49 protein-coding genes and 1 pseudogene are annotated in these 49,815 nt (G+C 72.3%); 27 read left to right on the forward strand and 23 right to left on the reverse strand.

Annotated elements, in window-relative coordinates; genetic code table 11:
* Positions 1–578: 578 nt before the first annotated feature.
* Genes OP04_RS55165 through OP04_RS45370 form a run of 3 tightly spaced genes read right to left on the reverse strand, consistent with a single transcriptional unit; the run spans position 579 to position 1,436 of the window.
* Positions 579–767 (reverse strand): hypothetical protein, encoded by a 189-nt coding sequence (locus OP04_RS55165; protein ID WP_198154264.1) that lies wholly within the window; start codon positions 765–767, stop codon positions 579–581.
* Positions 768–780: 13 nt separating this feature from the next.
* On the reverse strand, positions 781–984 hold the full coding sequence (locus tag OP04_RS55170; RefSeq protein ID WP_198154266.1) for a VOC family protein: 204 nt from the start codon (positions 982–984) through the stop codon (positions 781–783).
* On the reverse strand, positions 981–1,436 hold the full coding sequence (locus OP04_RS45370; protein ID WP_033346270.1) for a MaoC family dehydratase: 456 nt from the start codon (positions 1,434–1,436) through the stop codon (positions 981–983). The genes OP04_RS55170 and OP04_RS45370 overlap by 4 nt, the downstream gene beginning before the upstream one ends.
* Before the next feature lie 130 nt (positions 1,437–1,566).
* Between OP04_RS45370 and OP04_RS45375 the strand changes: the two genes are divergently transcribed.
* From OP04_RS45375 to OP04_RS45415, 9 genes are all read left to right on the forward strand, one after another.
* On the forward strand, positions 1,567–2,328 hold the full coding sequence (locus OP04_RS45375) for an SDR family oxidoreductase (RefSeq protein ID WP_033346271.1): 762 nt from the start codon (positions 1,567–1,569) through the stop codon (positions 2,326–2,328).
* Entirely contained in the window at positions 2,325–3,317 is a 993-nt protein-coding gene (locus tag OP04_RS45380; protein ID WP_033346272.1) for an NADPH:quinone oxidoreductase family protein, read from the forward strand. Before OP04_RS45375 ends, OP04_RS45380 begins: the two co-directional genes overlap by 4 nt.
* 8 nt (positions 3,318–3,325) lie before the next feature.
* Positions 3,326–4,099 carry an SDR family oxidoreductase gene (locus OP04_RS45385; RefSeq protein WP_198154271.1) on the forward strand — a complete coding sequence of 258 codons (774 nt, stop codon included), beginning with the start codon at positions 3,326–3,328 and terminating at the stop codon, positions 4,097–4,099.
* A gap of 100 nt (positions 4,100–4,199) precedes the next feature.
* On the forward strand, positions 4,200–5,216 hold the full coding sequence (locus tag OP04_RS45390; RefSeq protein ID WP_198154272.1) for a phosphotransferase family protein: 1,017 nt from the start codon (positions 4,200–4,202) through the stop codon (positions 5,214–5,216).
* A gap of 2 nt (positions 5,217–5,218) precedes the next feature.
* Entirely contained in the window at positions 5,219–6,421 is a 1,203-nt protein-coding gene (locus tag OP04_RS45395; RefSeq protein ID WP_033346275.1) for an acyl-CoA dehydrogenase family protein, read from the forward strand.
* Positions 6,422–6,604: 183 nt separating this feature from the next.
* Entirely contained in the window at positions 6,605–8,062 is a 1,458-nt protein-coding gene (locus OP04_RS45400) for a class I adenylate-forming enzyme family protein (RefSeq protein ID WP_033346276.1), read from the forward strand.
* A gap of 55 nt (positions 8,063–8,117) precedes the next feature.
* A complete protein-coding gene (locus tag OP04_RS45405) occupies positions 8,118–8,762 on the forward strand; it encodes a TetR/AcrR family transcriptional regulator (RefSeq protein WP_232323995.1) in 645 nt (214 codons plus the stop codon).
* A gap of 126 nt (positions 8,763–8,888) precedes the next feature.
* Positions 8,889–9,236 (forward strand): excalibur calcium-binding domain-containing protein, encoded by a 348-nt coding sequence (locus OP04_RS45410; RefSeq protein WP_232323996.1) that lies wholly within the window; start codon positions 8,889–8,891, stop codon positions 9,234–9,236.
* A gap of 178 nt (positions 9,237–9,414) precedes the next feature.
* A complete protein-coding gene (locus OP04_RS45415) occupies positions 9,415–9,951 on the forward strand; it encodes a putative immunity protein (protein WP_198154268.1) in 537 nt (178 codons plus the stop codon).
* A gap of 98 nt (positions 9,952–10,049) precedes the next feature.
* Here OP04_RS45415 and OP04_RS45420 read toward each other — a convergent pair whose 3' ends face one another.
* Positions 10,050–10,844: an alpha/beta fold hydrolase gene (locus tag OP04_RS45420; RefSeq protein WP_033346278.1), complete on the reverse strand. Its 795-nt coding sequence runs from the start codon at positions 10,842–10,844 to the stop codon at positions 10,050–10,052.
* Positions 10,845–10,935: 91 nt separating this feature from the next.
* On the opposite strand from OP04_RS45420, the gene OP04_RS45425 reads away from it, so the two are divergent.
* Genes OP04_RS45425 through OP04_RS45435 form a run of 3 tightly spaced genes read left to right on the forward strand, consistent with a single transcriptional unit; the run spans position 10,936 to position 14,105 of the window.
* Positions 10,936–12,876, forward strand: a complete 1,941-nt coding sequence (locus OP04_RS45425; protein ID WP_157241229.1) for a helix-turn-helix transcriptional regulator — start codon at positions 10,936–10,938, stop codon at positions 12,874–12,876.
* 16 nt (positions 12,877–12,892) lie between these two features.
* Complete coding sequence (locus tag OP04_RS45430) at positions 12,893–13,477, forward strand: helix-turn-helix domain-containing protein (RefSeq protein WP_033346279.1); 585 nt, start codon at positions 12,893–12,895, stop codon at positions 13,475–13,477.
* Positions 13,478–13,520: 43 nt separating this feature from the next.
* Positions 13,521–14,105 carry a hypothetical protein gene (locus tag OP04_RS45435; protein ID WP_157241232.1) on the forward strand — a complete coding sequence of 195 codons (585 nt, stop codon included), beginning with the start codon at positions 13,521–13,523 and terminating at the stop codon, positions 14,103–14,105.
* 111 nt (positions 14,106–14,216) lie between these two features.
* Here OP04_RS45435 and OP04_RS45440 read toward each other — a convergent pair whose 3' ends face one another.
* Positions 14,217–15,428, reverse strand: a complete 1,212-nt coding sequence (locus OP04_RS45440; RefSeq protein ID WP_063746887.1) for an MFS transporter — start codon at positions 15,426–15,428, stop codon at positions 14,217–14,219.
* Positions 15,429–15,596: 168 nt separating this feature from the next.
* On the opposite strand from OP04_RS45440, the gene zwf reads away from it, so the two are divergent.
* From zwf to OP04_RS45470, 6 genes are all read left to right on the forward strand, one after another.
* Positions 15,597–17,099, forward strand: coding sequence for a glucose-6-phosphate dehydrogenase (gene zwf, locus OP04_RS45445; protein ID WP_033346281.1), 1,503 nt, complete (start codon positions 15,597–15,599; stop codon positions 17,097–17,099).
* Positions 17,100–17,192: 93 nt separating this feature from the next.
* Positions 17,193–17,717, forward strand: a complete 525-nt coding sequence (locus tag OP04_RS45450; protein ID WP_033346282.1) for a hypothetical protein — start codon at positions 17,193–17,195, stop codon at positions 17,715–17,717.
* Between the two features lie 216 nt (positions 17,718–17,933).
* Positions 17,934–19,196 carry an MFS transporter gene (locus tag OP04_RS45455; RefSeq protein ID WP_051800060.1) on the forward strand — a complete coding sequence of 421 codons (1,263 nt, stop codon included), beginning with the start codon at positions 17,934–17,936 and terminating at the stop codon, positions 19,194–19,196.
* 47 nt (positions 19,197–19,243) lie between these two features.
* Complete coding sequence (locus tag OP04_RS45460) at positions 19,244–20,581, forward strand: sensor histidine kinase (RefSeq protein WP_051800061.1); 1,338 nt, start codon at positions 19,244–19,246, stop codon at positions 20,579–20,581.
* Positions 20,578–21,237, forward strand: a complete 660-nt coding sequence (locus OP04_RS45465) for a response regulator transcription factor (protein WP_033346283.1) — start codon at positions 20,578–20,580, stop codon at positions 21,235–21,237. Before OP04_RS45460 ends, OP04_RS45465 begins: the two co-directional genes overlap by 4 nt.
* Before the next feature lie 213 nt (positions 21,238–21,450).
* Entirely contained in the window at positions 21,451–22,668 is a 1,218-nt protein-coding gene (locus OP04_RS45470) for a glycoside hydrolase family 43 protein (RefSeq protein ID WP_232323997.1), read from the forward strand.
* On the opposite strand, the gene OP04_RS45475 is transcribed toward OP04_RS45470, so the two are convergent.
* The 3 genes from OP04_RS45475 to OP04_RS45485 form a co-directional block, all read right to left on the reverse strand.
* Positions 22,639–23,097 (reverse strand): SRPBCC family protein, encoded by a 459-nt coding sequence (locus OP04_RS45475; RefSeq protein WP_033346284.1) that lies wholly within the window; start codon positions 23,095–23,097, stop codon positions 22,639–22,641. The two genes, OP04_RS45470 and OP04_RS45475, sit on opposite strands and share 30 nt — an antisense overlap.
* A 122-nt stretch (positions 23,098–23,219) precedes the next feature.
* Positions 23,220–23,642, reverse strand: coding sequence for a CBS domain-containing protein (locus OP04_RS45480; protein WP_033346309.1), 423 nt, complete (start codon positions 23,640–23,642; stop codon positions 23,220–23,222).
* Between the two features lie 124 nt (positions 23,643–23,766).
* Entirely contained in the window at positions 23,767–24,048 is a 282-nt protein-coding gene (locus OP04_RS45485; RefSeq protein WP_033346285.1) for a helix-turn-helix domain-containing protein, read from the reverse strand.
* 57 nt (positions 24,049–24,105) lie between these two features.
* Between OP04_RS45485 and map the strand changes: the two genes are divergently transcribed.
* Both map and OP04_RS45495 read left to right on the forward strand, forming a co-directional pair.
* Positions 24,106–24,873 carry a type I methionyl aminopeptidase gene (gene map / locus OP04_RS45490; RefSeq protein WP_033346286.1) on the forward strand — a complete coding sequence of 256 codons (768 nt, stop codon included), beginning with the start codon at positions 24,106–24,108 and terminating at the stop codon, positions 24,871–24,873.
* A gap of 624 nt (positions 24,874–25,497) precedes the next feature.
* On the forward strand, positions 25,498–27,057 hold the full coding sequence (locus OP04_RS45495) for an amidohydrolase (protein WP_033346310.1): 1,560 nt from the start codon (positions 25,498–25,500) through the stop codon (positions 27,055–27,057).
* Here OP04_RS45495 and OP04_RS45500 read toward each other — a convergent pair.
* The 4 genes from OP04_RS45500 to OP04_RS45515 all read right to left on the reverse strand — a co-directional run bounded on the left by OP04_RS45500 (position 27,051) and on the right by OP04_RS45515 (position 31,654).
* Positions 27,051–28,073, reverse strand: coding sequence for an arabinan endo-1,5-alpha-L-arabinosidase (locus OP04_RS45500; protein WP_085067301.1), 1,023 nt, complete (start codon positions 28,071–28,073; stop codon positions 27,051–27,053). The two genes, OP04_RS45495 and OP04_RS45500, sit on opposite strands and share 7 nt — an antisense overlap.
* A 126-nt stretch (positions 28,074–28,199) precedes the next feature.
* On the reverse strand, positions 28,200–28,559 hold the full coding sequence (locus tag OP04_RS45505; RefSeq protein ID WP_033346287.1) for a VOC family protein: 360 nt from the start codon (positions 28,557–28,559) through the stop codon (positions 28,200–28,202).
* Between the two features lie 99 nt (positions 28,560–28,658).
* Positions 28,659–30,068: a glycosyltransferase 87 family protein gene (locus OP04_RS45510; protein WP_198154270.1), complete on the reverse strand. Its 1,410-nt coding sequence runs from the start codon at positions 30,066–30,068 to the stop codon at positions 28,659–28,661.
* A gap of 176 nt (positions 30,069–30,244) precedes the next feature.
* On the reverse strand, positions 30,245–31,654 hold the full coding sequence (locus OP04_RS45515) for a chitinase (RefSeq protein ID WP_033346289.1): 1,410 nt from the start codon (positions 31,652–31,654) through the stop codon (positions 30,245–30,247).
* A 128-nt stretch (positions 31,655–31,782) separates the two neighbouring features.
* Between OP04_RS45515 and OP04_RS45520 the strand changes: the two genes are divergently transcribed.
* Together OP04_RS45520 and OP04_RS45525 are read left to right on the forward strand one after the other, a co-directional pair.
* A complete protein-coding gene (locus OP04_RS45520) occupies positions 31,783–32,613 on the forward strand; it encodes a TIGR03619 family F420-dependent LLM class oxidoreductase (RefSeq protein ID WP_033346290.1) in 831 nt (276 codons plus the stop codon).
* Between the two features lie 109 nt (positions 32,614–32,722).
* On the forward strand, positions 32,723–33,172 hold the full coding sequence (locus OP04_RS45525) for a GNAT family N-acetyltransferase (protein ID WP_033346291.1): 450 nt from the start codon (positions 32,723–32,725) through the stop codon (positions 33,170–33,172).
* Here OP04_RS45525 and OP04_RS45530 read toward each other — a convergent pair.
* Together OP04_RS45530 and OP04_RS45535 are read right to left on the reverse strand one after the other, a co-directional pair.
* On the reverse strand, positions 33,161–34,336 hold the full coding sequence (locus tag OP04_RS45530) for a dipeptidase (protein ID WP_033346312.1): 1,176 nt from the start codon (positions 34,334–34,336) through the stop codon (positions 33,161–33,163). The genes OP04_RS45525 and OP04_RS45530 overlap by 12 nt on opposite strands.
* Before the next feature lie 73 nt (positions 34,337–34,409).
* Positions 34,410–35,216, reverse strand: coding sequence for an N-formylglutamate amidohydrolase (locus OP04_RS45535; RefSeq protein ID WP_033346292.1), 807 nt, complete (start codon positions 35,214–35,216; stop codon positions 34,410–34,412).
* Positions 35,217–35,531: 315 nt separating this feature from the next.
* On the opposite strand from OP04_RS45535, the gene OP04_RS45540 reads away from it, so the two are divergent.
* Positions 35,532–36,011, forward strand: a complete 480-nt coding sequence (locus OP04_RS45540) for a Clp protease N-terminal domain-containing protein (protein ID WP_157241234.1) — start codon at positions 35,532–35,534, stop codon at positions 36,009–36,011.
* Between the two features lie 124 nt (positions 36,012–36,135).
* Here the strand turns inward: OP04_RS45540 and OP04_RS45545 are convergent, their stop codons facing one another.
* The 3 genes from OP04_RS45545 to OP04_RS45555 form a co-directional block, all read right to left on the reverse strand.
* Positions 36,136–36,768 (reverse strand): 2'-5' RNA ligase family protein, encoded by a 633-nt coding sequence (locus OP04_RS45545; protein ID WP_033346294.1) that lies wholly within the window; start codon positions 36,766–36,768, stop codon positions 36,136–36,138.
* A 427-nt stretch (positions 36,769–37,195) separates the two neighbouring features.
* Positions 37,196–38,188 (reverse strand): GlxA family transcriptional regulator, encoded by a 993-nt coding sequence (locus tag OP04_RS45550; protein ID WP_033346295.1) that lies wholly within the window; start codon positions 38,186–38,188, stop codon positions 37,196–37,198.
* Positions 38,185–38,766 carry a cysteine hydrolase family protein gene (locus tag OP04_RS45555; RefSeq protein ID WP_033346313.1) on the reverse strand — a complete coding sequence of 194 codons (582 nt, stop codon included), beginning with the start codon at positions 38,764–38,766 and terminating at the stop codon, positions 38,185–38,187. Before OP04_RS45555 ends, OP04_RS45550 begins: the two co-directional genes overlap by 4 nt.
* Positions 38,767–38,925: 159 nt before the next feature.
* Here OP04_RS45555 and OP04_RS45560 point away from each other — a divergent pair, with 159 nt between their 5' ends.
* Positions 38,926–40,029: an alpha/beta hydrolase family protein gene (locus OP04_RS45560; RefSeq protein WP_033346296.1), complete on the forward strand. Its 1,104-nt coding sequence runs from the start codon at positions 38,926–38,928 to the stop codon at positions 40,027–40,029.
* A gap of 150 nt (positions 40,030–40,179) precedes the next feature.
* Here the strand turns inward: OP04_RS45560 and gndA are convergent, their stop codons facing one another.
* The 5 genes from gndA to OP04_RS45585 all read right to left on the reverse strand — a co-directional run bounded on the left by gndA (position 40,180) and on the right by OP04_RS45585 (position 44,387).
* Complete coding sequence (gndA, locus tag OP04_RS45565) at positions 40,180–41,610, reverse strand: NADP-dependent phosphogluconate dehydrogenase (RefSeq protein ID WP_033346297.1); 1,431 nt, start codon at positions 41,608–41,610, stop codon at positions 40,180–40,182.
* 112 nt (positions 41,611–41,722) lie between these two features.
* A complete protein-coding gene (locus OP04_RS56260; RefSeq protein ID WP_033346298.1) occupies positions 41,723–42,094 on the reverse strand; it encodes a MerR family transcriptional regulator in 372 nt (123 codons plus the stop codon).
* Positions 42,095–42,198: 104 nt separating this feature from the next.
* Complete coding sequence (locus tag OP04_RS45575; RefSeq protein ID WP_033346299.1) at positions 42,199–43,149, reverse strand: aldo/keto reductase; 951 nt, start codon at positions 43,147–43,149, stop codon at positions 42,199–42,201.
* 143 nt (positions 43,150–43,292) lie between these two features.
* Complete coding sequence (gene lipB / locus OP04_RS45580) at positions 43,293–43,934, reverse strand: lipoyl(octanoyl) transferase LipB (protein ID WP_033346300.1); 642 nt, start codon at positions 43,932–43,934, stop codon at positions 43,293–43,295.
* Positions 43,935–44,003: 69 nt separating this feature from the next.
* Positions 44,004–44,387, reverse strand: coding sequence for a nuclear transport factor 2 family protein (locus OP04_RS45585; protein ID WP_033346301.1), 384 nt, complete (start codon positions 44,385–44,387; stop codon positions 44,004–44,006).
* A 72-nt stretch (positions 44,388–44,459) separates the two neighbouring features.
* On the opposite strand from OP04_RS45585, the gene OP04_RS54230 reads away from it, so the two are divergent.
* Together OP04_RS54230 and OP04_RS50895 are read left to right on the forward strand one after the other, a co-directional pair.
* Positions 44,460–44,999 (forward strand): hypothetical protein, encoded by a 540-nt coding sequence (locus OP04_RS54230; protein WP_051800064.1) that lies wholly within the window; start codon positions 44,460–44,462, stop codon positions 44,997–44,999.
* Positions 45,000–45,038: 39 nt separating this feature from the next.
* Positions 45,039–46,586 carry an MFS transporter gene (locus tag OP04_RS50895; protein WP_157241236.1) on the forward strand — a complete coding sequence of 516 codons (1,548 nt, stop codon included), beginning with the start codon at positions 45,039–45,041 and terminating at the stop codon, positions 46,584–46,586.
* A 749-nt stretch (positions 46,587–47,335) separates the two neighbouring features.
* Here the strand turns inward: OP04_RS50895 and OP04_RS45605 are convergent.
* Entirely contained in the window at positions 47,336–47,713 is a 378-nt protein-coding gene (locus OP04_RS45605; protein ID WP_033346317.1) for an ArsR/SmtB family transcription factor, read from the reverse strand.
* 473 nt (positions 47,714–48,186) lie between these two features.
* Here OP04_RS45605 and OP04_RS48905 point away from each other — a divergent pair.
* A pseudogene (locus OP04_RS48905) lies at positions 48,187–49,815 on the forward strand (Clp protease N-terminal domain-containing protein); the annotation flags it as partial.

A 49,815-nucleotide genomic window follows, 5' to 3' on the forward strand; every position in this document is an offset into this window, starting at 1 on the left:
GCCGCGGGGGTGCTCTGCGCCCGAAATTTCATGACATAGCGGCGGCGAGCCCGGCCATCTCACGACCTCGACAGCGCCGGCCGGTTATGAGAACGGCCACTCACGACCCGGGGGCGGCCGCTGGGCCCGGCGCCGGCCATATCCGGGCGCAATGCGCCCGAAATTTCGGCATATCGTCGGCAGGGAGGGGCGGGTAGAGATCGTTGTTGCGCTCACCGTCCTTTCCGGCGGGTTGAAAGAGCAGCGAGCGCAACAACGATCTTCCACGGACCGCACGAGCGGCACGGGCCACCGACCTCGGCCGGCTATCTCATGAAATTTCGGGCGCGGTGCTGGACCCTGCGGGGCGCGCGGGCAATCGTCCGACCGAACCTTGACGGCTCAAAGGTCAGTAAGGACAAAAGACCCGCCGCGGGCGGGCGAAGGGGCGGGGCGAGATCCTTGCGGCTCTGGTGGCCCTTCCCCGGCCCGCGAAAGGGCCACCAGAGCCGCAAGGATCTTGTTGGAAGCGGAGTGTCCGCACCGTGGAGGAGGCGGCGGTCCGTGGCGGTGTGGCCGGAGCGAGCGGATCCGGTTGATCAGCCGAAGGGCATCAGGGCTCCGCGGGCGCCGACTGGGGGCCAGGCGATCTCCCAGCGGTTGGCCTCGGGGCCGGCGATGTAGGCGGATCGGCCGCCCCCGGGGCGCGTGACCGGGGGTGCGATCGGGGCGGCGCCGGCGGCCAGGGCGGCGGTGCGGGCGGTGTCGGCCTCGGTGGCGCTGTCCACGTTGCGGCCGGCGTCACGCCGGACCGGGAGCCACGCCCCACCCGGCTTCCGCCGCGAGTGCGGGGATCGGGCAGAGCGCGAGGGGGGCGCCGCCGAGCAGGAAACCTGTCCGGCTGTCGTCGCTGCCGGGGACCGGCTTCCAGCCGAGGCCCCGGTAGAAGTCGCGGAGGCGTGGGAGGCCGTGGGTCAGGACCGATCGGCGCGCGGGGAGCGTCATGGGTAGACCCGGGAGAGGGTCTGGGCGACGCAGACCGGCTTGTCGCCGCCCTCTCGCTCGATGGTGACCTCGGAGGCGATCTGGAGGGCGTCGCCGGCGACGGGGGTGACGGTGAGCAGCTGGATGCCGGCGCGGACGCGGGAGCCGGTGGGGAGCGGTGCGGGGAAGCGGACGCGGTCGAGGCCGTAGTTGATGCCCATGCGTACCCCCTCGATCTTGTAGATCTGCCAGGACAGGGCGGGGATCAGGGACAGCGTGAGGAAGCCGTGGGCGATGGTGGTGCCGAAGGGGCCGGTGGCGGCGCGGGCGGGGTCGACGTGGATCCACTGGTCGTCGCCGGTGGCGGTGGCGAAGGCGTCGATGCGGGACTGGTCGACGGTGAGCCAGTCGCTGTAGCCGAGGTGCTCGCCCGCGGCGGCGACGAGGGCGGCGGGGTCATCGAAGACTCTCATTGCGTGTGGACCTCCTGATGGCGTCGGGATGGTGCAGAATCCATCCTAGGGAAGGTTAAGTTAATGCACTAGAAATGTATAAACCCATCGCCTAGTATCTGCATCGGCGGTGCACAAACCTGGAGGTGCAGTGACCGGAGACAAGCGAAGCCTCGGCGGACGCACGGCGGTGATCACCGGCGCGTCCCGCGGGATCGGCCTCGGCATCGCCCGCCGCCTGATCGCGCAGGGCGCGAACGTGGTGATCACGGCGCGCAAGGAGGAGGCGCTCAAGCAGGCGGTCGACGACCTGGGGGAGCGGGCCAGGGGGGTCGCGGGGAAGGCCGACGACGACGATCATCGCGCGGAGACGATCGCGCGGGCCGTGGAGTGGTTCGGCGGGGTGGACATCCTGGTCAACAACGCGGGGATCAACCCGGTCGGCGGCGCGCTGGCGGATCTGGATCTCGGGGCGGCGCGCAAGATCCTCGATGTGAACCTGCTGGGGGCGCTCGGGTGGACCCAGCGGGCGATCAAGGACGGCGGGCTGACCAGCGGCTCCGTCATCAACATGTGCTCGGTCGCGGGGATCACGCCGTCGCCGGGGATCGCGTTCTACGGGGTCAGCAAGGCGGCGCTCAGCCACCTCACGGCGTGCCTCGCGGTCGAGCTCGGGCCGGGCGTCCGGGTCAACGCGGTCGCGCCGGCGGTGGTCAAGACGCGCTTCGCCACCACGCTCTACCAGGGGCGTGAGGACGAGGTCGCGGCGCTCTACCCACTGGGGAGGCTCGGCGAGCCGGAGGACGTGGCCGGCGCGGTCGCGTTCCTCGCCTCGGACGAGGCGTCGTGGATCACGGGACAGACGCTGGTGCTCGACGGCGGGCTCACGCTGACGGGACGGGTGGGCGCATGAGGGCCTGGCAGGTGCACGAGAACGGCGATCCCGCCACGGCCCTGCGCCTGAGCGAGGACGTCGAGAAGCCAACACCAAACCAAGATCAAATTCTGCTGAGGGTACGGGCGTGCGCGCTCAACTTCCCGGACGCGCTGCTCGTCCAGGGCCGCTACCAGGAGCGTCCGCCGCTGCCGTTCACGCCCGGCATCGAGCTGTGCGGTGAGGTCGCCGACCCGGGCACGTCCGGCCTGACCGTCGGCGACAGGGTGGTCGGCGGCGCGTCGCTGCCGCACGGCGCGCTCGCGGACTACGCGCTGGCCGACCCGCGCCTCCTCTACCCGGCGCCGCCGGAACTGGACGATACGAAGGCCGCCGCGTTCTTCGTGGCCTACCAGACCGGCTGGGTCGGCCTGCACACACGCGCCCACCTGCGGCCGGGCGAGACGCTGCTGGTGCACGCGGCGGCCGGCGGCGTCGGCTCGGCCGCGATCCAGCTCGGTAAGGCGGCCGGCGCGCGCGTGGTCGGCGTGGCCGGCGGGCCGGAGAAGGTCCGCATCGCGCGTGAGCTGGGTGCGGACGAGGTGATCGACCGGCTGGCGTACCCGGCGCAGGAGGACTTCGTGGCCGCGCTCAAGGAGGCGTGCGGGAAGCGGGGCGCGGACGTGGTCTACGACCCGGTCGGCGGCAACGCGTTCGCGGCGTCCACGAAGGTCGTCGCGTTCGAGGGGCGGATCGTGATCGTCGGCTTCACGTCCGGCGACATGGCGAAGGCGGCCACGAACCACGCGCTGGTCAAGAACTACAGCGTGGTCGGCCTGCACTGGGGGCTGTACCGCAGCCGCCGCCCCGAGGTCGTGCACGAGGCCGCGTCCGCGCTGGCGGAACTGGCCGCGAAGGGCGCGATCGACCCGTACGTCTCGCAGGTGCTCCCGCTGGACCGGGCCGTCGAAGGGCTGACCGCGCTGGCGGGCGGCGCGACCACCGGCAGGGTGGTGATCGTGCCGTGAGCAGCGCGCTGGAGCTCAAGAACGCGGTGGTGGTGGTCACCGGCGGCGGGTCCGGGATCGGCGCGGCCATGGCCCGCCGGTTCGCGGCCGACGGCGCGGTCGTCGTGGTCAACGACCTGGACCCGGTCGCGGCCCACCACGTCGCGCACGAGATCGGCGGCCGCGCGTTCGCCGGCGACGCCGCGGATCCGGACTTCGTGGAGCGGCTGGTCGGGTTCGCCTGGGGGTCGCTCGGCGGGCTGGACCTGTTCTGCGCGAACGCGGGCGTGCCGACCGCGGGCACCGAGGCCGCGACCGCGGCGGAGTGGGACCTGGCCTGGCGGGTGAACGTGCTGGCCCACGTGCACGCCGCGAAGGCCGCGCTGCCGCGCTGGCTGGAGCGGGGCAGCGGCCGGTTCCTGGTGACCGCGTCCGCGGCGGGGCTGCTCACCATGCTCGGCTCCGCGCCGTACTCGGTCACCAAGCACGCGGCGGTCGCGTTCGCCGAGTGGATGCGGGCCACCTACGCGCACCGTGGCATCGTGGTCCAGGCGCTCTGCCCGCAGGGGGTGCGCACGCCGATGCTGGCCGGCACCGGCCCGATCGGCGACCTGCTGCTCGGCCCGGACGCGATCGGCGCGGACGAGGTCGCGGACCGGGTCCGGGAGGCGCTGACCGACGACCGGTTCCTGATCCTGCCGCACCCCGAGGTCGCGGCGTTCTACGCGCGTCGTGCCGCCGAGCCGGAACGCTGGCTCGGCGCGATGAACCGCCTGCAGCAGAAGGCGGAGGTGGTCTCGTGAGTGCGAGGAGTGCAGCGAAGCGCGCGGCATCACAGCCGATGGACGAGCCGCAACTGCGTAGCGGAGCCCCGCAGTCGCTCACCCGGGAGGCGCTGTGAGCCTGCCCGGCCTCGACCTGGAAGCGCTGCGGAAACACCTCGACACCGTGCTGCCGGGGCTGGTCACCGGGCCGCTGGACGGGGCGGTGATCGCGGGCGGGCGGTCGAACCTGACCTACACCGTGACGGACGGCGCCACGACCTGGGTGGTCCGGCGGCCGCCGCTCGGGCATGTGCTGGCCACCGCGCACGACATGGGCCGCGAGCACCGGGTGATGGCGGCGCTGCGGGGCACGCGCGTGCCCGTACCCGCGATGCTGCATCTGTGTCTTGATCCTGACGTGCTCGGGGCGCCGTTCTACGTGATGGAGCACGTGGAAGGCGCGGTGCTGCGGGACCCGGAGTCGCTGGCCGCGCTCGGGCCGGAACGGGTGCGGGCGCTGGCGTTCCGGCTGATCGGCACGCTCGCGGACCTGCACACGATCGTGCCGGCCGAGGTCGGGCTGGCGGATTTCGGCAGGCCGGACGGGTACAACGCGCGGCAGGTGTCCCGGTGGAAACGGCAGCTGGACGGCTCGCGCAGCCGTGACCTGCCCGGCATCGACGCGCTGCACGACCGGCTGGCCGCGACCGCGCCGGAGCTGTCCGCCGCGAGCATCGTGCACGGCGACTTCCGGCTGGACAACACCGTGGTCGGCACCGGCGGCGGCGACCGGATCGCCGCGGTGCTCGACTGGGAGATGTCCACGCTGGGCGACCCGCTGGCCGACGTCGGCCTGTTCGCGGTCTACCTGGGCACGCCGATGCCGGCCGCGCGCGGTTCGCACGACGCGGTCACCACCGTGCCCGGCCACCCCACCATCGACGAGCTGATCTCCGTATATGCCGAAAAATCAGGACGAGATGTCGGGAATCTTCGCTGGTACACGGCCATGTCCGCGTTCAAGCTCGCCGTGATCCTCGAAGGCGTCCACTACCGCTACACCCAGGGCAAGACCGTCGGGGCCGGCTTCGACACGATCGGCGCGCGCGTGCTGCCGCTGGTCGACGCCGGGCTCGCCGCGCTGGAGGAGGGCTGACCATGGACTTCGCGTACGACGAGACGACCCGGGACTACCAGGCCCGGCTGACGGACTTCCTGGAATCACACGTCTATCCGGCCGAGACCCGTGTTGCGGAGAACGAGCCCGGGAGCTGGGGGCCACCGCCGGTCCTGCGCGAACTGCAGGCCGAGGCCCGCGCGCGCGGGCTGTGGAACCTCTTCCTCCCCGGCGGGCGCGGTGCCGGGCTGACGAACCTGCAGTACGCGCCGCTGGCGGAGCTGACCGGCCGCAGCCCCGCGCTCGCGCCGGCCGCGCTCAACTGCGCCGCGCCGGACACCGGGAACATGGAGCTGCTGGCCGAGTTCGGCACGCCGGCGCAGCAGAAGGAGTGGCTGGAACCGCTGCTGGACGGGCGGATCCGGTCCGCGTTCGCGATGACGGAGCCGGACGTGGCCTCCTCCGACGCCACGAACATCACCACCAGCATCGTGCGCGACGGCGACGACTACGTGATCAACGGGCGGAAGTGGTTCATCACCGGTGCGATGAATCCGGCGTGCGCCGTGCTCATCGTGATGGGCAAGACCGATCCGTCCGCGGAACGGCACCGCCAGCAGAGCCAGATCCTGGTCCCGCGGGACACGCCCGGTGTGCACATCAGGCGCGGGATGCGGACGTTCGGCTACGACGACGCGGACCACGGCGGGCACGCGGAGATCAATTTCGAGGGGGTACGCGTACCCGCGGAGAATTTGATCGGCGCCGAAGGCGATGGGTTCGCCATCTCGCAGGCGCGCCTCGGGCCCGGCCGGATCCACCACTGCATGCGGCTGATCGGGATGGCCGAGCGGGCGATCGAGCTGATGTGCCGCCGGGTGTCGTCGCGCGTCGCGTTCGGGCGGCCGCTCGCGGACCAGGGCGTGGTGCAGGACTGGATCGCGGAGTCGCGCGTCCGGGTCGAGCAGCTGCGCCTGCTGGTGCTGAAGACCGCCTGGCTGATGGACACCGTGGGCAACCGCGGCGCGCACACGGAGATCCAGGCCATCAAGATCGCGGCGCCGTCCACGGTGGAATGGATCATCGACAAGGCGATCCAGGCGCACGGCGCGGGCGGCGTCAGCCAGGACACGCCGCTGGCCCAGCTGTGGGCGGGCGCGCGCACGCTGCGGCTCGCCGACGGGCCGGACGAGGTGCATCGTCGCTCCCTGGCCCGCCGGGAGTTGAAGAGGTGGCAACCGTGAGCGCGCCGGAGCGGGCGGTGCCGCAGGCGGGTGGCGGGCTGCGAGTGCGTAGCGGAGCCCCGCAGTCGCGAACCCAGGAGGCATCGTGAGCGCGAGGAGTGCAGTGGAGCGGGCGGTGCCGCAGGCGGGTGGCGGGCTGCGAGTGCGTAGCGGAGCCCCGCAGTCGCGAACTCAGGAGGCACAGTGAACCTCGCCAGGCTCTTCGAGAAGGCCCGTGAGCGGCACGGGGACTATCCGGCGATCTGCGCGGAGGGTGTCTGGCACACCTCCGAGCAGCTGTTCGACCGGGCGGTGCGGTTCAGCGCGGGGCTGCGGTCGATCGGGGTGAAGCCCGGCGACCGGGTCGTGGTGTTCATGGCGAACTGTCCCGAGGTGGTGATCAGCTACCACGCGATCTGGCGCGCCGGCGCGGTGGTGACGCCGATCGTCTTCCTGGTGACGCCGACCGAGCTGCGCCACATGATCGACGACTCCGGCGCGGTCGCCGTGATCACCACGGCCGAGCTGGTGCCGAAGGTGCAGGCCGCCGTGGCGGGCCTGGACATCCCGGTCGTCGTGGACTTCGCGCCGCTGGAGACCGAGCCCGGCACGCTGGTCGACCGCGGTGAGGACGGGCTCGCGGCGCTGCTCTACACCGGCGGGACGACCGGGCGCAGCAAGGGCGTGGCGCTCACGCACGCGAACATCGACGCGGCCTCGGGCGCGTCCCGGCGGGTCAGCTTCGTCTCCGGGATCTCGCGGTCGGTGACCGCGCTGCCGCTGTCGCACTCCTACGGCATGCTGGTCACGGTCGGTACCCAGCAGATCCCGGAGCCGGAGTCGACCGCGCTGCTGCGGTTCTTCGACGCGCCCATGTGGCTGCGGCTGGCGGAGGAGCACCGGGTGCAGCAGGCCGCGGTCGTACCCTCGATGATCTCCATGCTGTTGGCGGAGCCGCTGGAGGACTTCGACCTGTCCTCGTTGCGCAACGTGTTCTCCGGCGCGGCGCCGCTGCCCCGGGCGGTCGCGGAGGAGTTCGTGCGACGGGTGCCGTCCGTGCAGATCCTGGAGGGTTACGGCTGCACCGAGACGGCCGGGATCCTCACCTCGACGCCGCCCGGGAAGGCCCGTCCCGGGACCGTGGGCCGGCCGGTGCCGGGCGTGTCGTTGCGGCTGCTCGGCTTCGACGACGCGCCGGTGCCGCCCGGGGAGCCCGGCGAGATCGTCGCCACCGGCCCGAACGTCATGTCAGCCTATTGGGACGGCACGCGCGACTTCACCGCGGACGGTTGGATGCGTACCGGAGATATCGGGATTTTTGATGAATCGGGATATCTGTCCATTGTCGACCGGAAGAAGGACGTGATCATCCGGGGCGGGTACAACGTCTACCCGCGCGACGTGGAGGAGGCGCTGATCCGGCACCCGGGCGTGACCGGCTGCGCCGTGGTCGGCCGGCCGGACAACCGGCTCGGCGAGGAGGTCGTCGCGATGGTGACGGTCAATGCGCCCGAGCTCACCCAGGAGGATCTCATCGCGTACGCCCGGACCGTGCTCTCCGCCAACAAGTACCCGAGAGAGATACGCATCGTCGACGCGATCCCGCTGACCTCGGTCGGTAAGGTGGACCGCAAGCGCCTGCGGGCGAACCTCGCCTCCTGACGCTCCCGCGATAGACGAGCCCGGCCCGGCGCCGGAGAGGTGAGGCGGTGGGTACGTGGCTGAGACACGCACAGCCATAGCCGATGGTGGGAATGCCACCCCCGGCAGAGTCGACGGCCGTACCGCCCGTGCCGAACGCACCCGCCGCGCCATCGTCGTGGCGCACTACTCGCTCATCTCCGAGGGAGACCTCAAACCCACCGGCGAGCGCATCGCCGAACGGGCCGGGGTCTCCCTCCGCGCGCTCTGGACCAACTTCAAGGACCTCGAGACGCTCTTCGCCGCCACCGACCAGCTCCTCGTCGCCCGCCAGGACGCGGCCTGGACCGAGATCGACGCCTCCCTGCCGTTCACGACCAGGGTCGACGAGTTCTGCCGCCAGCGCGCCCGCATGTTGGAGATCGTCGCGCCGCTCGCCCGCGCCGCCACGATCAAGCAGCCGTTCTCCGCCCAGCTCCGCGACAACCGGCGCCGGCACATCGCCCGCGTCCGCGCGGAGATCGAGACGCTGTTCGCGCACGAGCTGGACGCGGCCGGTCCCGGGCGGGCGCAGCTGCTGGACGCGCTGAGCGTGTCGACGACGTGGGCGGGGTGGGCGCTGCTGCGGGACGAGCTGACGCTGAGCGTCGACGAGGCGCGGGCGACGATGTCGCGCACGGTGACCGCGCTGCTGGTCACGGCGATGGCGTCGTCCTTCTGAGGCGATCCGTGGTCGCGGAACCGATCACCCCGTCGGGTGATGCCGGGCTGTTGCCGCTCGCGCGCGAGGCGTACCCCGTCAAGATCTCGGTTGTCGCTTTTGTGATCTTTTGAATGGGGACCCGCCATGTCGCGTTCGCTTCGCACCACGCTGCTCACCACGTCGATGCTGCTCGCGGCCGTGTCGCTCGCCCAGCCCGCCGTGGCCGCCCCGGCCCCGGCCTACGGAAGCCCGGTCGCCGCCTCCGCCGACGGGCACGCGGCCGTCCCGGCCCGGGTGATCGCCGCGACGAAGTACAAGAACTGTGCCGCGCTCAACGCCGTCTACCCGCACGGCGTCGCCAAGGGCGGCGCGGCCGACGTGGTCCGCGGCAGCACCAAGCCGGTGACGACGTTCAAGGTCGCCCCGAAGGTCTACGCCGCCAACACCCACCTCGACCGCGACAAGGACGGCGTCGCCTGCGAGAAGCGCTGACCTGAGACCGCCCGGCCTGGTTCCGCGCCTGCCGCGCTGGGCGAGGATCCTCACGGCCGCAAGCGAAAGGATCATTGACGTCGGCACAATGGCGGTCAACTCGCGTCTTCGACCGCACGTCCGCCGACGTCAATGATCCTTTGGCGTTGCGGGGCCGGAACTCATCATGATGGGCCTCATGGCCGACAGCCCGACGATCACACTCGACATGTCCGAACTCCGTGCGGTCGCCGCGTTCGCGGTGACCTGTGCCCGGACCGCGCTGAAGATCTTCGAACAGGACCGCCCCGGCGACCCGCGCTCACGGGATGCGATCGACGCCGCCCAGACTTTCGTGGACGGTGCGAAACGGGCGAAGCTCCAGCGCGACGGCGCCTGGGCCGCGCTGCGGGCGGCCCAGGAGGCCCGCGCCGCCGGACAGCCCGCCGCGAGCGAGGCCGCCCGCGCCGCCGCCGCTTCCTGCAGCGCCGCCTATCTTCACCCGTTGGCCAAGGCCACCCAGGTCAAACACATCCTCGGCTCGGCCGGGTATGCCGCACACGCCCTGGAGATCGCCGCCGGCGACCTTCCCGCGGTCGGCGAGGAGCACATCGCCCGCTTCGCGGCTTTGGCCACCCCGGCCGTTCTCGAGGTGCTGGACCGCTACCCGGCAGCGCCGCCCGGCGGTGCCCGCGCCGGCGCCCTCATCCGCCTCCTGGACACCTCGCTCCGCTGAACCGCTCACCCGTCCGGGTGGCGACGTTCGCGCGGCGCAGGGCCGCGCGGGTGGCGTCGGCGTCGAGGAGGCGGCAGACGGTGAGGGCGGCGGCAGGCTCAGCGGGGTGCGAGGCCGGCCGTGAGAGGGCGGTTCAGGAAGTCGACGATGGCCTCGGTGAAGGCGGGGTCGCGGACCGCGCCGAGGTGGTCGCCGGGGATCTGGCGCCAGCGGGCGCCGGGGACGGCGGCGGCGAGCGCGTCCGGGCGGACCGCGAACGGGTCGTCGTGGCCGCAGAGGATCAGCGTGGCCGCGGTGATCGTGTGGAGCGGGATCGGGGCGTGGTGGGCGGCGGTGACCTGGGCGGCCAGCGCGCGACGGTCGGCGCCGGCCGCGTCGGCGAGGGTGCGGAAGCCGATGGCGGGGGAGGTGGCGACCGAGGCGGGGTCGTCGGCCAGGAGGACGGCGATGACCTCCGCGCGAGGGAGGACCCGCGAGTCGACGCCGCCCTGTTCGGCCAGGCTGGCGGCCACGCCGCCGATGACGAGGCGGCGGATGCGGCGGTCGGTGGTGGCGGCGATCGCGGCGACGACGCCGCCCATCGAGTAGCCGACCAGGTCGATCTCGGCGACGCCGAGCCGGTCGATGAGGACGGCCAGGTCGCGGGCCATGGCCTGCTCGCCGTAGCGGGCCGGATCGGTCGGCTTGCCGGAGTCGCCGTGGCCGCGGGCGTCGAGCGCGATCACGCGGCGGCCGGAGGACGCTATCGCGTCCACGATCCCGGGCAGGATCCAGTTGGTACGCGCGTCGACCGCGAAACCATGATGAAGAACCACCGGGGGTACGTCCGCGGGGTGGCCCCAGTCCCGGTAACTGATCTCGACGCCGTCGAACGACACGAATCTCTGCGGCATGCCGGTCAGTGTCCGCCTCTGGGGCCGGGTTCCGCATCGGCAGAATCGCCGGGTCTTCCCTTTCGCGTTACATCGGGGTAACACTGTCCGGGTGGATGATGCATTGACGGTGCAGATATCCCGCGTGTCCGGCCCGGAACTGCGCGACGCGCTCGCCGCCCTGGTAGCGACCGCCCTCGATCACTCCCGCCGCGATCCGCAGGCGGTCTCCGCACTCACCGCCCGCCTCACCGGCCCGCCGCCCACGGGCTGTCCGGCCGGCGATCCGGCGGCGGGCCGTCCTCGCGACGTGCCGTCCCCGAGTTGCCGCGGTGACGTGTCGTGCGCGGGCTGTCCCACCGGCGGACCGGACGCGGGCCGCCGCAGTGACGTGCCGCCCGCCGGCCAGGCCTGCGGTGCGATGTCCGCTGATTGCGCGTGGGATGCGGAACAGATTCTGGTGCGAGCGGGCCGCGCCTGGTCCTCCGGTGATGCCACCCGGGCGATCGAGACGCTGCGCCGCCTCGACCCGGCCATGCTGCCCAGGGAGACGGCGGCCGGCGTGCGGCTGCTGGCCGGTGAGATCGCCCTGCGTGCCGCCGAGCCCGGTGACGCGGTGACCAGCCTGCTCGAGGCGGCGGACCTGCTCGCGGACAGCCCGGCCGAGGAGGCGGAAGCACTGCTCCGGGCGGGCGAGGCGATCTGTTTCCTGGGCGACCATTACCGCTATGCGGACGTGACCCGCCGTGCCGCCCGGTGTGGCCTCGCGGGAACGCCGGCCGCGTGGATCGAGGGGTTCGGGGCGCTCTTCGACGGCCGCTACCCGCAGGCCGTCGCCACACTCCGCCGCGTCGTCGCCGCGGCAGACCTCGGCAGCCCGGCCTCGGACGGGCTGGCCTCGGACGGCCGGGCCTCGGACGGTCCGGCCGCAGGAGGGCCGGCGGTCGACGGGCCGGTTACCGGCAGCCCGGCTGGCAGACCCTCCGCGCCCGGCCCGGCGGCATGGGGAACCGGCGCGATCACCCTGCTCAGAGCGAGCGCTGCCGCGCTGGCCTGCGGGGACGACGCCGCCGCGCTGCGCCTGGTTACCCGGGCGGAGGGTGTTGCGGAGGCTCGTCTCGTACCCCGGATGATGGAACTGAAGGGTTCTGCGGAACTCTGGCGTGGCGCCCATGACGCGGCCGAGAGCATCGCGCTGGCCGGAGCGCGCGCGGCCGTGGACGCGGGCCAGCCGAACGAGGCCGACAATCACCTCGCGATGCTGGCGCTGCTGGCCGCGTTGCGCGGCGATCGGGCCGCCTGCCGGTGGCGCCTGGCGCAGCTGCACGGCTGTCCCGGCCGGCCGCGCGCGCTGGGACGCTGGGCGCTCGCGCTGCTCGACCTCCAGGCCGGACGCCCGCAGGAGGCGGCGGCGCGGCTCGCCGGGATCGCGGACGTGCGGTCCGGGCGCGGGCACGTGCTGGTGCAGATGATGGCGGTGCCGGACCTGGTCGAGGCCGCCGTGCTGGCCGGTGACCCGGGGGTGGCGACGGCAGCGTTGACCGCGTTCGACCGGTGGGCGGCGAGTACGGGGGAGCCGCTGCGGCGGGCGCTGTCCGCGCGGTGTCACGCGTTGCTGGCGCGGCGGGGGAGCGCGGAGGCGGACGCGGGATTCCGGGAGGCGCTGCGGCTGCACCTGGCCGGGGAGAGCGAGTTCGCGCGGGCGCGTACCCAGCTGCTGTTCGGTCGTGATCTTCGTCGCCGCAGGCGGCCCGGCCAGGCGCGGGAGCAGGTCGGGGCCGCGCTGGACACGTTCGTCCGGTGCGGGGCGCGGGCCTGGGCCGAACAGGCGCGCGCGGAACTGCGCGTCTGCGGCGGCGATGCCCGATCGGTCACCGAGCCGCTCACCGCGCAGCAGTTGCAGATCGCGCGGCTGGTCGCGGACGGCGCGACGAACCGGGAGGTCGCGGCGCGCCTGTTCCTCAGCACGCGGACCGTCGACCACCACATGCGCAACATCTTCCACCGGCTCGGGATCAGCTCCCGGGTCGCGCTGGCCAAGATGATCACCTGAGCGGCAAGCTTGGCGAATGGACGAGGAAATCGGCAGGACGCTCGGCGCGGTCGGCCCCCGGCTGCGCGCGCTGCGCAAACAGCGCGAGACCACGCTGGCCGCGCTGTCCGGCGCCACCGGGATCTCGGTCAGCACGCTGTCCCGCCTCGAGTCCGGCGACCGCCGCCCCACGCTCGAACAGCTGCTGCCGCTGGCCCGCGCGCACGGCGTCACGCTCGACGACCTGGTCGGCGCGCCGCAGACCGGCGACCCGCGCATCCACCTGCGCCCGGTCAACCACCACGGCATGACCGTGCTGCCGCTGACCCGGCGCGCGGGCGGCATCCAGGCGTTCAAGATGGTCATCCCGGCCGGCGGTGGCCGGCGGGTTCCCGACCTGCAGACCCACGAGGGGTACGAGTGGCTGTACGTCCTCGACGGCCGCCTCCGTACCGTGCTCGGCGAGCACGATCTGGTTCTCGCACCCGGCGAGGCCGCCGAGTTCGACACCCGGGTCCCGCACTGGTTCGGCGCGGCCGACGGTGATGCGGTGGAGTTCCTGAGTCTGTTCGGCAGCCAGGGGGAGCGTGCGCACCTGCGGGCGCGCCCGAAGTCTGACTGATCTTTCGCTCAGCTCTCCGCGGCCGGCGCCGATGACCGACGCCGTGCGTAGTGCGACCTCCCGCGGGGTCCTGGCGATGGCCGGGGTGCTGGCGATGCTCAGCCTGTTCCGGTCGGTGATCGGGGTCGACTGGGACCGGGCCGAGACCTGGTGGCCGGTCCCCGAGCCGGAGCGGTCGTTCAACTGCTCGATCATCTCGACGGAGAGCTACCCGAGCGCGGCAGGCGAGGGCGCGGTCTGCGGGAACCGGCTGATCGGCTACGACTTCACGCCGGTCACCGGGGACCCCGACGGGCTGTCCGGTGTCGCCGCGGTGACGACGGAGTGTGTGGCCGGGCCGGTTCCCGGCGGGCCGCGGCAGGCCACGGTGATCTTCGCGGCGCGGTACGACACCCCGGACGGACGCCCCTACGACGCGTCGTTCACATGGGTGGCGGCGGTCCCCGGCCTGACCGGCTACTGGGGTTCGGGCGTGTCGCAGATCAGCGCGAGCGGGCTGCCGGTCGGCGTCCGGTCGCAGGAGGCGTTCATCGAGGGCGAGTCGGTTCAGTGGCAGGTCCGCCCGACCCGCTACTGGGAGTCGGACCTGGCCTGGTCGCAGTGGTTCCGCCACACGGTCCGATGCTGACCGCTTTCTCCCGGTACGGCGGCGGCCCGGCCGAGAGCCCGCCGACTCCCACTCGGCCGTGCCCTGGCCGGAGTGGTTCCCGTTCACCCCGGCCTGCTGATCGTCGCGCTCCTATCCGCCGCCCGCCGCGACCGTCGGCTGCCGTCGTGGCACGAAGCGCCACAGCGTCCCCACCGCCGCCACCCCCACCCCGGCCATGGTCAGCACCGCCACCGGCAGTGAGAACCCCGCGATGAGCGCGCTGATCAGCAGCGGCCCGCCGCCGTTGCCCAGGTCGGCGACCAGCCGCCACGCGCCCAGGAACTGTGCCCGCCCGGTCGTCGGCGACGCGTCCGCGCCGAGCGTCATCACCACGCCGGCCGACAGCCCGTTCCCGAGGCCCATCAGCATCGCGACCAGCGTCAGCGTCCAGGCGCCGCCGGCCAGCGGGAGCAGCGCGTGGGCGAGCGTCAGCGTGGACATCGAGGGGAGTGCGACCGCGCGGCGGCCGAAGCGGTCCATGATGGCGCCGCCGGGGTAGAAGAGGAGCATGTCGACGCCGCCGGAGATGCCGACGATCAGCGCGAGGGTGGTGGGGGACAGGCCGAGGTGGGTGCCCCAGAGCGGGATGACGGTCTGGCGGGAGGCGCGCATGACGGCGATCATGAGCGCGCCCACGCCGACCGTGCCGAGCGCGCGGCGGTGGTTCCGGACCACGTCGAACAGGCGTGTGGGCGGGCCGGCGGCGGCCCGGTCGTGGGACGTGGGCGGGAGCAGGAAGAGCAGGCCGGCGGCGGCGAGGACGGCCACGACGTAGACCCAGTACGCGCCGGCCGTACCCAGGAAGACCATGGCTCCGGCTCCGGCGAACGGGCCGATGAACGCGCCGATGCGGCTCACGCCGCCGAGTGTGGACAGCGCGCGGGCGCGCATGGCGATCGGGACCGCGTCCGTCACGTATGTCTGGCGCGCCACGCCCCACAGCGCGGCCGCGAGCCCGATGGCGAAGACGGCCGCGCCGAGCGCCCAGACCGCGCGCGCGTAGATCGCGACCAGCAGCGCGGGCACGATCACGGCGGTGGCCAGCAGCATGGCGGCGCGTTCACCGAATCGCGCGATCAGCGAGCCGGCCGGTAGCGCGCCGGTCACCTGCCCGAGCCCGATCAGGCCCATCATCAGGCCGCCGACGCTGAGCGACGCGCCGAGTTCGACCGCGCGGACCGCGACGACGGGCAGGATGGAGGCGTGCCCGAGCGTGTAGACGGTAGCCGGAAGGTAGACCGTGAGTCCGAGTTTCCGCAGGACGGTCGCCGTGCTGTCACCTGAGTGCCCAAGATCGCCCACGTCTTTAACCTATCCGTCCCCCGAACCTCAGCGACTTTGGGAAGACTTGAACCGGATGCGCCCCGGCCTACGTGACAACGGGGGTGTCAGTGATCATGCCCGGCTTGGTCCGGCCCGTGCCTGGACCGACAGAATGTCTGGTATCCCGTTTTAACCGTGGAGGTCTTGATGACTGACGAACTGCCGGCCCCGGAAACCGTGTTCCCCGAGGACCACCGCCGCGCGCCCGCGGGTGTGCTGGTGATCTTCGGCGCGTCCGGTGACCTGACCGCCCGCAAGCTCGGGCCCGCGGTCGAGAACCTCGCCCGCCACAAGCGGCTCCCGTCGCAGTTCGCGGTGGTCGGCGTGGCGCGCTCGCCCATGTCCGACGAGGATTTCCGCAGCCGGATGACCGGCGGGCAGTCGGTGTTCCCGGACCTCAACGACGGCTTCCGGTACGTGTCCGGCGGCTATGACGACCCGGAGACGTACCGTCGCCTCCGTGAGCTCCTGGACACGCTGGACGCCGAGCGCGGCACCGCCGGTAACCGCGCGTTCTACCTGGCCACGCCGCCGGAGGCGTTCCGGCACGTGGTGAACGGGCTCAAGGACGCGGGCCTGAACGAGCCGCGGCCGGGCGCGTTCTCCCGCATCATGATCGAGAAGCCGTACGGGCACGACCTGGAGTCGGCCCGGGACCTCGACAGCACCGTCCACGGTGCGTTCGACGAGTCGCAGGTCTTCCGGATCGACCACTACCTGGGCAAGGACACGGTCCAGAACCTGCTGGCGCTGCGCTTCGCCAACGCGATCTTCGAGCCGATCTGGAACCGCACCTGGGTCGACCACGTGCAGATCACGGTGGCGGAGACGCTCGGCGTCGGCACCCGCGGCAGCTTCTACGAGACGGCCGGTGCCACCCGCGACATCCTGCAGAACCACGTGCTCCAGGTGCTCGCGCTCGCGCTGATGGAGCCGCCGTCCTCGTTCGAGGCGGAGAACGTCCGCAACGAGAAGGTGAAGCTGCTCCAGGCGATCCGGCTGCCCACGAACCGGGACATCAGCCGCATCGCGGTGCGCGGCCAGTACACGCGCGGCGGCACCGAGTCGGACCTGATGCCCGGCTACCGCGACGAGCAGGGTGTGAACCCGCTCAGCCGCACCGAGACGTTCGCGGCGCTGCGGCTGGACGTGGACAACTGGCGCTGGGCCGGCGTGCCGTTCTACATCCGCACCGGCAAGCGGCTGCCGAAGCGCGTCACCGAGGTGATGCTGACGTTCCAGCGGCCGCCGCACCTGCCGATCCCGGTCGGCCAGGCCAAGGATCTCGCGCCGGACGCGCTGATCCTGCGCATCCAGCCGGACGAGGGCATCACGCTCCGCTTCGGCGCCAAGGTGCCGGGCCACGACTTCCGGGTCCGGTCCGCGACCATGGACTTCTCCTACGGCAGCTCGTTCCGTGAGGAGTCGCCGGAGGCCTACGAGCGCCTGCTGCTGGACGCGCTCAAGGGCGACCCGACGCTGTTCATCCGGTCCGACGAGGTCGAGCAGTGCTGGCGGATCGTCGACCCGATCCTGCAGACCTGGGCGGACGACCGCAGCCCGGTGCCGCTCTACGAGGCCGCGTCCTGGGGCCCGACCGAGGCGGACCGGCTGCTCGAGCGCGACGGCCGCACCTGGCACAACAGCTGAGTCTCCCCGCGGAAGCCCCCGGCCGGTGCCGGGGGCTTCCGCGCGTGGTGGGATGTGCGCAACCTGTCGATCCGAATAGGAAGCGATCCCGCCATGTGGTTCGAGAAACTGCGGCACAACGCGGTCCTGCTCGATTTCGTCGAGCGCGCCGGCTGGTCCGCCGGCCAGGTCTTCTTCGCCACGCTGCTGGCCGGCGGCACGACCTCGGTCGCGCACCTGCCCTGGAAGTACGCGATCACGATCTCGCTCAGCGCCGCCGTCGCGTCGGTGCTGCTCACCGGCCTGCAGTACCTGACGAAGACCACGAACCTGTCGTTCTGGCCGGACGTCGTGGTCCGCCTCGGCAAGACGTTCCTCGCCTCGCTGCTGGCCTCGATCGCCGCCGCGGGCGTCTTCAACGTGGTCGAGTTCGACTGGACGACCGCGCTCAACGTTGCGTTCGTGACCACGCTGACCGCGCTCGGCAAGGGCCTGCTGGCGCGCTCGAAGGACCCGCTGACCGTGATCCCGGAGGCGGGCAACGAGTCGGCCACCGTCCCGGCCCAGCCGGCCCGCAACGGTTCCGGCCCGTCCACGCTCTCCCCGGTCGTCTACGAGCGCGCCATCTCACGCCGCTGAAAATCACGATCACAATCGCTTCACGGGTACGGCCGGAGCTTCCACCGCCCGGCCGTGCCCGCACTGTGATCCGTCCCTCTCGACCCTTCGGAAGTCGCGCGCGCCCGGCGTGACCCCGCTCCCATCCGCGGGAAATCCGTTTGGCGCGGTCGCGATCCCCCGGATCATGGTGGGCTGCGGCCAGGACCCGCCGGTCGCGCGGATGGAGTGTGTGGAATGACTGCCGTGCTGTCGCGACGCGCCGAGGCGATCGCCACGGTGGCGCTGGCCGCGATCGCGTTCATCGTGGTCACCGGCGAGACGCTGCCGATCGGCCTGATCGCGGAGGTCGCGGACGGCATCGGCGCGACGGAGAGCCGCGTCGGCCTGACCGTCTCCTGGTACGCGCTGATCGCGGCCGCGTCCGCGGTGCCGCTGACCCGGTGGACGTCCCGCTTCGACCGCCGGCAGGTCCTGCTCGGCAGCGCCGCCGTCTTCGGCGCCGGCCACCTGGTCGCCGCGTTCGCGCAGGACGTGGCCGTGCTCGGCGCCGGCCGCGGGCTGGCCGCGCTCGGCCACGGCGTCTACTTCGCGGTGGCCGCACCGGCCGCCATGCGCCTGGCCCGCCCGGAGGCACGCGGCCGGGCTGGCGCGCGCGTGATGGTCGGTGGCTCGATCGCGCTGGTCGTGGGCACGCCGCTGGCCACGCTGCTCGGACAGGTGTCCAGCTGGCGGGTGGCGATGCTGGCCGTGGGCGTCGTGGCCGTGGCGCTGGGCGTGCTGGTCGCCCGGCTCCTGCCGCCGTTGAGCGGCGCCGAGGTGCGCGGCAGCGGCGGCAGCGTGCTCTCCACCGTGCGTGTGCCCGGCGTGCTGCCCATCCTCGGCGTGGTCCTGTTCGCCGTCACCGGCCACTTCACGCTTTATACCTATATCGCGCCTTATGTCGGGGAGCGGTTCGGCGTCACCGGCGCCGGCCTGACCATCCTGCTGCTGGTCTACGGCGCGGCCGCGGTCGTCGGCAGCACGCTCGCCGGCCGGGTCGCGGACCTCAGACCCGTCGCGGGGGTACGCGTCGCGGCCGCCACGTTCACGATCGCGCTGGCCGGCCTCTGGGCCGCGGGCTCGCTGTCGATCGAGATCGCCGGCCTGCCGCTGATCGTGCTCTGGGGCGGCGCGTTCTCCGTGCTCAACGTGTGCGTCGCGCTGGCCGTGCTGCGCCGCGCACCCGGCCCGCGCGCCGAGACCGCGAACGCGATCACCGGCATCGTCTTCCAGGTCGGCATCGTGACCGGCTCCGCGCTCGGCGCCGCCGCCTCCTCGGCCGGCCTGCTGGCCACGGTCCCGCTGCTCACCGCCGCCGGCGGCGTGCTGGTCCTGACGATCGCGATGCTCCGCGGCTCCGCCTTCGCCCACGCCCCGGTCACCCCGATCGAGCCGCTGGACACCGCTGCCGCGCCGCGGGACGCCGAGAAGGTAGGGCTGGGCCTACCCCGGGTGTAGGCGCAGGGTGGTTCTCCGGCGTGGCGCGGGCACCTAGCGTCTTCGGCATGACGGAAACCGCGCTGTCCGCGATGCTGCGGCGCAACTACCTGCTCACGCCGTGGCCGTGGCGCTCGCTGCTGTACCTGCTGACCACGCCGGTGGCCGCGCTGGTCGCGTTCCCGCTCGCGGTGCCGCTGATCCCGGCGCTCGCGCTGATCGCGACGATGACCCGCGACCGGACCCCGGACCCCGGCGTCCTGCTGGTGCTGCTCTTCCTCTTCATCGGCTTCTACGCGGCCGGCGCGCCGCTGCTGGCGCTGCCGCTGGCGCACGTGGAGCGCTACCGGCTGCGGCTGATCCGCACCGCGCCGGTCCGGTCCGGCCACCGGACACCGCCGGAGACCGGGCCGTGGTCCTGGCTGGTCACCCGCTACGCCGAGGCCGCGACGTGGCGGTCCGCGCTCTACGGCACGCTGCTCGCCGCGGTCGCACCGTTCGCCACCGGGCTCGCGCTGCTCTGGACCGGGATGGCGGCCGCGATGGTGGTCGCGCCGTTCCTGGTCTCCGAGGAGGAGCCGGTCACCATCGTCTTCGGCGAGGTGAGCACGTCCTCCGGCGCCGTGCCGTACGCGCTGGTGGGCCTGGTCCTGCTGGCCGGCACCCCCTACGTGCTGGGCGGCATCGCCGGTCTGCACGGACTGGCCGCGGCCGCGCTGCTGAACGACCCGCCGTCCGACGGCCACCTGCACACGGAGCTGCGCGAGGTGTCCCGGTCGCGGGCGCGGCTGGTCGACGGCTTCGAGGCGGAACGGCGGCGCATCGAACGCGACCTGCACGACGGCGCCCAGCAGCGCCTGGTCAGCCTCACGCTGCAGCTCGGGCTCGCGAAGCTGGACGTGCCGGACGACTCGCCGGCCGCGGCGTCGGTGGCGAAGGCGCACGAGGAGGCGAAGGCGCTGATGGCGGAGCTGCGCGACCTGATCGCCGGCATCCACCCGCAGGTGCTCACCGACCTGGGCCTGCCGGCCGCGCTACGCGAGCTGGCCGACCGCACCGGGATGCCGGTGACCGTGCGCAGCGACCTGGGTGAGCGGCCGGCCGCGCACGTGGAGAGCACCGCGTACTTCGTGGTCGCGGAGGCACTGACCAACGCGGTCCGGCACGGCGACGCGGGCCAGGCCTGGGTGCGCGTGTTCCGGGAGCACGGCCTGCTGATCATCGAGGTCACCGACGACGGCCAGGGCGGCGCGGACCCGGACGCGGGCTCCGGCCTGACCGGGCTGGCCGACCGGTCCGCGGTGGCCGGTGGCAGGATGCTGCTGTCCAGTCCGGCCGGCGGCCCGACCGTGGTCCGCGTCGAGCTGCCCTGGATCCGGGCCTCCCGGGACGAGGTGGCGTCGTGACCGTACGCGTGGTGCTGGCCGAGGACGGCGTGCTGCTCCGCGAGGGCCTGGCCGGCCTGCTCGAACGCTTCGGCCTGCCCGTGGTGGCGTCCGTCGGTGACGCGGACGCGCTGATCCCGGCCGTGGAGGCGCACCGGCCGGACCTGGTGGTGACGGACATCCGCATGCCGCCGCAGATGTCCGACGACGGCCTGCGTGCCGCGCTGGAGCTGCGCCGTCGTCGCCCCGGCCTGCCCGTGGTGGCGCTCAGCCAGTACGTCGAGCGTTCCTACGCGTCCGCGCTGCTCGACTCCGACGGCGGCCGCGGCGTCGGCTACCTGCTCAAGGACCGGGTCGCGGACGTGGAGGAGTTCGTCGAGGTGCTGCGCGGCGTCGCGGCCGGCGGTACCGTCATCGATCCGACCGTGGTCCGCCAGCTGCTGCGCCGCCCGCCGGAGGACCCGGTGGCGCGGCTGTCCGCCCGCGAGCGTGAGGTGCTGGCGTCGATGGCGACCGGGCTGTCCAACGCCGCGATCGCCCGGCAGCTGTTCGTGTCCGAGGCCGCGGTCGGCAAGCACGTCGGCAACATCCTGGCCAAGCTGGGGCTGCCGCCGGCCGATGACTCGAACCGGCGGGTGCTGGCCGTGCTGGCCTACCTGCGTCGCTCACATCGATGACGTTGACTTTCTCCGTGTGAGCGCTAACACTGTCTCCCGAAGGCCTCGCCGACACATCCACGCAACACGCCGGTCACTCGCGTGTTCGCCGCCATGGAGGCTGCTGTGAGACGTACCCTCGCTGGATTTCTGGTCTTGATCTGTGCTCTTGTGGGTCTTTCCGCCCCTGCTCAGGCCGCCGCCCCACCGGCCGGCTCGTGGACGCGTTACACGATGACCGCGTTCACGAACAGCAGCGAGTCCAACATGTACGTGTACGAGTCGCCGGACGCGACCGGGTTCCGGCTGCTGCGCGGCCCGGCCTACACGCCGCCGACCGGGCTGATCCGCGACCCGAGCATCATCAAGCACACGGACGGTAAGTACTGGGTCGTCTACACCACGAACTGGACCGGCAACACCATCGGCCTGGCCAGCAGCACCGACCGTCTGAACTGGACGTTCGTGCGCAACGTGACCATCCCGCTGACCGTGCAGAACACCTGGGCGCCGGAGTTCTTCATCGACTCGAACGGCAGCGTGAACGTGATCGTCTCGCTGTCGACGAACGGGGCGGACTTCAAGCCCTACAAACTGACCGCGTCGAACGCGGCGCTCAGCGCGTGGTCCGCGCCGCAGGTGCTCAGCGGCATCGGGCCGAACAACATCGACACCTACGTGGTCAAGGTCGGCTCGACGTATCACGCGTTCACGAAGAACGAGACCACGAAGTACATCGAGTACGCCACGGCATCGTCGCTGACCGGGCCGTACACGATCTCCCGCACCGGGAACTGGGCCGGCTGGGGCAACCCGCGCGAGGGCCAGGCGCTGGTGCCGCTGGACAACGGCGGCTGGCGGATCTACTTCGACGGCTACACGGTCGGGCAGTACTACTTCAGCGACTCCTACGACGGGTTCGTCTCGTGGAGCGCACCGCAGACGTTGCCCGGCCTGTCCGGCTTCGCCCGGCACTTCACCGTGCTCAAGGAGGTCGTCTCCGGCGGCGCGTCGCTGCCGGTCAACGTGACGCGGTCGTTCCAGTCGGTCAACTACCCCGATCGGTACGTGCGGCACCGCGACTACCTCGGCTACGTCGAGCAGGTGACGTCGTCGAGCGCGGCCTCGGTCAAGCAGGACGCGACGTTCGCCATCGTGCCCGGCCTGGCGGACGCGAACTGCTACTCGCTGCGCGCCGCCAACGGCTACTTCCTGCGGCACTGGGACTACCGGCTGCGGCTGGACGCGAACAACGGGACCGCCACCTACGCGAAGGACGCCACGTTCTGCGCGCGGGTCGGGTCGGCCTCCGGGACGGTCGCACTGGAGTCGTACAACTACCCGGGTCGCTACATCAGGCACTACAACTACGAGCTGCGGCTCGACCTCTACCAGGACTCGGACACGTTCCGTGCGGACAGCTCATTCCGCGCGGTGACCGCCTGGGCCTAGCCTCTGCTCGATGCGGGCGGCGAGCTCCGTGTGGGCTCGCCGCGCCTGCGTGAACGCGTACCGGAACAGCGGCGTCGGCGCGGTCAGCGTGACGTGGCAGTCGATCCGGGTGTGATCGTCCTCCGGCGTCACCGTGGTGAGGTTGCGGACCGTGACCCGCGGCGACTGGCGGGCGACGGTCTCCAGCTCCGTGGCGCTCTCGGCCACGATGTCGGCCCGGTAGACGATGGTGAACCGGACCAGCGGGCCCCAGCGCATCGCGTCCTTGATCGTGTAGCTGCGGATCGCGCCGGGGCGTGGCGGCTCCGGGGTGACCGCGATGATCAGCGGGTGCAGCTCACCCTGCCGGGTCAGGTCGGAGAGCAGCGCCATCGCCGCCGCCGGTGTGCACCGCGGACGCGCCGTGCAGTGGAACTCGTCCGTCCTCATCGGAGGATCCTATCCGCGGTCCCTCCGTGCGGCGGCCGTTACGCGCGGATCCAGGCGTCACGCACGTCTCGCGCGTGGCACCTGGATCACGGGCCTGCGGCTCGGCGTTCCGGGCCGTGTCCTCAGCGGCCGGACGTGCTCAGTGCCTGGATCAGTTCGCCGACCGAGCGGTCGGACATCGCGCGGGCCACGTCCGCCAGCGCGATCATCCCGACCAGGTGGTTGTCGTCGACCACCGGCAGCCGGCGCACCTGGTGCCGGGACATGGTGGCCAGGATCGCGCGGGCGTCGTCGTTCGCGTCGATCGTGACCGTCTCGCCCTGCGCCAGCGAGCCCGCCTTGATCGTCGCCGGGTCCTTGCCCCGGCCCAGGACCTTCAGCACGATGTCGTGATCCGTGATCATGCCCTTGATCCGGTTGTCGACGCCGCAGATCGGCAGCGACCCGACATCCAGATCCGCCATCTTCTTGGCCGCGGCCGACAGATACTCGTTCTCCCCGACACAGGTCATATCGGTCGTCATGATCTCGCGAGCGGTCGTCATGCTGAGCCACACCTCCGGTTTCGGCACACGTGCCATCCCTTGATACCGCGCCCCGGGTGCGTATCCGCCTCAATCAGGATTTTTCACGTTTTTTGCCGGTGTGGCAGCATGGGACGGGCGCCGGCTAGGCCGCCAGGCCGTCCGGAGAGGTGTCGCGTGCGGGCGGTGGCGCGGCCGCGGCCGAGACCGTGTCCAGGGACAGTCCCAGCGCGCCCGCCAGCGCCGCGACCGTGAAGAAGGCCGGCGTCGGGATGCGGCCGGTCTCGATCTTCCGCAGCGTCTCCGGCGAGATTCCGGCCGTGACCGCGACCTCCACGATGCTGCGCGCGCCGCGGGCGTCGCGCAGCACGCGGCCCAGCCGCTCGCCGCGCTCCCGCTCTTCCTCGCTCAACGGCACCCGTACCATGCCCACGATAGTAATACCGGTATAGTTATCGTCAGGTCGCCACCTGAGGAGAACGACATGATCGAGCTGAAGTCGCCCACCGAGATCGCGGCGCTCCGGGAGGCCGGCCGCGTCGTCGCCCGAGCACTCGCCGCGGTCCGCGCCCACGCGGACCTCGGCGTCAGCCTGCTCGAACTGGACGAGATCGCCGCCACCGTCATCGCGGACGCCGGCGCCGTGCCGTCCTTCCTGCACTACCAGCCGAACTCGGCCATGACCCCCTACCCCGCGGTCATCTGCGCCAGCGTCAACGACGCGGTCGTGCACGGCATCCCCACCGACTACCGGCTCGCCGACGGCGACCTGGTCAGCATCGACGCCGGCGCCCACCTGGACGGCTGGTGCGGCGACTCCGCGATCAGCTTCACCGTCGGCGTACCCCGCCCCGCCGACCTCGCGCTCATCGAGGCCACCGACCGCGCGCTCGCCGCCGGCATCGCCGCCGCCCGCCCCGGCGCCAAGGTCGGCGACATCGCGAACGCGGTCGGCAGCGTCGCCCGCGCCCGCGGCTACGGCATCATGGCCGACCACGGCGGCCACGGCGTCGGCCGCGCCATGCACGAGGACCCCTCCATACCGAACGAGGGCCGCCCCGGCCGCGGCGTCCGCCTCCAGCCCGGCCTGGTCATCGCGATCGAGCCGATGCTCATCGCCGGCGGCCGCGACGCCTACCGCACCGACCGCGACGGCTGGACCCTGCGCACCCGCGACGGCTCCCGCGCCGCCCACGCCGAACACACCATCGCCGTCACCCCCACCGGCCCGATCATCCTCACCGCCCCCTGACCGGCACGGACCACATTCCGGGTCTTCCCGCTTCCGGCGTGACCGCGGTCCGCCTGCTCCCGTGGGCGCTGTGCTTTCCTGGGGCCCGAGCCCCAGACCCCGACGACCATGATTTTCCCGCTTCCAGCGCGGTCCGGCAGCGCTGCTCCCGCGGGCAAACCTCCGGCGAGCCGAAGGCTCCGCTGGCGCTCCGCTTCGGCACGCCGATCGGAGCCGGTTCCGCGCGGCGCGGGGAAGATCACGCGAGTGCCGCCGTGCCGCACGATCCGAAGCGCGCCGCGGGCAGCGCCGCGCCGGGGTGCTCGCATGGCTCCGGGCCGGTTGCCCGCCGGGCGTGCCCGCCGGACGAACCGCGGCCTGATCCGCCCGGCGTGCGGCCGTCGGCTCGATGCCGGAGATTGTCGGTCCTGGTGCGGTGGTCTGGTGAGCTTTCGGCTCGGGTGCGGGCCGCGCGCACGGGCGGTGTGCGGGCGTACGGACGATGCGGAGGCGTCGGAGTTCAGGGGGTGCGCTCAGGGCGACCACCCGCGGGCCCGAGGCCCGCGGGAGCGTGCGGGCCGCAACCACGCCGGAAGCGGGAAGATGTGGTGTTGGATCTTTTTGGGGTCTGGGGGAGGAGTGCGGGTGCTCGACCTGCGTATCGAGAACGGGACGATTCTGACCATGGATCCGGCGCGGCCGGTGGTGGGGGCGCTCGGGGTGTGGCGGGGGCGGGTGTTCGCGGTCGGGGACGAGGCGGCGGGGCTGCCGGCGCGTGAGGTGCTGGACCTCAAGGGCGCGACGGTCGTTCCGGGGTTCGTCGATGCGCACGTGCATCTCGCGTGGACCGGGCTCAAGGCGCGGGCGGCGAGTGTGGCGCCGTCGCGGGATGCGGCGGCGATGCTGCGGGTCATCGCGGACGCGGCCCGGCGGGTGCCCGAGGGTGGCTGGGTGGATGTGGGCGGATATGACCAGCGGCCGTTGGGGCGGCATCTGACCGCGACGGAGCTGGACGCGGTCAGTGCGGGGCGGAGGGTGTTCGTCACGCATGACTCCGGGCATGCGTGCCTGGTCAACAGCGCGGTGATCGCGATGCTGCCGGACGGGGTGCGTCACGAGGACGGGCTGCTGACCGAGGGTGACATGGCGGTGGTGCGGAGGCTGCGCTGGCCCTATTCGATCAAGGAGTTGACGGCGGCGATCGGGCACGCGGGGCGGGAATGCCGCGCGCAGGGCGTGACCGCGGTGTCCGAGGCGGGGATCGCGGGCGGGCTGGTCGGGCACACGCCGGTGGAGCTGGCGGCCTATCAGGCGGCCCGTGAGGCCGGTGAGCTGCGGGTCAGGGCGCGGCTGATGGTGGCGGCGGACGTGCTGCGACCGGTCGCGGCGCACGCGGACGATGACATTCCCAGGGCATTGGATCTGGGGGTACGGACCGGGCTCGGCGACGAATGGCTGTCGATCGGCGCGCTGAAGGTCTTCACGGACGGCGGCATGATGGCCCGGACCGCGGCGCTGACCTCGCCCTACGTGGGCACGGACAACATCGGCGTGCTGGCGGACGACCCGGAGGCGCTCACCGAGACGATCGTGGCCGGGCACCGGGCCGGGTGGCAGCTGGCCGTGCACGCGATCGGCGACCGCGCGGTGGACCTGGCGCTGGACGCGATCGCGCTGGCCCGCACGATCAAGCCGTCCCCGACCAGGCATCGGATCGAGCACGCGGGCCTGGTGCGCCCGGACCAGCTGGCCCGGTTCGCCGCGCTGGACGTGACCGCGGTCGTGCAGCCGGACTTCCTGTGGTGTTTCGGCGACGACTACGCGGAGATCATGGGGCCGGAGCGCGCGGACTGGCTCTATCGCGGGGCGGGATTCCTGCGCAGTGGCGTGCGGCTGGCCGCCAGCTCGGACCGGCCGGTCACCGAGGGGCCGCCGCTGCGCGCGATCCAGTTCCTGGCGTCCCGGCTCACCGCGGGCGGGCGCACGGTCGGCGCGGACGAGCGGCTGAGCGTGGCGGAGGCGCTGCGGGCCTACACGGTCGGCGCGGCGGCGGCCTGCGGCTGGGATGACGACCTGGGCGCGCTGACGCCGGGCCGGCTCGCGGACTTCGTGGTGCTGGAGGAGAACCCGTTGGAGACGGCGGTGTCCCGGATCGCGGGCATCACGATCCGGGACTCCTATGTGGGCGGTCGGCGGGCTCAGTAGACGAACGGCCAGCCGGCCGAGTCGTACCCGATGAGGTTGATGCCGAGCTGCGACGCCCCGCTGTTCGTGTAGTAGTGGTAGACCAGCACCTCCGCGTCCGTGTCCGCGAAGACGGCCTGGTGGCCCGGCCCGTGGATGCTGCCGTGACTCGCCAGCACCTGGGTGCCGCCGCCGCTGGTCAGCGCGGTCCCGTTCCGGTCGACGAACGGGCCGGTGGAGCTGGTGGAGCGGCCGACCATGATCCGGTACGTGCTGGACGCGCCCCGGCAGCACAGGTCGAACGACACCCACAGGTAGTAGTAGTTGCCGTGCTTGAACACGACCGGCGCCTCGATCGCGCCGCCGCCGCGCCCGGCCAGGCTGCGGACGGTGCTGTCGGCGCGCTTGCCCGTGCTCGGGTTCAGCTTCACGGTCTTGATGCCGGACCAGAACGAGCCGAAGCTCAGCCACCAGGCGCCGGACGCGTCGACCACCAGGTTCGGGTCGATGGCGTTGTAGTCGTTGCCGCTGCTGCTCTCGATCACCAGTCCCTGGTTCGTCCAGCTGCCGGACGCGCCGGTGGAGGACGTGGCCAGGAAGATCGCCGACTTGTTCGAGCCGAACGTGGAGGCCGAGTAGTACAGGTAGTACTGCCCGTTGCGGTAGGACAGGTCCGGCGCCCACAGGTTGCGGCTGCCACCGGTGTAGGCCGTGGTCCAGGATGCGCCGTTCGGGAACACGGTCCCGGCGTTGCGGAACGCGGTCCGGTCGGTGGACGTCTTCAGCGCGATGTTGTCCCCGGTGTGCGCGACCAGGTAGGTCCCGGCCGGGGTCTTCACGATCGTCGGATCGTGCACGCCGATGTCGCCGGTGACCACACCCGGCCCGGGGTACGACGAGGGCGGCACGGTCGGCGTGGCGAGGATCTGCGGCGTCTCCGCCGCGTGGGCTTGCAGCGTGGCGAGACCGCCGGTGAGCAGCGCCGCCGCGGTGGCGGTCGCGAGCAGTGCCCGGCGGGCGATCCGGGACGTGGGCATGGGTGTCCCCCTTCGGGGGTCGGCTGATCCGCGTCCCGCGTGGAGGACGAAACGCAATCAGGCTCATCGATGTATTTTGGGCATGTTAGCGCTCACTCGCGGCCCGCTGTCAAGGTTTCGCCCGCGTTACGCCACGCAGAACTCGTTGCCCTCCGGGTCCTGCATCACCAGGTGGCCGAAGTCCTCGCCGTAGAACTCCTCGCCGATCTGCGTGGCGCCGAGCGCGATCAGTTCGTCCGCGCGGCGCCGGATGCCGTCCTCGCCGCCGCCGGGGCGGACGTCGAGGTGCAGGCGGTTCTTCGCGCTCTTCCCCTCCGGTACGCGCAGGAACGCGATCGCCGGGCCCCGGCCGCCCGGGTCCACGATCGACGCGGCGTCCGGCTCGTCGTAGCCGGCCTCGGCGACGTAGCCGAGGGTGCGCGCCCAGAAGCCGGCCAGCCGGTGCGGATCGGCCGCGTCGAAACAGAGCGTCCACGGAGTCGCCATGCCGGCCAGCCTATCGAGGGCGTGACCGGTGGGCAGGCGTGTCTCCTCGCGTGCGACCGCGGGCAGCCGGCGACACCACCTGGCCCGGCAGGGCAGGGATCAGGCGTTGTGCGCGGTCTCGCGGACCTCCGGCGAGGTCCGCGGGGCCGGTACGCCGCCGGTTGACTGCCCGGCCCCGGCCGGGACGGCGAACGGGGCGTCGGCCGGGGCCGGCAGGACTACGGCATCGTCGGCACCGGCGGCCTCGGCGGGTGAGCCCGCCGAGGCCGCCGGAACGCGCCACAGCCACAGCGCCGCCAGCCCGAGCAGCCCCAGCCCGGCGAGCACGTACAACTGGAAGCCCACGTGATATCCGAGACCGCCGTGCAGGTGGGCGACCCAGATGATGCCGTGCACCGTGAGCGGCTCCGCATCCCCCGCGCTGCTCGGCCACACCGCGAAAGCGGCCGTGAGCAGGGCCACCCCGCCCGCCGCCAGCGTCTGCACCGTCCCGCGCAGCCGGGACGCCACGTCCGCGAACACCAGCAGGAACGGGATGATCCACACCCAGTGGTGGGTCCAGGAGACCGGCGAGACCAGCAGTGCGGTCAGCGCGACCAGGCACATCGCGGCCGCCCCCTCGCCCCGGCGCTCCGCGCGCACCGCCAGCGCGAGGCCCGTCACGCCGACCACCAGGACCGCGACGGCCCAGAGCGCGAACGCGGCCGTGGACGACGGATCCTCGGCGAGGCGCGCGAAGAACCCGCGCAGCGACTGGTTGCCCGAGGAGTCCGGACCGTTGCCGCCGACCACCCGGTCGCCGCTGATGAACATGCCGGACAGCCAGAACTCCGCCGACCGTGGCACCAGGGCCACCCCGGCCACGCTGACCAGGACGAACGTGCCGGCCGCGGTGAGCGCGGCCCGGAACCGCCGGGACAGCACCAGATGGACCACGAAGACCGCGGGCACCAGCTTGATCGCGGCCGCCACGCCGATGCCCACGCCGGCGAAGCGGGTGCGCCGCAGCAGCGCCAGGTCCACCACGACCAGGCCGAGCAGGAGCGCGTTGACCTGCCCGAAGTCGGCGGTGCGCTGGAACGGCTCCAGCCACAGCGCGACGCCGGTGCACGCGGCCGCGATGCCGATCCGGCCCGCCGCACCCCGGTAGCCGAGCATCCCGGTCACGCACCACGCCACCAGGAACGTCACCGCGAACCCGGCCACGGCCAGCGCCGCGTAGGTGGTCCGCAGGCTCGCCAGGCCCAGCGGGTACAGCAGCACCAGCGCGGCCGGCGGGTAGGTGAACGGCATGTGGATCTGCCCGTACCGGCCCTGGTAGACCGCGGCGCCGTCCCGGAACGCCTCCAGCCCGCCCCGGTACACCTCAAGGTCGAGCGGGCCGGTCGGGAAATGCCGCTGGTACTGCACGTAGACCGCCGCCGAGGCCGCCAGGAAGATCAGTCCGGGCAGCAGCGGCCAGGCCGGCACGTGCCGGCCCGGCGACGCGAGCATGGCGAGGGGGCGCATCGTGACAGTCCTCGTTCGGGAAGGGGACGCCGGGCGCCACAGAGTATCCGTGTCCACCATGGTCGATGCGGACCGGTCGCGACCTCACCAGAAGATCAACCGCGATGAGGCGGACGTGATCGGAGACGGATCGAGGCGCCGTCCCAGGAGGGACGGCGCCTCGATGATCAGAACGATCAGGGCAGCGTGTCGAGGTGCGGGCCGACCGTGTTGGCGAACGCGTTGCCGTTGGTGACGTCCCAGTTGACGGACCAGGTCATCGCGCCGCGGATGCCGGGGTAGGTGCGCGGCGGCTTGAACGTGCCGCAGTTGGTGGCGCGGGCCAGGCAGTCGAGCGCGTTGTTGACCACGGTCGGCGAGACCACGCCGCCGCCGGCCGCACCGGCCCCGGCCGGGAGCCCGAGCGCCACCTGGTCGGGCCGGAGGCCGTTCTCCAGCTGGATGCAGGCGAGCGCGACGATGAAGTTGACCGAGCCCTGGCTGTACGCCGCGACCTGGTCGCATCCGAGCATCGCGCCCGAGTTGTAGAACTGCGTGTGCACCACCGTCAGGATGTCCTTGATGGCCAGCGCCAGCGCGAAGTAGGACCCGCCGGTCGACTGCATGTCGATCGTCTGCGGCGCCATCGTGATGATCATGTTGGTGCCGACCCTGGACCGCAGCGACCGGAGCGCCTGCGCCATGTAGGTCGGGTTGAGGCCGTTCTCGAGGTCGATGTCGACGCCGTCGAAGCCGTACGACTGCATGATCGTGAACATGGTGTTGGAGAACGCGGTCGCGCTGGTGGAGTCCGACACCGCGACCCGGCCGGCCTCGCCGCCGACGGAGAGGATGACCTTCGTGCCGCGTGCCTGGAGCGTGCGCACGTCGGCGCGGAAGTCCGCGTCCGTGTAGCCGCCGAGCGCGCTGGACAGCTGCGGGTCCAGGCCGAACGTGACCGCGCCCGGCGTGGTCGTCGCCTCCGCGAACGAGATCGCGACCAGGTCGTACTGCGCCGGGGTGTCACGCAGGCGCAGCTCGGCCGCGTTGTTGACGAAGTTGTGCCAGTAGCCGGTGAGGAAGTGCTTCGGCAGCGGCCCGGTGTTCGGCGGCGGCGACGTGGGCGGCGGGGTCGTCGGCGGGGGAGTGGTGGGCGGGGGAGTCGTCGGCGGCGTCGTGGTCGGGGGCGGCGTGGTGGGCGTGCTGCCGCCGCCGCAGGAGACGCCGTTGAGCGTGCAGTTCGACGGGCTGCCGCCGCCCGTGCCGATCATGCCGAACGACAGCGACGCGCCGCCCGCGATCGTCCCGTTGTAGGACTTGTTCTTGAACGTGTACCGCGACCCGGAGACGGTCAGGTCCGCCTCCCAGGCCGAGGAGACCGCCGTTCCGGCCGGCAGGTCGAACGCCACGGTCCACGAGGTGAGCGCGGACGTGCCGCCGTTCGCGACGGTGACCTTGCCCTCCCACCCGGAACCCCAGTCGGACGTCTTCGTGAACGTCGCGGTGTTCGCCGCGGCCGAGGCCGGCCCGGCCGTCCACACCACCGCTCCACCCATCAACACCAGCGCGGACGCGCTCACCAGCGCCGCCAGCCGGGACCGTCGCATGACAGCCTCCCATGGTCATGGCGGTTGGGGGTCGACCGCCGTCACGGGAATTATTAGGACTGTTAACAGTGCAGGGGAAGACTGTTATGGATTAATTAGGGTTCGCACGCCGGAAATAGGGTGTCGGGATGAAGTTCGCGGTCAGTTACAGCTCGTCGGCGTACGGCGTGGATCCGGACCACCTGATCGGCTATGCGCAGCACGCGGAGGCGCTCGGGTTCGAGGGCCTCTACCTGCCGGAGCACATGGCGCTCTCGCCCGGGATGCGGATGGGCGAGTTCGAGATGCCGGTCGACGTCGCGTTCGCCGACCCGCTGGTCAGCCTGTCGTTCGTGGCGGCCACGACCACCCGGCTGCTGCTCGGCACCGGCGTGCTGCTGCTGCCGTACCACCACCCGGTCGCGCTCGCGAAGCGTCTCGCCACGCTGGACGTGCTGTCCAAGGGACGGCTCCGGCTGCTCACCGTGGGCGTCGGCGCGTTCCCGCAGGAGGCGGCCGTCAGCGGCGTCGCGTTCGAGACCCGCGGGCGCCGGGCCGACGAGGCACTCGAGGTGCTGAATCTGTTGTGGTCCGAGGACTCCGTGACGTACGACGGCGAGTTCTTCCAGCTCGACCGCGTGACCAGCAGGCCGCAGCCGGTCGGTGGCGCGCTGCCGATCCACGTGGGCGGCTCGTCGATGGCCGCGGCCCGCCGCGCCGCACGGTTCGGCGCCGGCTGGTTCCCCGGCGGCATGCTCGCGCCGGCCGAGCGGCTCGCGCAGCTGGCGGAGGCCCGCTCCTCCGGCCGCCCGATGGAACACACGCGCTGGGGCTCCACCTCCACCACACCGGAGGGCGTGGCGGGCTTCGCACGCCAGGGCGTGGACCGCCTCGTGATCAACGCGGCCGGCGACACGCTGGACGCGCTGCGCGACGACCTCTCCGCGTTCGCGCAGCGGCACGGGCTGACCCCGGCATGACCGGCTCGGCGTGACGCTCCCGGTCGCCGGCGGACGGCGGGTGCGCGGCCACGATCCGGAGCCACCCGCCGTACCCCCGGGATGTGAATCTTCTGCCACACTGTGCCGCATGGCGATCTTGGTGCGGCAGGCGACTCACGCGGACGGCGGGCGGCTGGCGGAGCTGCTGGGTCAGCTGGGTTACCCGACGGATGAGACCTCCGTCGCGGAGCGCCTGGACTACTGGAGCGACGAGCCGACCGCGGCCGTGTTCGTGGCCGTCTCGGACGATGTGGTGGTCGGCGTGGCGGCCGTGCACGTGAGCCCGGTGCTGGAGGTGACCGGCCACTACGCACGGCTGGTCGCGCTGGTCGTGGACGAGGACACGCGCGGCAGCGGCATCGGGCGCGCGCTGCTGGCCGCGGTGGAGGCCTACGCGCGCGCGTTCCGCTGCCTGTTCGTCGAGGTCACCAGCGGGCGGCGGCCGGAGCGCGAGGCCGCGCACCGGTTCTACCGCAAGGCCGGCTTCGAGGACGTCAACGCGCACGCCTACCGCTACAAGAAGCGCCTACCCCAGTAGCTCCGCGGCCGCGTCCTCCGCCTCGCGCAGCACACGCAGGATGTTGCGGCCGGTCAGCGCCTCCAGGTCCGGCTCGGTCCAGCCGCGGGTGGCAAGTTCCTCGAGCAGCCGGGGGTACGCCGCGACGTCCTCCAGCCCGGCCGGCAGCGTGGCGGTGCCGTCGAAGTCGCCGCCGAGACCGACGTGCGCGACGCCCGCCACGTCCCGTGCGTGCTCGACGTGGTCAGCGACCTGCGCGATCGTGGCCCTCGGCGCGGGGTTGGCGTCCAGCCAGTCCTGGATCGCCGTGTTGTCCTGCTCCGTGGCGTGACTCCGCGGCGCCTCGTGGGCCCTCGGCGCCGGCGGCCACGCGACCGGGACGGCCGGCAGGCCACGCCGCTGCGACTCCTCGTCCAGCGCCCGGTCCCAGGCCCGTACCTCCTCGGACACGAACTGCGGCACGAACGTCACCTGCACCACGCCGCCGTTGTCGCGCAGCCGCTCCAGCACCCGGTCCGGCACGTTGCGGCCGTGGCCGGTGAGCGCGCGGCAGGACGAGTGACTGAAGATCACCGGCGCGGTCGCCACGTCCAGCGCCGCGTCCATCGTGGACTCCGCGACGTGCGCGAGGTCGACCAGCACGCCGATGCGCTGCATCTCGCGCACGATCGCGCGGCCCTCGTCGGTCAGGCCGCCGTGCACCGGCGTCAGCGCCGCGCTGTCCGCCCAGGGCGTGTGGTGGTTGTGGGTGAGCGTGACGTACCGGACGCCGAGCCGGGCCAGGCAGCGCAGCACCCCGGTGGAGGACGCGAGGCTGTGCCCGCCCTCCACACCGATCAGCGAGGCGATCTTCCCGTTGTCCATCGCACGCGCCGCGTCCGCGGCCGTGGTGGCGACGGTCAGGTCGTCCGGGTAGGCCGCGGCCATCCGGTGCACCGCGTCGATCTGCTCCAGCGTGGCCACCACCGCCTCCGGCTCCGGCAGGCTGGACGGGACGTAGACGGACCAGAACTGCGCGCCCACGCCGCCGGCCCGCAGCCGGGGCAGGTCCGTGTGCAGGGCGGGAATCCCGGTGCCGAGCCCGTCGACCGCGTAGCCGCGATGCACGCGCAGCTGCCACGGCAGGTCGTTGTGCCCGTCGACGACCGGCGAGTTCCGCAGCACGCGGGTGATGTCCACGCTCATGCCGTCACCTCCGCTGCGCTCCGGCGCCGCCATGAGTTCCGGCACTGTGCCCATGATTCGCTCGCATGCTCGCTCATGCCGCGTCCACCAGCGCCGCGAGCCGCTCCGCGATGAGGTCCAGGCCCTCGTGCGGTGGCCCGCCCGGCTCGGTCATGTAGGTGTCGCGGCGGATCTCCACCATCAGCGCGGTCACGGCGGGCTCCTTGCGGTAGTGGCGCAGCGGCACGTACGTACCGGCGAAGGGGGAATTGATGCCGGTGTCCTCGCCGAACGTGCCTCGTGCGGCGTCGACCAGCCACGACGGCGTGTGGAACTCGTCCACGCCCAGGCAGACCGCCGGCCGCGGTCCGTCCCGATGCAGCTCGTAGGGGAGCGGGCGGGTCTGGTAGGAGTGCACGTCCAGGATCACGGCCCGCCCGGTGGCCGCGAGCCGCCGGTCGATCAGGTCCGCCATCGCCTCCGCGTAGGGCCGGAAGTGCGTGGCCAGCAACCGTTCGTCACGGACGGGATCGTCGTCGCGCAGGATCTCACCGTGCGCGGTGCGCGTGTAGACCGCGCCCATCCCGACGCGCGCCATCTCCTCGGTGTCGTCCGGGAAGCGCTCCGGGTCGACGACCAGACGGGAGAAGGCGTTGGCGAAGGTCCAGGGGGTTCTCGTCGCGTCTCTCGCGGCCGCGGCGGCGATCTCGCGGGTGTGCGCGTCGGTCAGCAGATCGAGCTCGTGCTCCAGCTGCGCCTCGGTCACCCGGAGCCCGTCCCGCGCGGCCGGCGTGACGGCACGCGCGCCATGCGGCACGTGCAGCACGACCGGCGATCCGGCGTCACCCTCAAAAAGATCAAAAACCGCCGGGGGTACGCCGTGCGCGGCGCCGGAGATCATCCAGAGACGCTATCGGACGCGCGGGGGATTTGGTAAGGATCCCGCCCCGTAGGAAGCGCGCTCCGGGCGTGTGCCCGCGCGCCGGCGGTCCCGCCGCGCGCGGGCCGGAACCGGCGACCGTGCGGCGCTGCCCGGCCCGTCGGCCGCGCCGAGGTTCCCGCTGCCCGGCGACGGAAGGCGAGGATGATTACGCAGCGAGAGCGGATGATTGCGCGTGGTGATGAGTGAATGTGACCGATCGAGCGGGAATCCTTGCCTCGCGCGACCGGGCGGCGCAACAGTGGTGGGGTCGCCGACATCCGAGGGAGTCGCCTGATGATCTCGCCCACCATGGATCTCACCGACCGGGTCAAGCGCGTGCTCGGCCTCGCCCACGCCGAGGCCACCGCGGTCAACAGCGTCGTCATCGCCCCGATCCACCTCATCCTGGGCGTGCTCGGGGCCCGCGGCCCCGGCGCCCAGATCCTGCGCGACCTGGCCGGCGGCAAGGCCGTGGTCGGCGAGGCGGCCCGCCCGCTGCTCACCGTCGGCGCCGAGCGCTCACCGGCCAACCTGCCGTTCACCACGACCGCCGAGGCCGCGCTGATGCGCGCCATCGAGGAGTCCCGCCGTCTCGGCGAGCCCCGCACCGGCACCGAGCACCTGCTGCTCGGCCTCCTCCGCGCCATCGCCGACCCGGTCACCGCCACCCCCGCCGACACCGAGCTGTCCGAGGCCCTCTCCTCGGTCGGCGTCGACTACCTGACCGCCGCCCGCATGGCGGAGGACCGCCGGGGCGAGGCGTCTGCTGCCTGACCCGGGTCTGCCGCGGCTGAAAGCGTTGCCCGGCGCGAGATCCATCCCGCCCGGCCGGGGACCGGTCGGGGCTCAGCCCCGGCCGGCTGAGCCCCGGCCTCGGCCGTCCAGGTGCCGCGCCCGGTCAGCCCAGCAGTGGGAACGTGGCGATCGGGTCCCAGCGGTATTCGGTGCGGAGCGCGTCCTGCTCGACCTCGACGAGGTGGATCTCGTCGACGGTGAAGGTGGCGCGGCTGGGACGGACCTTGCGGCGCAGCAGGCTCTGGACACGGCCGGAGTCGCCGCTGCTGTTCGCATAGGCCAGCGTGATGTGCGGCGGCATCGCGTCGAACTCGACCGCCTCCACGCCGATCGTGTCCTCGACCGCGGCCCTGATCCGCGTGTAGACCTCGTGGAACGGGTCGCCGGGCAGGTCGCCGTCCACGTCCAGCACGACCGCGTTGCGGGTGGCCAGCGCGGGGCCGGCGGTCAGCGTCATCGGGCCGAGGCCCTCCAGGTACGTCCCGACCGTGCGGACCAGGCCGCGCCGCTGCCGGTCGCCGACCTCCTCGGCGGCCACGCCGGTCACCATGTGCAGCGTGACGTGCAGCCACTCGTCCTGCACCAGCGTGACGAACGGGAACTCCTCCACCACGTCGCGGTAGTCGGTGATGAGCGCGTCGAGCTCAGCGTTCAGATCGAGCGACGGCAGCAGGTAGAAGTGCAGGCGCGTCTGTTCGTCCGGCCAGATCCGGCTCCCGGACATGAACTTCTCCACGACGCGCTCCTTCCAGGCAGTTCCCCAGCCGGCGGACAGTGAACCGCACCATTCTGAGGTGTGCGGAGTGCCCGTCTGCAGGCCCCGCACAAGAATGCCGTACCGGTCACGTCCACGCGGGGACCCGGAAGCGCATTTGTCCCGTTAAAAGCGGATCAAGATCTCGCAACGATCACCCGTTTCGCGGTACCCGCCATTCACCCGTCTCGCTGTGCGTCGCGGCGGGGTCGCACGCCGCGAGGCGGTGGGCGCGGACCGCCGCGCGTGCGGGCCGTCGCGGTCGCGTCGCACGTCACGCGGTCGGACCGGGCATCGTGGTCGCGCCCCGCATCCACGGTCGGCGCGGCCCGCGGACGGGGCACGGTCCAGGAACCGGTCGCCGTCGCGTTCGGGCCGGCGCCTGCGCGCGCCGGGCGTACCCCCGTGCTCAGAGAGGTCTTGATCTGAGGCGGCGGAGCATGCGGGCGTCGGCGAAGCCGGTCGCGCGGGCGGCGGACTCGGCGGTGGCGCCCTGGCCGATCAGGTGCTCGGCGCGTTCGACCCGCAGCAACTGCTGGTAGCGCAGCGGGGTGAGGCCGGTGGCGGCGCGGAACAGGCGGGTGAGCGTGCGTTCCGCGACGCCGGCGGAGGTGGCGAGCGCGGCCAGCGGTAGCGGGTCGGCGAAGCGGGCGTCGATCACGTCCTGGGCGCGGTGCACCACGTCGCTGAGGTGGGCGCGGTGCCGGAGCATGGCGCTGTGCTGCGGCTCGTCGCCGTTGCGGCGCGCGTAGACGACCATGGCGCGGGCCACCCGGGCGGCCACGGCGGGGCCGTGCGCGGCCGCGACCAGGTGCAGCGACAGGTCGATGCCGCTGGCGATGCCGGCGGAGGTGACCACGCGCCCGTCCGTCGTGTAGAGCACGTCGCGGACCACGGTCGCGCGCGGATAGCGGCGGGCCAGCGCGTCCTGCAGCTCGTGGTGGGTGGTGCAGCGGCGGCCGTCGAGCAGCCCGGCGCGGCCGAGCGCGTCCGCCCCCGCGCAGACGCTGGCCACGACGCCGCCGCGGTCGTAGTGCTCCCGCAGCCGGGCGAGCGCGTCCGCACTCAGGAAACCGGCCGCGGGCGTGCCCGGGAAAGCGGGCGTGCCCGGAGAAGCGGGCGTGCCCGGAGAAGCGGGCGTGCCCGGAGAAGCGGGCGTGCCCGGAGAAGCGGGCGTGCCCAGGAGACCGGTCCCCGGGGTGACGCGCCAGCCCGGCACCAGGATCAGGTCCGCCTCGGGCCAGTCCAGCCGGGCGCGCAGCGTCAGCCCCTGCGCGGACCGGACGTCCTCCTGCTCGGCCACGTAGTGCAGGTCGTAGCCGGCCGTCCCGAAGACCTGGGCCGGGCCGGCCAGATCGAGCAGGTGCACGCCCGGCACGAGCAGGAAGACGACCGTGGTCACCGGTTCACGACCTCCTCGAGGGTACGGATGGTGGCGAACCGCCCGGCCAGCGCATATTCGGTCCGCTCCGTGATCTCGGCCGTGCCCAGCGTGCGCGGGTCGGCCACGATCTCGTCCCAGCTCCGGCCGTCCGGCGCGTCCCGGTGCGGGATCGGGAACGTGGCGGTCGCCTCGGTCACGAACTCCACGTCGTAGCCGTAGTCGCCCGCGACCCGGGCCGTGGTCTCGCAGCACTGCTCGGTCTGGATGCCGCAGACGGTCAGCTCGCGGATCCCGGCCACCGTGAGCAGCCGCTGCAGCTCGGTGGAGGTGAACGCGTTCCGCGTGGTCTTGGTCAGCACCGGCTCGCCGGGCAGCGTCTTGAGCCCGTCGATCAGCCGGACGAACTCGGACGACGGGTCGAACGGCCCGCCGTCGGTCTCGGTGTGCAGCACCCACACCACGGTCTCGCCGCGGGCGCGTGCGGCCTCGACGAGCCGGCCCACGCGTGCCGCGATGTCCGGGACCGACACGGAGGTCCAGCGCGGCCCCTGGCGGAACGACTCCTGCACGTCAATGACGATAAGCGCTCTGGTCATGTCCTGATTGTGCGCACGTGTGAGCTGCGCGGACAGGCACGATCGCGTCCGGCGGCGGAACGATCCGGTCAACCTGCCGAAGGTCAGGTACCGACCCCGGGAAACAGTGGGGATCGATCCCTGATGTCCCGGCCCCGCGGAGGCGGAAGGCTGACCATCATGATGATGCGCAGAATGATGACCGCGCTGGCGGCCACCGCGTTGCTGGTGGCACCGGCGGTCCCGGCGGCGGCCGCGGACCCGGCCTGGGACCTGGAGCTGCTGGCGCCGTCCGGCCCGTACCCGGTGGGCGTCCGCGACCTGCACCTGACGGATCAGGATCGGGCCGACCCGTGGGCGCCGGAGCGCCGCCGCGAGCTGATGGTCACGCTCTGGTACCCGGCCGCGAGCGACCGTGGCCGGATCGAGCCGTACGCGACGGACGAGGAGTCCCGCCTGATCCTGACCCAGATCGGCGCGCCGGGCGTGCCGCTGGACACGCTGACCCGGGTCGGCGCGCACGGGCACACGGGCGCGGCGGCGAAGCACGGTTCCTGGCCGGTGGTGGTGCTGTCGCCGGGCTTCTCGTTCCCGCGCGGCTCCCTGACCGGGCTGGCCGAGGATCTGGCCAGCCGCGGCTACCTGGTGGTGGGCGTGGACCACACGTACGAGGCGGCCGCGATCACGTTCCCGGACGGCCGGGTCACCACCTGTGACGTCTGTGCGCTGCTGGAGGGCGACACCGTGCGACCGGCGCAGATCACCGAGGGCCGGGCCGCGGACGTGTCGTTCGTGCTGGACGAGCTGAGCAGCCGCCGTGACGTACGGGCGGACTGGTCGCGGGTGGCGATGGCCGGGCACTCGATCGGCGGCAGCAGCGCGGCCGAGACCATGCTGCGCGACCGGCGCGTGGACGCGGGCGTGAACATCGACGGCACGTTCTTCCCGCCGGTGAGCCGCGCGCTGGACCGGCCGTTCCTGATGCTGGGCGCGGAGAACCACGGCGAGCCCGGCAACGACGCGAGCTGGGACGCCACCTATCCGCACCTGACCGGCTGGAAGCGGTGGATCACGGTCGCCGGCACCACGCACAGCTCGCTGACCGACTACGGCATCCTCAGCGACCGGGTGGACGTTCCGCTGCAGACCCTGGACGGGGACCGGTGCGCCGAGATCGCCGCGGACTACGTGGCGGAGTTCGTCGGCCGGCACCTGAAGGGGAGGCCGGCGCCGCTGCTGCGCGGGCCGGACGCGGCACACCCGGAGGTGTTGTTCTGGCCCTGAGCTGAGGGATCGCGGCACCGGCGGCCCGCGGGAGCACGCGGAGGGTGACCACCGCGAAAGCGGGAAAATCAGGTTTTGAATGGGTTTGATCCAGGCGTCCCGTTGCCTGCTGCACGGCGTGAAGAGCGGGACGCCTGGATCACGACGACGTCAGCTGGGCGACTCGGTGCGGTCGCCGGACCACGACGTGTGGTAGGTGCCCGCCCGGTCGATCCGGCGGTACCCGTGCGCGCCGAAGTAGTCGCGCTGGCCCTGGATCAGCGCGGCCGGCAGCCGCGGCGAGCGCAGCCCGTCGTAGTAGGCGAGCGCGGAGCTGAAGCCCGGCACCGGGATGCCGAGCCAGGTCGCGGTGGAGACCACGCGCCGCCACGCCTTCTGCGCATCCGCCAGCGCCTCGCGGAAGTACTCATCGGTGAGCAGCGTCGGCAGCGCCGGGTTGGCGTTGTAGGCGGACCAGATCCGGTCGAGAAACCGGGCGCGGATGATGCAGCCGCCGCGCCAGATCCGGGCCATCGCGCCCAGGTCGACCTGCCAGCCGAACTCCGCGGACGCGGTCTGGATCTGGTGGAAGCCCTGCGCGTAGGCGACGATCTTCGAGGCGTAGAGCGCCTTCTCGATGTCGTCGACGAACGCGCGCGCCGCCTCACGCGCGCCCGGCGGCGGGCCGGGCAGCTCCTGGGCGGCGGCGCGCAGCTCGGACTGGCCGGACAGCGTGCGGGCGAAGACCGCCTCCGCGATGCCCGGGACCGGCGTGCCCAGGTCCAGCGCGGCCTGTACGGTCCAGCGGCCGGTGCCCTTCTGCTCCGCGCGGTCCATCACCACGTCCACGAACGGGCGGCCGGTCTCCGCGTCGACCTGGCCCAGCACCTCCGAGGTGATCTCCACCAGGTAGGAGGCGAGACGGCCCTCGTTCCAGCCCGCGAAGACCTCGGCGATGTCGTCCGGCACCAGGTTCGTGGCCTTGCGGAGCAGGTCGTAGGCCTCCGCGATGAGCTGCATGTCCGCGTACTCGATGCCGTTGTGCACCATCTTCACGAAGTGTCCCGCGCCGTCCGGGCCCACGTGCGTGCAGCAGGGCCGGCCGTCGACGCGCGCCGCGATGCCCTCCAGGATCGGCCCGATCTGCGCGTAGGCCTCGTCCGAGCCGCCCGGCATGATGCTCGGCCCGTGCAGCGCGCCCTCCTCGCCACCGGAGATGCCCGCGCCCACGAAGTGCAGGCCCTTCTCGCGCAGGGCCTCCTCGCGGCGGATCGTCTCGGAGAAGTTCGCGTTACCACCGTCGATGATCGTGTCGCCCGGTTCGAGCAGCGGCGTCAGCTCGTCGATCACCCGGTCCGTCGGGTCACCGGCCTTCACCATCACGATGATCTTCCGGGGGCGCGCGATCGACGCGACGAGCTCGGCCGTGCTGTGCGCGGCCACGAACGTGCCCTCGTGCCCGAATTCCTCGATCAGCTCCTTGGTGCGGATCTCCGTGCGGTTGTGCACCGCGACGACGTGGCCGTGCCGGGCGAGGTTACGGGCGAGGTTGCGGCCCATGACCGCCAGACCGGTGACACCGATCTGTGCCAGCTCCGTCATGCTCTCTCATCCTCCGGGTCCTGGTGAATCTGCAGCGGTGAACCTGGTTGCCGACTCATACGGTCCTGCCGCACGGAAGAGTTCAACTTCGCCCGGAATATTCCTCCCTGGGTTACTCGTTCGAGTGCTCCTCTCGGGCCAGCCGCCGATAGGCGTCTATCTTCCCGTCGATCACGTCCAGCGCCCGCCGTTGCGCGTCCATCTCCCGCAGCACCTCGGCCCGGTGCGCGCCGAGGATCCGCAGCCGCGTCCGCGCCTCCGCGGACCCCACGAACCGCTGGATGTCCCTGATCGGCATCCCGGTCCGCCGCAGGCACACCAGCACGTCGATCCAGCCGAGGTGCGCATCCGTGTAGACACGCCGGCCTCCTGAGGTCCGCTCCACGTCACTGAGCAGCCCGGTCCGCTCGTAGTACCGCAGCGTGTCCAGCGTCAGCCCGGTCTTCTCGGCCGCCTCGGCCGGCGTGTAGGTCGCAAGATCCATGACAGACATTCTCCGGGGGTACGGGTGGGAGCGCGGTCTCCCGGGCTTGCGGCGCTGTCGGCGGCGCGGCGACCGCACGCCCCGGCCGCCTGCGCGGGCCGTGCTCAGGCCTGCAGTGCCGCGATCGCCGTCAGCTGCTCCTCGGTCAGCGGCCCGCGCGCCTCCGCCGCCACGCACTCGGCCAGTTCCTCGCGGTTCTTCACGCCGAGCACCACCGTGCCCACGCCCGGCGCGGTCAGCACCCAGCGGTGGGCCAGCGCGGCCGGGGACTCGCCCCACTCGGCCGCGATCGCCCGGAACGGCGCGGCCCGCCGGAAGTCCACCGCGGCCGGGTAGTCCGGCGCCATGTCCCGGTCCAGCGACGACGCCAGCGAACCGGCCGCGACGGCCCGGATCGCGATCACCCGCACGCCCGCGGCGTTGGCCGCCTCGACGATCTCCCGGCTGCGCGGGGCCACGTCGTCGTAGATCCACATGTCGCCGTTCATGTCCAGCGCGTTCACGATCACCTGGGCGTAGTCCGGCCGGTGCGCCGCATCGCCGATCGCGGCCAGGATGCTGTCCGGGTGCCCGACCGCGGTCAGCCCCCACGAGCGGATCTTCCCGTCCTCGCGCAGCCGGTCGAACGCGGGCGCGACCTCCTCCGCGTATCGCGCGTAGTCGAGCGTGCCCGCCGGGCCGTCCGTGCCGGCCGGGCGCAGCTGCGTGTGCAGCAGGAACATGTCGACCGCGTCCCGGCCGAGCCGCCGCAGGCTCTGCTCCAGGCTCTCCGTCAGCCGCGCCACCGGGTCGGGGAACTCGTTGTCGTGCACCTGCGCCTTCGTGGCCAGCAGCACGTCACGCCCCTTGAGCGCCTCGGCCGCCACCCGCTCGGCCTCGAAGTCCGGCCCGTAGCTCGGCGCCACGTCCACGAGCGTGATGCCGGCGTCCAGCGCCGCGTGCACGGTCGCGACCGCCTCGGCCCGGCTGGTCTCGCCCCAGACCGCGCCGATCCCGCCGCCACCGAGCGTGAGCGCGCTGACCTGGCCGAGCCGCCCGAAATCCCTGGTCCGCATGGTGATCCATCCCCTCGTTGCGCACGATGTCCACCCACGACGCTATGACCTGGAGCGCGCTCCAGGTCAAGCCACGTCGTACGGCCGGAACTGCACGCTCACCGGTGAGCCGCGGTCATGCCGCCGGTCTTGGAACGTGTGCATCAAGAGGCGCCGAAGGCGGTCGCCACCGCGTCCTTGACCTCGTCGAACGTGGGGGTGGCCAGGCCGTGCGCGTCAGCCGCCCGCTGCAGCGAGGTCATCTCCACGTCCGCCAGGCCGCACGCGATGAACGTGTCGAACGGGGACAGGTCCGGATCCACGTTCAGCGCGAAGCCGTGCGTGGTGATGCCGCCGCGGATCCGCATGCCGATCGACGCCAGCTTGCGGTGCTCCGGCGTCCACACGCCGACCAGGCTCGGCGCGCCCTTCGGCGTCTCCCGGCGCACCGCCTCGACGCCGAGTTTGCCGACGGCCTCGATCAGCGCGTTCTCCACGAACCGGATGATGTCCACCGGGCCGCGCTGCCGCTCCCGCAGGCTCACGATCAGGTAGCCGACCAGCTGGCCGGGGCCGTGATAGGTCGCGTGACCGCCGCGATCCACCGGCACGACCGGGATCGCGTCCAGGCCCGGCAGCTCGCCCGGCGGGGTCAACCGGCCGTAGGTGATCACCGGGGGGTGGCTGAGCAGGAACAGTCTGTCGGGGGCGCGGCCGTCGCGGCGCTCGTCCGCCCAGCCGGTCATGACGGTGCCGCTCTCGTCGTAGGGCACCTCGCCGAGGTCCACCCGCCGCAGCTCACTCATGCGGCCTCCTCCGCTTCGCTCCCTCGTCGGCATGAGTTCAGGCACCGCGCCCATGATTCGCACGCTCGCTCACGCCGGCGCCCCTCCGTCGAAGTAGTCTCGCAGTCGCACGATCAGCCCGTCCCGTACCCGGAAGATCTGCACCATCGGCGTCTCGTCGTCGATGCCGTCGTAGGCCGTGTCGATCTCCACGACGAACGTGTCCGGGTCCGCGGTGGTGTGCAGCGCGTAACGGGACCGCACCGGGTCGGCGTCGGCCGTCGGCTCCGCCTGCCCCGCGTAGAACTCGCGCAGCCCGTGCCGGATCTCGCCCGGCCCGGTGAACGTGACCCGCTGCAGCGGCCACTCCAGCACGCCGTCGTCCGCGAACAGCGCGGCCACCGCGTCCGCATCCCGCAGCATCGCGCCGGCGACCACGTACTGCTCGAACACCTGCTGCGCGTCTGCACTCACGCCGCGACGCTACCAGCGCGACCGTCAACAAGCCATTGACAAATCCGGGGGTACGGCGAGAGCATCGCCACCATGCGCGCCTACGACGAGGTCCACGCCGCCCTGGCCGCCCCTGCCCCCGGCGCGGCGCTCTCCGCGCTCGCCCGCCTTCCCGAGCTGCGTGCGGAGCTGGACGCGTGCGAGGCCGCGCTGATCGAGGCGGCCCGCGACGGCGGCACCGGCTGGGCCGCGATCGCCACCGCGCTCGGCCTCTCCTCCCGTCAGGCCGGCGAACAGCGCCTCGCCCGCCTCCGTCGCCGCGTTCCCGGTCAACAAAATGTTGACGTTGCCGGAGTGCTGGCCGACACGGTGTCGGCGCTGGCCGCGGCCGTCGCCGCGGACCCCGGATGGGACGGGCGGTCCCCGCGGGCCGCGCTCGCCCGGCAATGCCTGGACATCGCGGCCGGCCTGAGCAGGGATGATCCGCCAGGCGGCCTGTTCAGCCTGGTCAACGACGTGCTCGGCGATCTCGGAGGGCTGTCCCGCACGTCGCTGCCGGAGCCGCAGCGCGCGGCGATCACGCGTCTGGAGCGCGCGGCCCGGGACGCGGGCGTTACGGGCGGCCAGTCCTGAGGGTTGACAGGGGCGGACTCCACCATCACGGTTGAGTCCGTGGAACTCAAGACCAGCGCGCGGCGCAATGCTGTGTTGTTCGTGACTGTCTCGCTGGTCGCCGGGTTCGGCGGCACCGCGATGACGCTCACCTCCGGCGTCTGGGTCATGGACCTGACCGGCGACGCGGGCCTGGCCGCGCTGACCGCGGCCTGCCTCTACCTCCCGTCGCTGGCCGGCCCGGTGTTCGGCGCGCTCGCGGACCGGGTCCCGCGCCGGGCGCTGCTCGTCCGCACCTGCCTGATCATCGCGGCCGCACTGCTCACGCTGCTCGCCGTGCGCGGCCCCGGCCAGCTGTGGCTGATCTTCGTGGTGATGCTCGGCTACGGCGCCGCGCTCGCGGTCGTGGACGCGGCCGAGGCCGGCCTGCTCGCGTCCGCGCTCCCCGGCGACGCGCTCGGCACGGTCAACGGCCTGCGAATGAGCGCCCAGGAGGGGGTCAAACTGCTCGCCCCACTGGCCGGCGCCGCCCTCTTCACGCTGGCCGGCGCCCCTCCGGTCATCACCCTCTCCGCCACCCTCCTGGCCATCGCCGCCCTCCTCTACGCAGCCCTCCGCCTTCCTCCGGAGCCGCCGGCTCGCGTGGATGTGCTGGCCCGCGTGGATGTGCGGGCTCGCGTGGATGTGCTGGCCCGCGAGGACGTGTCGGCTCGCGTGGATGTGTCGGCCCGCGAGGACGTGTCGGCCGGCGTGGATGTGCTGGCCGGCGTGGATGTGCCAGCCCGCGAGGATGTGCCGGCCCGCGAGGTCGGCAGCGCCGTGGCGCGGCGTGGTGCCGAGCCTTCGGCGGGGGAGCGGGTAGCCGATGCCGCGCCGGAGGCAGGTCCGGCGCGGACAGCTTCCGTCGCCGGGGCGGGCGCCGGCTGGTGGTCGTCGTGGGCGGTCGGTGCCGGGCATCTGCGGCGGGAGCCGGGCCTGGGCGAGATCGTGCTGGTCGCGACCGCGGGGATGGCCGCGGCCGGGCTGGCGACCGGCGTGCTCTACGCGATGATCGACGACGGGCTCGGCCGCGCGCCCGCGTTCGCCGGCGTGCTCAGCGCGGCCCAGGGCGGCGGCGCGATCCTCGGCGGACTGGCCGCCGGCCGGATCATGATGCGGACCGGCCGGCGGGTCACCGGCGAGACGCTGCTGGCCGCGGCGGGCCTGCTCGTGCTCGCCGTCGCGCTGCTGCTGCGCGCGGTCCCGTGGCTGCCGTCGGTGCTGGCCGGCAGCGTGCTGGCCGGCGTCGGACTGCCCTGGGCGATCGTGGCCGCGTTCACCGCGATCCAGCGCCGCACCCCGGCGCCCGTCCTCGGCCGGGTCTCCGCCACCGCGAACTCGCTGATCTTCGCCACCCCCGCGGTCGCCACCCCGGTCGGCGCGGCCCTGCTGCGCCTCGGCGGCTACCGCCCGGTCCTGCTGGCCGCCGCGTTCCTGGCCTCGACCGCCGGCGTCCTCCTTCTGGCGAGATCCACCAATGCCGCTACTGACCTTTCGCCGCCCGGGTTCAGCTCGGCACGATCGCGTGAACGCTCCGCCGGGTCCAGCACCGCGCCCGAAATTTCATGAGATAGCCGGCTGAGGTCGGTGGCCCGTGCCGCTCGTGCGGTCCGTGGAAGATCGTTGTTGCGCTCACTGCTCTTTCAACCCGCCGGAAAAGACAGTGAGCGCAACAACGATCTCTACCCGCCCCCTCCTTGTCGACGATATGCCGAAATTTCGGGCGCAATGCGCCCGGCGGTGGTCTCCGTGCCTGGCGGTGGTCTCCGGGCCGGGTGGAGGTCTCCGGGCCGGGTGGCCGTCTCAGGGTCCGGTGGCCGCCGTCGGGCCGCGATGGGCCGTCTCATTGCTGGCCAGCGCTATCGAGGTTGTGAGACGGCCGGCCTCGCCACCGCTATTTCATGAAATTTCGGGCGCAGAGCACCCCTGCCGCCAGTCTGGATCCGGCACCGCGTCGACGCCCGGCCGGAAAGGATCATTGGGTGCCGCAAAGACCAGGTCAACAGCCCGAGTTGACCTGGTCTTTGCGGCACCCAATGATCCTTTCGGCTATGGCGGACGCCTGCGCGGGGCGCCGGTTCGGCAGTAGGCGTCTGCGGCGGCACCTTTACTGAGATTCCGGCGTCAGGGTGAGGATGCGGCAGGCCTCCAGGCCGCTATTTCATGAAATTTCGGGCACGGAGTGCCCGGCGCGGCCACCTGCCCCGCGGCCGTGCGGCGTATCCCGACCGCAGCCGTGCGGCCTATCCCGTCCACCCGGCGCTCAGCCCACCCGAACCGATCACCAGAGCAGGCCCCCTGCGCGGGATCAGGCAGCGCTAGTGGTCGATGCGCGGGTGCGGGGCGGAGGCGAGGAGGTGCTCGGCCTGGGCCAGGGACTCCACGACCAGGCGGCGGACGTGGGCGCCGTGCAGGCGGTAGAGGACGCGGCGGCCGTCGCGCCGCGTGGTGACCAGGCCGGCCAGCCGGAGTTTCGCGAGGTGCTGGGAGACGGCGGGCCGGGCTGCGGTGCCGAGCGCGGCGGTCAGCGCGGTCACGTCCTGCTCCTCGTCGCGCAGGTGCCAGAGCAGGCGGAGCCGGGTCTCGTCGCCGAGCATGCGCAGCGCGGCGACGGCGGCACCGAAGACCGCGGCCGTGGCATCGCCGTGGATCGCAGGCGCGGGATCGGCCGTCACCTGGACGTTGCGTGCGTACATGAGCACGTATGATGCCACGGCCCGCCGGGAGCCGTCACCGGGGTGGGCATGATCCACAGTCGGCGCTGGTGCGAGGTCACCATCCACACGCGCCCCGGGTGAGCCCGGCCACAGCGGAGCGTCCGAATTTCCGCTGAGGGCGGAAGGCATTCACCTGTCAGCGGAAGTGGTCCGATTTGAGTCGTTCCCGCACTGTGAAAGATCTTCACTGCGGTAGGGTGAGCTACGCGGCAGAGCGCCTGCCCGAGCCCTGCATGGCGGTCCCGAGCCTGACGAGCGGGACACAGCGAGAGCCCATGCGATCGCGGCCAAGAGGGTTCCTCAGCGCAACCCTGGGGATAAATCAGGCGCCCTGTCGTTGTGGTGCTGGTGTGTCTAACAGTGCTGCACTGGTGGCGCTGTGGTTGAAGTGCTGCTTGTGCCGTACGTTTCAGCGGGAGTGCGTGGGATTCCGCAGTGAGGACGTGATGGGCATGTTTGAGCGGTTCACCGACCGAGCGCGTCGGGTTGTCGTCCTGGCTCAGGAAGAAGCCCGGATGCTCAACCACAACTACATCGGCACCGAGCACATCCTGCTCGGTCTCATCCACGAGGGTGAGGGCGTCGCCGCTAAGGCCCTGGAGAGTCTCGGGGTCTCGCTGGAGGGCGTCCGCCAGCAGGTTGAGGAGATCATCGGTCAGGGGCAGCAGGCCCCGAGCGGGCACATCCCGTTCACCCCCCGGGCCAAGAAGGTGCTGGAGCTGTCGCTCCGCGAGGCCCTTCAGCTGGGGCACAACTACATCGGCACGGAGCACATCCTGCTCGGCCTGATCCGTGAGGGCGAGGGCGTCGCGGCGCAGGTGCTGGTCAAGCTCGGCGCCGACCTGAACAGGGTCCGTCAGCAGGTCATTCAGCTCCTCTCCGGTTACTCCGAGGGCAAGGGCGGGGCGGCCACGGCCGGCACCGCGCCGGGCGAGTCCGCACCGTCGACGAGCCTGGTGCTCGACCAGTTCGGGCGGAACCTCACCCAGGCCGCCCAGGAGGGCAAGCTCGACCCGGTCATCGGGCGCGAGAAGGAGATCGAGCGGGTCATGCAGGTGCTGTCCCGCCGCACCAAGAACAACCCGGTGCTCATCGGTGAGCCCGGCGTGGGCAAGACCGCCGTGGTCGAGGGAAGTACATCGAGAAGGACGCCGCGCTCGAGCGTCGTTTCCAGCCGGTGCAGGTCGGTGAGCCGTCGCTGGCGCACACCATCGAGATCCTGAAGGGTCTGCGCGACCGTTACGAGGCCCACCACCGGGTGAGCTTCACGGACGCCGCGCTGGTGGCCGCCGCCACGCTGGCCGACCGTTACATCTCGGACCGCTACCTGCCGGACAAGGCGATCGACCTGATCGACGAGGCCGGCGCACGGATGCGCATCCGCCGGATGACCGCGCCGCCGGACCTCCGCGACTTCGACGAGAAGACCGCGGATGTGCGTCGTGCCAAGGAGTCCGCGATCGACGCGCAGGACTTCGAGCGCGCCGCCCAGCTGCGGGACCAGGAGAAGCAGCTGCTCTCGCAGAAGGCCCAGCGGGAGAAGGAGTGGAAGGCCGGCGACCTCGACGTCGTGTCCGAGGTGGACGACGAGCAGATCGCGGAGGTGCTGGGTAACTGGACCGGCATCCCGGTCTACAAGCTCACCGAGGAGGAGACGTCCCGTCTCCTGCGCATGGAGGACGAGCTGCACAAGCGCGTCGTCGGCCAGCTCGACGCGGTCAAGGCCGTGTCGAAGGCGATCCGGCGTACGCGTGCGGGTCTGAAGGACCCGAAGCGTCCGTCCGGCTCGTTCATCTTCGCCGGCCCGTCCGGTGTCGGTAAGACCGAGCTGACCAAGGCGCTGGCGGAGTTCCTGTTCGGCTCCGAGGACGCGTTGATCCAGTTGGACATGTCGGAGTTCCACGACCGTTACACGGTGTCGCGTCTGGTGGGTGCGCCTCCCGGTTACGTGGGTTACGACGAGGGTGGTCAGCTGACGGAGATGCAGATTCTGGAGGACGGTCGTCTGACGGATGGTCAGGGCCGGATCGTGGACTTCAAGAACACGGTCATCATCCTGACCACGAACCTGGGCACCCGTG

It is taken from the genome of Catenuloplanes japonicus (assembly GCF_000717135.1).
GTDB lineage: Bacteria > Actinomycetota > Actinomycetes > Mycobacteriales > Micromonosporaceae > Catenuloplanes > Catenuloplanes japonicus.

What these genes read in the sequence shown, in the direction of transcription:
- OP04_RS45560 (WP_033346296.1), top strand. Translation starts at nt 38,926, where the DNA reads ATGATGATGCGCAGAATGATGACCGCGCTGGCGGCCACCGCGTTGCTG.
- OP04_RS45485 (WP_033346285.1), bottom strand. Translation starts at nt 24,048, where the DNA reads ATGGTACGGGTGCCGTTGAGCGAGGAAGAGCGGGAGCGCGGCGAGCGG.
- OP04_RS45420 (WP_033346278.1), bottom strand. Translation starts at nt 10,844, where the DNA reads ATGCCGCAGAGATTCGTGTCGTTCGACGGCGTCGAGATCAGTTACCGG.
- OP04_RS45455 (WP_051800060.1), top strand. Translation starts at nt 17,934, where the DNA reads ATGACTGCCGTGCTGTCGCGACGCGCCGAGGCGATCGCCACGGTGGCG.
- OP04_RS45515 (WP_033346289.1), bottom strand. Translation starts at nt 31,654, where the DNA reads ATGCGACGGTCCCGGCTGGCGGCGCTGGTGAGCGCGTCCGCGCTGGTG.
- OP04_RS45605 (WP_033346317.1), bottom strand. Translation starts at nt 47,713, where the DNA reads ATGTACGCACGCAACGTCCAGGTGACGGCCGATCCCGCGCCTGCGATC.
- OP04_RS54230 (WP_051800064.1), top strand. Translation starts at nt 44,460, where the DNA reads ATGCGCGCCTACGACGAGGTCCACGCCGCCCTGGCCGCCCCTGCCCCC.
- OP04_RS45510 (WP_198154270.1), bottom strand. Translation starts at nt 30,068, where the DNA reads ATGCGCCCCCTCGCCATGCTCGCGTCGCCGGGCCGGCACGTGCCGGCC.
- OP04_RS45470 (WP_232323997.1), top strand. Translation starts at nt 21,451, where the DNA reads ATGACCGCGTTCACGAACAGCAGCGAGTCCAACATGTACGTGTACGAG.
- OP04_RS45535 (WP_033346292.1), bottom strand. Translation starts at nt 35,216, where the DNA reads ATGATCTCCGGCGCCGCGCACGGCGTACCCCCGGCGGTTTTTGATCTT.
- OP04_RS45520 (WP_033346290.1), top strand. Translation starts at nt 31,783, where the DNA reads ATGAAGTTCGCGGTCAGTTACAGCTCGTCGGCGTACGGCGTGGATCCG.
- OP04_RS45475 (WP_033346284.1), bottom strand. Translation starts at nt 23,097, where the DNA reads ATGAGGACGGACGAGTTCCACTGCACGGCGCGTCCGCGGTGCACACCG.
- OP04_RS56260 (WP_033346298.1), bottom strand. Translation starts at nt 42,094, where the DNA reads ATGGATCTTGCGACCTACACGCCGGCCGAGGCGGCCGAGAAGACCGGG.
- OP04_RS45525 (WP_033346291.1), top strand. Translation starts at nt 32,723, where the DNA reads ATGGCGATCTTGGTGCGGCAGGCGACTCACGCGGACGGCGGGCGGCTG.
- OP04_RS45530 (WP_033346312.1), bottom strand. Translation starts at nt 34,336, where the DNA reads ATGAGCGTGGACATCACCCGCGTGCTGCGGAACTCGCCGGTCGTCGAC.
- map (WP_033346286.1), top strand. Translation starts at nt 24,106, where the DNA reads ATGATCGAGCTGAAGTCGCCCACCGAGATCGCGGCGCTCCGGGAGGCC.
- OP04_RS45410 (WP_232323996.1), top strand. Translation starts at nt 8,889, where the DNA reads ATGTCGCGTTCGCTTCGCACCACGCTGCTCACCACGTCGATGCTGCTC.
- OP04_RS45370 (WP_033346270.1), bottom strand. Translation starts at nt 1,436, where the DNA reads ATGAGAGTCTTCGATGACCCCGCCGCCCTCGTCGCCGCCGCGGGCGAG.
- OP04_RS45415 (WP_198154268.1), top strand. Translation starts at nt 9,415, where the DNA reads ATGGCCGACAGCCCGACGATCACACTCGACATGTCCGAACTCCGTGCG.
- OP04_RS45500 (WP_085067301.1), bottom strand. Translation starts at nt 28,073, where the DNA reads ATGCCCACGTCCCGGATCGCCCGCCGGGCACTGCTCGCGACCGCCACC.
- OP04_RS45430 (WP_033346279.1), top strand. Translation starts at nt 12,893, where the DNA reads ATGGACGAGGAAATCGGCAGGACGCTCGGCGCGGTCGGCCCCCGGCTG.
- OP04_RS45505 (WP_033346287.1), bottom strand. Translation starts at nt 28,559, where the DNA reads ATGGCGACTCCGTGGACGCTCTGTTTCGACGCGGCCGATCCGCACCGG.
- lipB (WP_033346300.1), bottom strand. Translation starts at nt 43,934, where the DNA reads ATGAGTGAGCTGCGGCGGGTGGACCTCGGCGAGGTGCCCTACGACGAG.
- OP04_RS45395 (WP_033346275.1), top strand. Translation starts at nt 5,219, where the DNA reads ATGGACTTCGCGTACGACGAGACGACCCGGGACTACCAGGCCCGGCTG.
- OP04_RS45480 (WP_033346309.1), bottom strand. Translation starts at nt 23,642, where the DNA reads ATGACGACCGCTCGCGAGATCATGACGACCGATATGACCTGTGTCGGG.
- OP04_RS45540 (WP_157241234.1), top strand. Translation starts at nt 35,532, where the DNA reads ATGATCTCGCCCACCATGGATCTCACCGACCGGGTCAAGCGCGTGCTC.
- OP04_RS45450 (WP_033346282.1), top strand. Translation starts at nt 17,193, where the DNA reads ATGTGGTTCGAGAAACTGCGGCACAACGCGGTCCTGCTCGATTTCGTC.
- OP04_RS45380 (WP_033346272.1), top strand. Translation starts at nt 2,325, where the DNA reads ATGAGGGCCTGGCAGGTGCACGAGAACGGCGATCCCGCCACGGCCCTG.
- OP04_RS45575 (WP_033346299.1), bottom strand. Translation starts at nt 43,149, where the DNA reads ATGCGGACCAGGGATTTCGGGCGGCTCGGCCAGGTCAGCGCGCTCACG.
- OP04_RS45460 (WP_051800061.1), top strand. Translation starts at nt 19,244, where the DNA reads ATGACGGAAACCGCGCTGTCCGCGATGCTGCGGCGCAACTACCTGCTC.
- zwf (WP_033346281.1), top strand. Translation starts at nt 15,597, where the DNA reads ATGACTGACGAACTGCCGGCCCCGGAAACCGTGTTCCCCGAGGACCAC.
- OP04_RS45555 (WP_033346313.1), bottom strand. Translation starts at nt 38,766, where the DNA reads ATGACCAGAGCGCTTATCGTCATTGACGTGCAGGAGTCGTTCCGCCAG.
- OP04_RS55170 (WP_198154266.1), bottom strand. Translation starts at nt 984, where the DNA reads ATGACGCTCCCCGCGCGCCGATCGGTCCTGACCCACGGCCTCCCACGC.
- gndA (WP_033346297.1), bottom strand. Translation starts at nt 41,610, where the DNA reads ATGACGGAGCTGGCACAGATCGGTGTCACCGGTCTGGCGGTCATGGGC.